Genomic DNA, 55,902 nt, shown 5'->3' with positions numbered 1-55,902 from the left:
CGCCGAAAACCCCCAGGGACTATGACCTTTGAAATACGCAAACTCCGTGCGCGGGCCCATGCCAGACAGCCATGATGACCGGATTATCCTCTCCGGCGAATGGAGGAACGGCGCGCCACTCCCCCGCGGGTAAAACCATATCCGCCACCTCAGCGGTGGCATTCAGCGCGATCAGCCAGCGATCGGATAACAGGATTTGCAGCCGCGCGGCGCCATGCTGCCACTCGTCGGCGTTTAACGGTTCTCCGCGCTGATTGAGCCAGCTCACATTGCCGTCATGCTCCTGCCACCACTGATTACGGGTTAACGCCGGAATGCGCCGACGCAGGTGGATAAGCGCGGCGACAAACGCGGTTAATCCGTGATTTGCCCGCCGCCAGTCCAGCCAGGTCAAAGCATTGTCCTGACAGTACGCATTATTGTTGCCGTGCTGGCTATGGCCATGCTCATCACCCGCTAGCAGCATCGGCGTGCCTTGCGACAGCAGCAGCGTGGTCAAAAGCGCATGTACGCTATCGCGCCGCCGCTCAATCACGGCAAGATTGGCTTCTAATCCCTCTATACCATGATTGTTGCTGTAGTTATTGTTAGTCCCATCGCGATTCTCTTCGCCGTTCGCCTGATTGTGTTTCTGATTGAAACAAACACAATCACGTAGGGTGAATCCATCATGCGCCGTGATCAGATTGATCGTCGCCGCAGGCCGTTTGCCATCGCGGGCAAAGAGATCGCTGGAGGCGGCGAAGCGCTGGGCGAAGTCACCCAACGATACGTTTTGTTGCAGCCAGAAACGGCGCGCGGTATCGCGAAAATGGTCGTTCCATTCGGCAAACAGCGGCGGGAAGTTCCCCACCTGATAACCGCCCTGGCCAATATCCCAGGGTTCGGCAATCAGCTTGATCGCCGACAATACCGGGTCGCGGCGAATGGCTTCAAACAGCGGCGCGTCCTGACGAAATTCGGGCGTGCGCCCCATCACCGACGCCAGGTCGAAGCGAAAACCGTCAACGTGGCACTCATCAACCCAAAAGCGCAGGCACTGCAGGGCATACTCCACCACGCCGGGATGACTGAGGTTGAGCGTGTTACCGCAGCCGGTCCAGTTGTGATAATCGCCGTCGTCCCTGATCCAATAATAGCTGCGGTTATCGATACCGCGCAGGGAGATGGTCGGCCCTTCAAGATCGATTTCCGCGCTATGGTTCAGCACGATATCGAGGATCACCTCGATGCCCGCCGCGTGCAGCGCTTTCACCGCATCGCGGAACTCATCGAGCGCCCGCTGCGGCTGGCTGGCGTAGCGCGGCTCCAGCGCAAACAGCGCCAGCGGGTTATAGCCCCAGTAGTTGCTCAGCCCCATCCGCTGCAGGCGAGGTTCGCTGGCAAACTGCGCCACCGGCATCAGCTCCAGCGCGGTAATCCCCAGGCGGCGGAAATAGTCGATCATCAGCGGGTGGCCCAGCGCCTGATAGGTGCCGCGGATGGCCTCCGGCAGCTCCGGATGCAGCCAGGTCAACCCTTTGACGTGGGCTTCATAAATGACCGTTTCGCCCCACGGCGTGCGCGGCGGTTTATCGCCGAGCCAGTCGTAATGCAGATCGACTACCTGCGACTTTGGCGCAATGGCTGCGCTATCGCGGGCATCCGGTTTATGCATACCGCCATGCAGACGCTCGTCGTCCAGCAGTTCGCCCGCCACCTGATGCGCGCAGGGGTCGAGCAGCAGCTTGGCCGGATTGAAGCGATGCCCCTGCGCCGGATCCCACGGCCCGTGCACCCGATAACCGTAGCGTAGCCCCGGACGCGCATCGGCCAGCCAGCCGTGCCAGATGTCGCCGCTGCGCGCCGGTAGGTCGTAGCGCCGCTCGTTGCCCTGCTGGTCGAACACGCAGAGTTCCACCCGCTCAGCGTGGGCGGAAAACAGGGTGAAGTTCACCCCTTTGCCGTCATAGCTGGCGCCCAAAGGCGTCGGTTTTCCCGCGGCAAGCGTCGTCATCAGGCCTCCCGTACCAGCCAGATGGTCGCCAGCGGCGGCAGGGTAATCGACAACGAATGCTGACGACCGTGACTGGCGACGGACTCGCTCTCAACCACTCCGCCATTTCCGGCGTTACTACCGTGATAATGCATCGAGTCGGTATTCAGCTCCTCGCGCCAGCGTCCTGGCTGGTTGATGCCGAAACGGTAGTTGTGCCGCGGCACCGGCGTGAAGTTGCTGGCGACGATGATTTCATTACCGGCTTTATCGCGGCGCACGAAGATAAATACCGAACGCTCATGATCGTCGACCACCAGCCATTCGAAGCCGTAGGGATCGAAATCAAGTTCATGCAGCGCTTTATGGTGGCGGTAGGTATGGTTCAGGTCGCGCACCAGCCGCTGGACGCCGTGGTGCCAGTTGTCGCCACCCTCCAGCAGATGCCAGTCGAGACTGGCGTCGTGGTTCCACTCGCGGCCCTGGGCGAATTCATTGCCCATAAACAGCAGCTTTTTGCCCGGGAAGGCGAACAGCCAGCCGTAATAGGCGCGCAGGTTGGCAAAGCGCTGCCATGCGTCGCCCGGCATGCGGTCGAGAATCGATTTTTTGCCGTGCACCACTTCATCGTGGGAGAGCGGCAGCACGAAGTTCTCGGTGTAGTTGTAGAGCATGCCGAAGGTCATTTTGTCGTGATGGTAGCGACGATGGACTGGATCGAGCTTCATATAGTCCAGCGTGTCGTGCATCCAGCCGAGATTCCATTTGAACCAGAAGCCGAGGCCGCCGTCGGCGGGCGGACGCGTCACGCCGGCAAAATCGGTGGACTCTTCCGCCATCGTTACCGCGCCTGGCGTCTGCTCGCCGAGAATACGGTTGGTGTTACGCAGAAACTCGATCGCTTCGAGATTTTCCCGCCCGCCGTATTCGTTGGGGATCCACTCGCCCGCTTTACGGCTATAGTCGCGGTAGATCATCGACGCCACCGCGTCGACGCGCAGCGCGTCAATGCCGAAGCGCTCGATCCAGTACAGCGCGTTACCTACCAGGTAATTGCTGACTTCGCGGCGGCCGTAGTTATAGATAAGCGTATTCCAGTCCTGGTGGTAACCTTCGCGCGGATCGCTGTGTTCATACAGCGAGGTGCCGTCAAATGAGGCCAGCGCAAAGTCATCCGCCGGGAAATGACCCGGAACCCAATCGAGGATCACGTTAAGGCCCGCGGCGTGGGCGGCATCGATGAAATAGCGGAAATCTTCACGGGTACCGAAGCGGCGTGTCGGCGCATAGAGGCCGGTCGGCTGGTAGCCCCAGCTGCCGTCGAACGGGTGTTCGTTTACCGGGAGCAGTTCAAGATGGGTGAAGCCCATCCATTTTGCGTAAGGCACCAGTTGGTCCGCCAGTTCGCGGTAGCTAAGCCAGAAGTTATTGTCGGTATGGCGGCGCCAGGACCCGAGGTGCACTTCATAAATAGAGATCGGCGCATCAAACTGGTTCGCGGCTTTGCGCGCCGCCGGCTGCTCGACTTTGGGCGGCAAATCGCAGATAAGCGACGCGCTTTCCGGGCGCATCTGCGACTCGAAGGCGTAAGGATCGGCTTTAACCCGTAGATTGCCATGAGCATCGATCAGCTCGAATTTATACAGCTGGCCATTAAGCGCGCCGGGGATGAAAAGTTCCCAGATTCCGGACTCTTTACGCAGGCGCATCGGATGTCGTCGGCCATCCCAGTAGTTAAATTGCCCCACCACCGAGACCCGGCGGGCGTTTGGCGCCCAGACCGAAAAGCGCGTACCGGTGACGCCATCCATGGTGTCGGCGTGCGCGCCCAGAGTTTCGTAAGGGCGCAGGTGCGTCCCCTCGGACAACAGCCAGGCATCAACATCCTGCAGCAGCGGGCCGAAACGGTAAGGGTCGTCAATCAGGTTTTGCTGTCCGTGCCAGGTGACGGCCAACTGGTAGCGAAAAGCGTTTTTACGCCGCGGCAGGAGGCCGCTAAAGAATCCGCGCGAGTCGAGGCATTCGAGTTTGCCGACTTTACGCCCGGTTTTCGGTTCAATAACCCACACTTCGGTGGCATCTGGTAATAATGCGCGAACTTCCAGCCCCGCCTCGGTGCGGTGCATGCCAAGCACGGAAAAGGGATCCGCGAAATGACCTGCAATAAGCGCATTAATCACGTCTCTATCGATTCGATTCGACATGCTTTCATCCTGTTGTAAGTGTCGCCCTTTCCTGTACCCGGCGACTTTTTTTGACCTGAACGGCGCAGCACCAACGTGCATCCTCCTGCTCCGTCCCACCTTCAGGTAAGGAACTCCTTACTTAAAGCATAGCCAAGGCTGCGTTACCTCCGTGGGGAAAAATCCAACATCCGCGTTTACTCCTTGTATTACGCAAAAAAAAGGGGTGTATCCACACCCCTTATCGTTTGTCCTGCGTTTACGCCAGCTGTCGTAGCATGCGGCGCAACGGTTCGGCGGCGCCCCACAGCAGCTGGTCGCCGACGGTAAAGGCCGACAGGTACTCAGGACCCATGTTCAGTTTACGCAGGCGCCCTACCGGGGTGGTCAGGGTGCCGGTCACCGCGGCTGGGGTCAGCTCGCGCATGGTGATGTCGCGATCGTTTGGCACCACTTTGGCCCACGGGTTATGCGCGGCCAGCAGTTCCTCAACGGTCGGGATAGAAACATCTTTCTTCAGCTTGATGGTAAACGCCTGGCTGTGGCAGCGCAGCGCGCCGACGCGCACGCACAGACCATCGACCGGGATCGGCGACGCGGTGGCGAGAATTTTGTTCGTCTCCGCCTGGCCTTTCCACTCTTCGCGGCTCTGGCCGTTATCAAGCTGTTTGTCGATCCATGGGATCAGGCTGCCCGCCAGCGGCACGCCAAAGTTATCGACCGGCAGATCGCCGCTGCGGGTCAGCGACGTCACTTTGCGCTCGATATCGAGAATCGCGGACGCCGGGTTCGCCAGCTCGCTCGCCACGTGGCCATGCAGCTGGCCCATCTGGCTCAGCAGTTCGCGCATATGGCGCGCGCCGCCGCCGGAAGCCGCCTGGTAGGTCGCCACGCTGACCCACTCCACCAGGTCATGGGCAAACAGGCCGCCGAGGGACATCAGCATCAGGCTCACCGTACAGTTGCCGCCGACGAAGGTTTTAATGCCGTTATTCAGGCCAGCGGTAATCACATCCTGGTTAACCGGGTCGAGAATAATGATCGCATCGTCTTTCATGCGCAGCGAAGACGCCGCGTCAATCCAGTACCCCTGCCAGCCGCTTTCGCGCAGCTTCGGGTAAATCTCGTTGGTGTAATCGCCGCCCTGGCAGGTAACAATAATGTCCAGCGCCTTCAGCGCTTCGAGATCGAATGCATCCTGAAGCGTTCCCCCGGTACTGCCGCCGAATGACGGCGCGGGCTGACCCAGCTGAGAGGTGGAGAAGAAAACAGGGCGAATGGCGTCGAAATCACGCTCTTCCACCATGCGTTGCATGAGAACAGAGCCGACCATTCCACGCCAACCGATAAAACCAACATTTTTCATAACGTATTCCTGCGAGGTGTGTGCTGTTAGTGCCAGGCCAGTTTCCAACTGGGATGTCCTTCACATTACAAAATGCAGCTAAAGTCGCAAGTGAAATTAATCAATGATTGCGCGCCAATCAGAAAAGCAACTTATCCCGCACTCCGCCTACCGTCGCTGGTAGTCATAAAAAGCGTAAAGATTATCGGGCAAATAACCCGCGTAATGGAATATTTTCCGTCGCTATTTTATTGATCCTGATTATGGATTCAGCGCGAAAAATATCGCTTTCACGCTTGCGAAAAAAAACGGACAAAGCCTTGCGCCGCAAGGCCTGACGAGCAATACGATCATTGTCGTAGAGCTGATATTTACGGCAAAAGGAAGTGGAAAAGAGGGGAAAAAAGCGTGTTACCGAAGAGAATCCAGGGTAAGCGGTATTACCCTGGTTTTTCCCCCGGATACCGTGGTGGTGTCCGGGGAAATTATTTTTACTTAGCTCAGCAGCTGGAAAGCAATCATCCCGACAATGGCGCCGGTGGTGCCAAGGATGGTTTCCATCATCGTCCAGGTTTTCAGCGTCTGCGCTTCGCTGGCGCCGGTGAACTTACCGAACAGCCAGAAGCCGGCATCGTTGACGTGACTTACCACAATCGAACCACCCGCGATACAGATGGAGAGAGCCGCCATTTGCGCGCCGCTGTAGTTCAGTTGCTCAATGACCGGCATCACCAGGCCGACCGCCGTCAGGCACGCCACGGTCGCGGAGCCCTGAATAATACGCACGGCAGCCGCCAGCACGAAGCAGGTAATCGCAATCGGCAGACCCAGGCCAGTCAGCGCTTCGCCGAGCGCCGGGCCGACGCCGGAGTCCACCAGCACCTGCTTGAAGACGCCGCCTGCGCCAATCACCAGCAGAATAATCCCCGCCGGCTGCAGCGCCGCGCCGCAGATCTCCATCACGCGATCTTTCGCCATCCCCTGACGTACCGCCAGGCCGTAAATCGCTACCAGGCAGGCAACCAGAATCGCGGTGAATGGGTGGCCGATAAACTCGAACCATTCATAGGCGGTGGATCCCACCGGCACAAAGCGCGCGGCGATGGTTTTCAGGCCGACCAGCACCAGCGGCAGCAGGATCAGCGAGAGGCTAAAGCCGAAGGACGGCATTTTACCTTCGCCGAGATGCGGTTCGCTGATATCGTCAGGAATATGCAGCTCAACGTAGCGGCTGATGAAGTTGCCCCATAGCGGACCGGCGATAATCATCCCCGGAATAGCGGCGCAGAGGCCAATCAGAATCATCCAGCCGAAATCGGCGTGCATCTGCGAAGCCAGCAGCATCGGCGCAGGCCCCGGCAGCAGGAATGCCGCGGCGGCGGCTACGCCGGCGAACAGCGGGATCACCAGCTTCACAAGGTTAGTGCCGGTATGGCGCGCCATGGAGAACGCGACGCTAATCAGCAGCACGATCGCCACTTCAAAGAACAACGGCAGCGCGCAGATAAGGCCGGCAAGACCAATCGCATAGTGCGCGCGGTTATGGCCGAAGGACTTCAGCATTTTCACCGCAATCTGGTCGACCGCGCCGGTTTCATGCAAAATTTTACCGAACATCGCGCCCAGCGCGACGACTATCGCCAGGAAGCCCAGCGTGCCGCCCATCCCTTTTTCCATCGTCGCCGCGATTTTATCCAGCGGCATACCGGAAAAGAGACCTGCGCCAATAGAAACCACCATCAAAGCCACGAAGGCGTGCATACGCGCCTTCATGACTAAAAACAGCAGCAGCAATACCGAGCCGACTGCTGTCAAAACAAGCGTTAAAGTACTCACTAGTTACTGCCTTTGTTAATCACCTCAATGGTGCTGGCGACCACGCCTTCCAGTGACTGGTCGATATCGACGATAAGCACATCGCTTTCGTCGGCGCCTGGTTCCTGCAGTGTTTCAAACTGCGTCACCAACATTTGGGTTTTGAAGAAGTGCCCTTTACGCGCCTTCAGACGGCTTTCAATCACGTCGAAGTCGCCTTTCAGGTAGATAAAGGAGAGGTTCGGGTTGCCTTTGCGCAGAATGTCGCGGTAGCTTTTTTTCAGCGCCGAGCAGACGATCAGCGAAACTTTGTTGGTACGCTGCATGGCAAATGCCGCGTCATTCAACGCCTGCAGCCACGGGGTACGGTCATCGTCGTTCAGCGGCTCGCCGGAAGCCATCTTGGTGATGTTGCTGCGCGGATGCAGAAAATCGCCATCGAGAAACGCGGCTTTCAGTTGATGCGCCACTTCGCTGGCGACGGCGGATTTACCACTGCCGGAAACGCCCATCAGGACATAGACGTGGTGATCATGGTTAGTCGTGCTCAAAGCGTCCTCCCACTGGACTGGTACGCCGCGCCGGGGCTGACTGATACAGCGCGAAAGCGGCGTACTGGTTAATGATTACGGGCGAGTGTTACGGGTAACTGTTATCGGTAACATTGTCATGCCGGACCCTGGGAGAAGCAATAACCATTCGTGCCAGATGTGAATATGTGTGATCTACTTCAAACTTGTCGGTTTAAATAGATCCACCCGGTGACAATGTGAAACCTAAATCTAACATCTTAGGGGTAATCGTCTCACCGCGGATGCGCGCCAGCAGACGCTCGGCGCCGATGCGGCCCATGCGCTCGCGCGGGGTCAGTACGCTGGCGAGACGCGGCTCCATCACCTGACCGATATCGTGACCGTGGAAACCGGCTATCGCCATGTCGTCCGGGATTTTCAGCCCCAGACGCTGGCACTCGAACGCCGCGCCGACCGCGAGGTCATCGTTGGTACAGAAGATACCGTCGAGCTGCGGATATTCGCGGCGCGCCTGACGCATCAGCTCAATCCCCGACGAGTAAGAAGAAGATTGCTCCACCATCACGCTGTAGGGCGTCATGCCGGCATCGAGCATCGCCTGCTCGTACCCCTTCTGTTTGATGATAGTACGTTCATCAAGACGCGCGCCGAGATAAGCAACGTGGCAGTGGCCGCGGGCGATAATCGCCGCCGTCATCTGCCGCGCCGCTTCGAAGTTATCGAAACCGACGGCAATGTCGAGGCACGGCGACTGGCTGTCCATCAGCTCAACCACCGGGATGCCGGCGACTTCGATCATTTTCAGCGTGCGCGGCGTGTGGGTACGTTCGGTGAGGATCAGGCCGTCAATATTCCAGGAGAGCATTGATTCGAGACGCTTCTCTTCCATCTCCGGCTTATAGCCGTAGTGCGCCAGCATGGTTTGATAACCGAAGGCGTCGGTGACGCTTTCGATGCCGCGCAGCACTTCCGAGAAGACCTGGTTGGTTAACGATGGCAGCAGCACGCCGATGGCGCGGCTGGTGGCGTTGGAGAGAATATCAGGAGCGCGATTGGGAATATAACCCAGCTCATCGAGTGCAACGGCAATCTTGCCACGCAGGGCCTCAGAAACCTGTTCCGGGTTACGTAAATAGCGACTGACCGTCATTTTGGTCACGCCGACAAGATCGGCTACATCCTGAAGTACGGGTCTTTTCTTTTTCATCGTCCTGACTGTGATCGGCTGGGAAACATTTTCTCAGTTTATCACGGACAAAGCGCAACCTTCCCGGAGAAAAAAGGGCCAAAAGATTTATTTAGAGTTAATACGCAAAATCATTCAAGTTGCATTGAGGCGGCAACGCAACGAATCCCCGGAAGCGTACAAAGGGTACGCGACCGGGGTGAGTGAGGAGAGCCAACAAAAATGCGGCTTGAAGGATGACGCGTATCAAACCGGCGGCAGATCGAACAGCAATATTTCGCTATCGCTGTCGGCGTGAACCGAAATCGCCTGCTCGTCCCAAATCGCCAGACCATCGCTGGTGGTGGCTTTGGTGCCGTTAATCGTCACTTCGCCTTTCACTACCTGGATCCACACGCGACGTTCCGCGGCAATCTGGTGAACCGACTGCTCATCTTTCAGCAGCGCCCAGCGATACAGCTCCATATCCTGGTACACTTTCAGCGAACCCTCGCGCGCATCTGGCGACAGCACCAGCTGTTTGCCCTGCGCGGCATCAAAGCGGCGCTGCTCGTAGCGCGGCGTAATGCCGGTTTCTTCTGGAATAATCCAGATCTGATACAAACGCAGGCGGTCGGTGCTGCTCGGGTTGTACTCAGAGTGACGCACGCCGGTACCCGCGCTCATGATCTGGAACTCGCCGGCCGGAACCTGCTCTTTGTTACCCATGCTGTCCTGGTGCTCAACCGCCCCTTCCAGCACATAAGTCAGGATTTCCATGTCTTTGTGCGGGTGGGTGCCAAACCCCTGGCCGGCGTCGATTACGTCATCGTTAATCACGCGCAGCGCGGAGAAACCCATAAAGTTCGGGTCGTAGTAGTTGGCGAAAGAGAAAGTATGCCAGGAATCCAGCCAGCCATGGTTAGCGTGGCCACGTTCGTTAGCTTTGCGTAAGTAGATCATGTTGCACCCCCGTATGTTTTCGATGGAGTAAGTGTGGACCCATTCCGCCGGCGATCATAGAGGGTGAAAATTGACTCCTCTGTTCAAAAAATATGAACAAGCGGCGAGGAGCCAGCGTTTCTTATTTCGCGAGGGTAATGGTGGCCGGAGAAGGCTGTTCAAAGCCGCGCTGCAGAATCTCCATATTGGTGAGAACTTCAGATTCCTTGACGTAATTCGGCTGGCCGTTAACGAGGGTGTCATACAGCGCGTCATACACTCGTCCGTAGTCGCCGGTTTCCAGCGGCACCTCTTCACGTACCGCCACGCCCGCCTCGTTGATGTAGACCAGTTGCCCCACGCTGTCATCGGCGCCGAACCCCGCATCGCCCGGCATAATGTTGGCCTTCAGGCTGGTCTCCTGCTGGTCAATACCGTATTTCACAAACGAGCCTTTATGCCCATGAACGATAAATTTCGGGTAGTCAATCTGCACCAGGTGGCTGGTTTTGACGATCGCTTTCAGGTCGCCATAAAACAGTTGAGCTTCAAACGTGTCATCGGGATTGGCTTTATTACGTAGTGAGCGCAGATCGTAGGCAACATGATCCGGGCGACCAAACAGCGAAATGATCTGATCCATGGTATGTACGCCGAGACCGTAGAAATCGCCACTTTGCGGTCCCCCCTGGATGGTTTCCGCCACCGGTCGGTAGTTATCAAAATGGCTTTCAATTTCCACCAGTTCGCCGAGCTTCCCGCTTTCAATCACCTTTTTGGTGGTCAGGAAACAGGAATCGAAGCGGCGGTTCTGGTAAGGCGTCACCGTCAACCCTTTGCTTTTCGCCAGCGCGAATAGGGTCTTCGCCTCTGCAAGCGTCGGGGTGAAGGGTTTTTCAACCAGTACGTTTTTCCCGGCTTCCAGCGCCCGCTTCGCGTATTCGAAGTGGCTATCAGCATGGGTGCAGACCACTACCAGCTTGACCTGCGGGTCATTCAGCACTTCATCGAGGTCGCTGGTGAAGTGGATATGGGAATACGCCGGCGCCTGTTCTTCCGGCCTGGCGCTGCGGCGATAAATATGCGCGACGTGCCAGCTGTCTTTGCGATGCAGGACGTAAGGAAGATGGTAGCGGGTCGTGCTTTTACCAAAGCCAATAAATGCGCAGTGCAGAATCATAACGCTGTCCTTAGTTGATGTGCTGCCTTTAACCATAGCGCAAGCAGGCGGCTCACTTCATCCTCCTTTTCCTCTGAGCAGGAAAATTCACCGGCAAAATATTTCGGTTATCACTCATACGTAATTTTTAATAAGAGATTGATTAATAAGTCATTAAAACGCTATTTTTCAACAGAAAGTCTTGATTCCAATGACGAAACTGCGGATAAGTGAAGGGCAAAACCAGGACGTTGCTAAAGACTAACGGAGTAGCCAGCCGCTGCTGATGGAAAAAAAGTATCTCGCCATAAACTGCGCCATTTTTTTCTGGCTTCTCGCCCTGATCGCCTGGTTTAGCGATGAGACCGCGCTGGCGCGCCTGGCGGCCGCCTGTACCCTCTTCGCTTTCCTTACTCATACCCAACGGGAAAAAATTAACGCTATGTTTATGAAGAAAAATAAAACCGAAGCGCAGGCTGCTGAAGTCGCTGCGCCAACCGTGGCGGCAGCAGAACCGGAAACGGCAAGCGTCAAAAAACAGGAAACCACCGTGATCGCCAGCGGGGTGCATTTTGTCGGCAATATCGTCGCCTGCGGTCATGTCTATATCCATGGCCAGGTCACCGGCAACATTGAGGCCAAAGAACATCTGATTAAGGTGATGCGCGAGGGTCACGTGGAGGGCAATATCAGCTGCCGGGAGCTGATCGTCGACGGCAAGGTACACGGCCAGTGCCGTGGCGATAGCATCGCTATTGAGGAACATGGCAACCTCGACGGCACCCTTGCCTATCGCACGCTGGCGATTAAAAAGGGAGGCCTGTTTACCGGCAGCGCGGAGGTATTGGCCACCGTGGAGAGCAAAAATAAAAACAATATCGTCGGCCTGATCGCAGAAGAAGCGGTGAAATCCGCCAAATCGCAACACGCCTGAATTGACGCAAAAAAAAAGCCAGCACCCGGCTGGCTAAAGTAATACTGGAAGCAATGTGAGCAATGTCGTGCTTTCAGGCTTTCCGCACGGGTCCCCCTGAATGCAGGACAATAATAATCATTCTCATTCGCACTTGTCTACATTTTTTTTGCAAATAATGCGTGTTGACTCAAACGCCGTAGTCAGTGATGTTTAATGGGACTTTTCACCTGAATGAGGAACAAGGAATGAGTGACATCGTGATACGCCATGCTGAACCGAAAGATGTTGACGCGATTCGTCAAATTCACGCCCAGCCGGAGGTGTATCACAACACGCTACAGGTTCCTCATCCATCCGAGCATATGTGGCGGGAGCGGCTAACCGATACTCCCGGCGTGAAGCAGCTGGTGGCCTGTATCGATGGGCAAGTCGTCGGCCATTTAAGCATTGCCGTCGTCCAACGCCCCCGCCGTAGCCACGTCGCCGATTTTGGTATCAGCGTAGATTCACGTTGGCATAACCGAGGCGTCGCCAGCGCGCTGATGCGCACCATGATTGATATGTGCGACAACTGGCTGCGGGTCGATCGCATCGAACTCACCGTCTTTGCCGATAACGCCCCGGCGGTCGCGGTGTATAAGAAGTACGGCTTTGAGATCGAAGGCACCGGCAGGCGCTATGCGCTGCGCAACGGCGAGTATGTGGATGCGTATTATATGGCGAGAATGAAGTAGCGTGTTGCCGGGTGGCGGCTTCGCCTTACCCGGCCTACGTTCGCACAGTTGTAGGCCCGGTAAGCGCAGCGCCACCGGGCAACACCTTAATACCCCGCGGTCAAATCACCGGGCGAACGCGGATCGGAAGCGCCATACAGCGTACCATCCGGCCCCACCATAATGCTCTGGGTACTGCCCATCGCCTCTTTCAGCGCGACTTTCTGCCCTTTTGCTTCCAGCAATTTCACGGTATCCGGGCTAAAACCTTTCTCCACCCGCAACTCGTCCGGCAGCCACTGGTGGTGGAAGCGCGGCGCATTGGTGGCTTCCGCGACGTTCATCCCGAAATCAATGGTGTTGACCACCATTTGCAGCACGGTGGTAATAATACGGCTACCGCCCGGGCTACCGGTCACCAGCCAGGTTTTCCCGTCTTTCACCACAATCGTCGGCGACATCGACGACAGAGGGCGCTTTTTCGGCCCTACCGCATTGGCGTCGCCGCCAACTAAACCATAAACGTTAGGCACGCCGGGCTTCGCCGAGAAATCATCCATCTGGTTGTTGAGTATAATTCCGGAGTCGCCGGCCACGATGCCGGTACCAAAGGTGGTATTCAACGTATAAGTCACCGCCACCGCATTGCCGTCTTTATCGACCACCGAGAAGTGGGTGGTCTGGTTGCTTTCATAAGGCGCCAGTTTGCCCGGGCGGATCTGGCTGGAAGGCTTCGCCTTGTTGACGTCGATCTCAGCGGCGATCGCTTTGGCGTAGGCTTTGCTGGTCAGCGCCTGCCACGGCACTTTGACGAAGTCAGGGTCGCCGAGATATTCCGAACGGTCGGCGTAGGCGTGTTTCTCCGCTTCCGCCATCACCTGCATGGCGTCGGCGCTGCCAAAGCCATATTTCTGCATATCGAAGTTTTCGAGGATATTGAGGATCTGCACGATGTGGATCCCGCCAGAGGACGGCGGCGGCATGGAGTAGACCTCATAGCCGCGATATTCACCGCTAATCGGCGTACGCTCCACGGCCCTGTAGTTGGCGAGATCGGCTTTGGTGATAAGCCCGCCGTGTTTTTTCATCTCACCGGCAATCTGGTCGGCGATAGCCCCTTTATAGAAGGCATCCGGGCCGTGCTCGGCAATCAGCTCCAGGCTTTTACCCAGATTTTTTTGCACCAGCCGGTCGCCTTTTTTCAGCGATTCGCCGTTCTTCCAGAAAATCGCTTTGCTGTTTTCATGCTGCGGGATCACTTCGCTGCCGTAGGTTTTTAAATCGTCAGCCAGCGCATCGTTAACGATAAAGCCCTCTTCCGCCAGCTTAATCGCCGGGCGGATCACCTTGTTCAGCGGCATGGTGCCGTATTTTTCCAGCGCGAGGGAGAAGCCCGCGACGCTGCCTGGGGTACCGGAAGCGAGATGCGAAGTCAGCGATTTTTTACTGTCAGGATTGCCATGTTCATCGAGGAACATATCCCGGGTGGCCTGTTCCGGAGCCATCTCGCGGAAATCGATCGCCGTGGTTTTACCGTCTTTAGTTCGCAGCATCATAAAGCCGCCGCCGCCGATATTACCGGCCTGCGGATGCGTGACCGCCAGCGCGTAACCGACAGCCACCGCCGCATCGACGGCGTTGCCGCCCTGACGCAGAATATCTACGCCGACGCGGGTCGCCAGCGCATCCACCGAGGCCACCATCCCCTGCTGGGCGCGCACCGGGTGAAACACATCTTCCTCAACGCCATACGAGACCGGCGGCGGGGGCGGCGGATTGGCGGCAACGGTAAAACTGCCCCCCGCCAGTAACGCTGCGATGACCACCTGACGCCATATTGTTGTTTTTATCATTGTCTTACTCCTGAAAGGTAGGTTTTATCTCCCGGCTTAAGCCTGGTTGATAACTCCTAAAAAATCATTGTTATGGCGAATTCGAGGTACACTTAAGTGATCCCACGCACGGGAGGAGAAAACAATGAAAGCGATTTTATTCCTGGCGGCGCTGATGCCGCTCGGCGTTTTAGCACAGCCGATTAACATCGATAACAACCCTAACCAGCCGGGTTATGTGGTACCCAGCCAGCAGCGTATGCAAAATGAGATGAAGGTGCAGCAACAGCAGCAGCAAAGCATGCTGAAGCAGAATCTGAATAATCAGACGCATATGCAGCAACAGCATTTGCAAAATCAGCTGCAGACCAATCAGCAGCGCGCGGCGCAGGGCGGCAATCTCAATTCGCAGCCGCAGGTACTGCCAAACAACAACGGCGGGATGCTGCGGCAGACTAACCCGTAAAGATCGTCCGCCGCAAATCAGCCTTAAGGCTGGAAATTCGGCCCGATGACGTCAATAGCATCGGTGCAGATGCAGTCTACGCCCCAGCGCAGCAGCTCGGCGGCGCGCTGGGGTTTGTTGACCGTATACACCAGAATATGCAGGCCGGCCTGTTTCAGGCTCGCCACCCGCGCCGCATCCAGCAGCTTGTGGTTGAGATGAATTGAGACGCAGCCCAGCCGGGCGGTCAATTCGCGCCAGTCATCGCGCCACTCATCCAGAAGCAGCCCGCGCGGCAGCTCGGGCGCGGCTTCCTGCGCCGCTTCCAGCGCATCAATTTCAAAGGATGAGAGCAGCGGCGCGGTCATATCGGCCCACAGATCGCGCGCAGCCAGCGCCACCACTTTTCCGGTCTGCGGCCCCTGCCCGGTCGTCGGCTTAATTTCGATATTCGCCATCATGCCGTGACGACGACAGCGCTCCGCCACCTGGGAGAGCAGCGGCAGCGGTTCGCCCTTAAACTCGCGGCTGAACCAGCTGCCGGCATCAACCTTCAGCAGATCGTCCCACGCCAGCTCGCCCGCCACGCCCCAGCCGTTGCTGGTACGTTCGAGATTATCGTCATGCAGCAGAAAGATCTGCCCGTCCTTCGACAGCTTGGCGTCAAATTCAATCATCGTGTGCCCGTAGCGGGCGCCGACGTCGATAGCCGCCAGGGTGTTCTCCGGCGCCAGTTTACCGCCGCCGCGATGGGCGACGATGCGGGGATAAGGCCAGTTACTCATGCGCGTTGTCCTGTTTCACCATCAAAGAGGTGCAGATGCTCCAATGGCAGATGCAGCCATAGCGTGCTGCCGCCCGCCGGGCGCTGCTGATGCGGCAATCTGACCACCAGCTTCTGCTCGCCCCAGCGCCCGTGGGCGAGGTTATCGGCACCTAAAATTTCCAGCGTATCCATCAGCAGCGGGATGCCGCCTTGCGCCTGCGAGCTTAAAATAAAGTGCTCCGGGCGAATACCGAGAGTCATTTTACGCCCGGCGTGGCGCCGATGCTCGTGATTCATCGGCAGCTGTATGCCGCCTTCCAGCTCAAAGCGGCCGCCATCATCGCTCACCCGCCCCTCCAGCAGGTTCATGGCCGGGCTGCCGATAAAGCTCGCCACAAAGCGGCTGGCGGGCTTTTCATACACCTCAACCGGCGTGCCGATCTGCTCGGCAATCCCCTTATTCATTACCATCACCCGCTGGGCAAGGGTCATCGCTTCGACCTGATCGTGGGTGACATACAGCGAAGTCGTTTTCAGGCGCCGATGCAGCTGCTGCAGTTCCAGACGCATCTGCACGCGCAGCTTGGCGTCGAGGTTTGACAATGGTTCGTCGAACAGGAATACCGCCGGGTCACGCACGATAGCGCGGCCCATCGCCACGCGCTGGCGCTGACCGCCGGACAGTTCCCGCGGGCGGCGCTTGAGCAGGCCATCCAGCTCAAGAATACGCGCCGCCTCCTGCACGCGCTCGGCGATCAATCCCTTACCCATGCCGCGAATCTTCAGCCCCCACGCCATGTTCTCTTCCACGCTCATATGCGGATAAAGCGCGTAGTTCTGGAACACCATCGCGATGCCGCGATCCTTCGGTTCCATCTCGGTCACCCGTTTACGGTCAATCCAGATATCGCCGCTGGTCACCCGTTCAAGTCCGGCGACCATCCGCAGCAGCGTTGATTTCCCGCAGCCTGACGGGCCGACCATGACGATAAATTCTCCGTCCGCCACGTCCAGCGTCAGCGGTTGAATTACCTGGGTTTTGCCATCCCAGCTTTTGCTTACTGCCTGTAGTTTTAAACCAGCCATTTTATTTCTCACTATCGACCAGGCCGCGCACAAACGCGCGCTGCATGGCTAAAACGATGACGACCGGCGGGATCAGGGTCAGCAGCATCGCCGCCATCACCTGATTCCACTGGGTAGTACCTTCGCCGGTGGCGATCATGCCTTTAATACCGGCGACGGCGGTGCCAAGATTCACATCCTGAATAATCAGCAACGGCCACAGATACTGGTTCCAGCCGTAGATAAAGGTGATAACGAACAGCGCGGCGAGGTTGGTTTTCGACAGCGGCAGCACGATGTCGCGGAAGAAGCGCATCGGCGAAGCGCCATCAATACGCGCCGCTTCAATCAGCTCGTCCGGCAGGGTCATAAAGAACTGGCGGAACAAGAAGGTGGCGGTAGCCGAAGCCATTAACGGCAGCGTTAATCCAGCATAGCTGTCGAGCATTTTGAGGTTGGCGATCACTTCCACCGTCGGAAAAATACGCACCTCGACCGGCAGCATCAGGGTGATAAAGATCATCCAGAAGAACAGGTTACGCAGCGGAAAGCGGAACCACACGATGGCGAACGCCGAAAGCATCGACACCACGATTTTGCCGACCGTAATGGCGAACGCCATGATGAAGCTGTTGAGCATCATCAGCCAGAACGGCGCGCTGTTGACGCCGACGCCGTTCACCCAGATGGTCTTCATATTTTCCAGCAGATGTCCGCCGGGGATCAGCGTCATCGGCGTTTCAAATACCGATTTGTTATCCAGCGTCGCCGCCACGAAGGCGACGTACAGCGGGAATAAAATGACGGCAATGCCCAGAATCAGCATGGTGTGGCTGAAAATCGTCAGCCCGCGACGGTTCTCAATCATTGGTAACGCACCTTACTTTCAACGTAACGGAACTGCACCACCGTCAGGATAATGACGAGGAACATCAGCACCACCGACTGCGCGGCGGAAGCGGAAAGATCGAGCCCGGCGAAACCTTCGCGATAAATTTTGTAGATTAGGGTGGTGGTAGCCTGCACCGGGCCGCCGGCGGTGGCGGCATCGATCACCGGGAAGGTATCGAAGAAGGCGTAAACCAGGTTGACCACCAGCAGGAAGAAGCTCACCGGCGCAATCAGCGGCAGCGCCAGCTTGAAGAAGCGGCGAATCGGCCCGGCGCCGTCGATGGCGGCGGCCTCAACCAGCGAACGCGGGATCGACTGCAGCGCGGCGAAGAAGAACAGGAAGTTGTAGCTTATCTGCTTCCAGACCGAGGCGAAGACCACCAGGAACATCGCCTGGCCGCTGTTTTGCGCGTGGTTCCAGTCGTAACCCAATTCGCCAAGGAAATGCGTGATCAGCCCGCGTCCGGGATTGAAGAGGAAGATCCACAGCACCGCCGCGACAGCGGGGGCCACGGCATACGGCAGCAGCATCAGCGTTTGATAAAAGCGGCTGCCGCGCACCACATAGTCGACCAGCGCGGCAAAAAACAGCGAAATAAGCAGGCCGCTGACGGTTACCAGGGTGCTGAATTTTATGGTCGTCCAGAACGAGTCCAGATAGTACGGGTCGTGGAACAGCGTGACGAAGTTATCCAGGCCGACAAACTGGCTGGAAAGGCCAAACGGATCGACGCTCTGCAGCGAGTACCACAGCGCTTCGCCCGCGGGCCAGATAAAGAAAATCAGCGTGATAATCAGCTGCGGCGCGACCAGCACATAGGGCAGCCAGCGCGAGCGGAATACCGGACGGGATGATGACATTGAGATTTGGTTCCTGAACAATGCCGGGTGGCGGCTACGCCTTACCCGGCCTACATAGGGCACATCGTAGGCCCGGTAAGCGCAGCGCCACCGGGCAAGTTACAGATTACGATTTGGTTGCTTGCTCGAAACGGCGCAGCAGTTGATTCCCGCGCTGAACGGCGGAGTCCAGCGCCTGTTGCGGGGTTTTCTTGCCGGTCCACACGCTCTCCAGCTCTTCATCGACGATGGTGCGAATTTGCGGCATGTTGCCCAGGCGCAGGCCTTTGGTGAACGGCAACGGCGGCTTATTCAGCATCTGGCGGGTGGCGATATCAGCGCCCGGGTTCTTATCATAGAAGCCCTGCTGGCGCGTCAGATCGTAGGCCGCGGTGGTAATCGGCAGATAGCCGGTTTTCTGGTGCCACTCGGCGGCGTTTTCCGGTTTGGTCAGGAAGTCGAGGAACTTCGCCACGCCGGTGTAGGTCTCTTTGTCCTTGCCCTGCATCACCCACAGGCTGGCCCCGCCGATAATGGCGTTCTGCGGCGCGCCTTTAACATCGGCGTCGTAAGGCATCATGCCGACACCGTAGTTGAATTTCGCGTACTGACGAATATCCGCCAGCGAACCAGATGACGCGGTAGTGATCGCGCAGTCGCCGTTATAGAACTTCTCGGTGGACTCATCCTTACGCCCGAAATAGCTGAAATCGCCCTTCTTGTTCATCTCTTCGAGCAGGGCGATATGTTTCACCTGCTCCGGCTTGTTGAACTCAAGCACCGCATCGGTGCCGTCAAAACCGTTATTTTTCGTGGCGACCGGCAGGCCGTGCCAGGCGCTGAAGTTTTCAATCTGGATCCAGCCCTGCCAGCCGCTGGCGTAGCCGCACTTCATCCCGGACGCTTTCAGCTTCGCGGTGTAGGCCGCCAGATCCTGCCAGGTTTTCGGCGGCTGCTCAGGGTCTAAGCCCGCTTTCTTGAAGGCGTCTTTGTTGTAGTACAGCACCGGCGTGGAGCTGTTAAACGGCTGGGAGAGCAGATGGCCGGTTTTTGAATCGGTGTAATAACCGGACACCGTCGGCACGAACTGCGATTCATCGAACTTAATACCCGCATCGCTAAAGACCTGGTATACCGGCTTAATGGCTTTTGACGCCATCATGGTGGCGGTACCAACTTCATACACCTGCAGAATCGCCGGCGCGTTGCCGGTACGGAAGGCAGCGATACCGGCGCTCAGGCTCTGTTCGTAATTGCCTTTGTACACCGGAACAATTTTGTAATCAGGATTGGCCGCGTTGAAACGTTGCGCCAGAGAATCAACTTCTTTACCCAGCTCCCCTTCCATCGAGTGCCAGAAAGGGATGGTGGTTACTGCCAGTGCCTGACCAGCAAATGCCAGGCTCAGCGCCAGTCCTAAAGCTGTATGTCGTAACGATATCATCGGTTATCTCTCTTGTTGTTCCGGATGCGCGATTTCACGCGTTTTATGTTCGCGGGGTAACATGACATGTTCGAATTACAGAAAAATAACTTTTTTATTACAAAAAAAAGATAGTAACGGGTCAGAGAGATGACAAGCCGATGAAAGGATGGGGGAAGTAAAGTGGGAGCTGAGACACGGATAATATTCGTGCGATCGGCTCCCGGGGTCGGCGCAAGCGCCTCGCCCGGGCTACAAACCGGCGAAGCGAACGACGCCGGGTTACGATGAACTAACCGCCGAGATAGGCCAACAGTTGTAGGCTGGATAAGGCGTTTACGCCGCCATCCGGCATGGTCTACGAGTTAACCGTCATCCGCGCAAGCGCGCGACAATCTGTTCCAGGGTAAGTTGCCCTGCTTCCGCCTCAACGGTCATGCCGACGAAGTCTGGATTCGCCGGCAATATAATTCCATTTCGCTTTAAAAAAAGCAGGGTGATAAACAGTGCCGTACGCTTATTACCATCATTAAATATATGACCGCGAGAAATCGCCAGCAGATGCATCGCAGCGAGTCGCCACACGTCTGTCACACCTTCATATTCAATTTTGTTTAGCACCCTATACATTATCGCTTCGGCACGCCCCGGATCGGGCATACCGGCAACGCCAGGCGTGACGCGGAGCAGCCTGTCGTGAAACTGTATTATCTCTTCCGCTGAGATAATCTGCAGCGTCATTTATCCGCAAGCTCCCTGAGCTCATCACCATGAACCGCCATGATAGCCGCGAACTCATCATCCATTCTGGCCGCCTGGTAGCGTTCAAACTCTTCTGCACTAATGATGACTGCAGATTTATGCCCACGACGGGTAATGGTCACAGGTACACCTGTCACTGCGCTTTCCAGCACATCGGCCAGATTTTGCCGGGCTTCGCTATAGTTAACCGTTCTCATAAAAACCTCCAAAGCTGTACTCTTTTATTGTACAACATACATGTACAATAAAAGAGTACAAAAAAAGAGCCAACAGGCTCTTTTAAATGTATTCGTGCGATCGGCTCCCGGGGTCGGCGCAAGCGCCTCGCCCGGGCTACAAACCGGCGAAGCGAACGACGCCGGGTTACGATGAACTAACCGCCGAGATAGGCGCTGCGCACCGCCTCGTTGGCTAACAGCGCATCGCCGGTATCCTCAAGCACCACGTGACCGTTTTCAAGTACGTAGCCGCGATCGGCCAGCTTCAGCGCCTGGTTGGCGTTCTGCTCAACCAGGAAAATAGTCATCCCCTGTTCACGCAGCTGCTCGATGGTGTCGAAAATCTGCTGAATGATAATCGGCGCCAGCCCTAATGAAGGCTCATCAAGCAGCAGCAGGCGCGGCTGGCTCATCAGAGCGCGACCGATCGCCAGCATCTGCTGCTCGCCGCCGGACATGGTGCCGGCGCGCTGAATACGGCGTTCATGCAGACGCGGGAACAACTCATACACCCATTTGATGCGGGTATGGAACTGGTCGCGGTCGGCAAAAAAACCGCCCATCGCCAGGTTCTCTTCCACCGTCATGCGCGAAAAGACGCGCCGCCCTTCCGGCACGATCGCCACCGCTTCACGCATGATTTTCGCCGTCTGCCAGTCGGTAATATCCTTACCGTCAAAGACAATGCGCCCGCTGGAGGCCCGCGGATCGCCGCACAGCGTACCGAGCAGGGTAGTTTTCCCCGCGCCGTTAGCGCCGATAAGCGTGACGATCTCACCCTGTTTGATATGCAGGCTGACGTTGTGCAGCGCCTGAATCTTGCCGTAGTGGGCGCTGACATTGTCAAAAGTTAACATCGCTTTTTCCATCTTATGCGTCACCACCATTATGCTTCACCTAAATAGGCGCGGATCACGTCCGGGTTATTACGAATCTCTTCCGGCGTCCCGTTGGCCAGCGGCGTCCCCTGATTCACGACGTAGATGCGATCGGAAATGCCCATCACCAGCTTCATATCATGTTCGATAAGCAGGATGGTGGTGTTGTGATGGCTACGCAGCTCGGCGATAAGCTCATCCAGCTCTTTGGTCTCTTTCGGGTTAAGCCCCGCCGCCGGTTCATCAAGCATCAGGATCTCCGGCTGCGTCACCATACAGCGGGCGATCTCCAGCCGGCGCTGGTCGCCGTAGGCCAGGTTACTGGCCTGACGGTTGGCGTGCTCCAGCAGGCCGATACGCTCAAGCCAGGTGGCGGCCCGATCCAGGGCTTCGCTCTGCGCGCGACGGAAGGCTGGCGTTTTCAGCAGGCCGGAGAAGACGCCGGTTTTCAGCTGTTGATGCTGCGCCACCAGTAGGTTTTCAATCACCGTCATTTCGCGGAACAGACGCACGTGCTGGAAGGTTCGCACCACCCCCATCCGCGCAATCTGCTGGCCCGGCAGCCCTTCCAGGTGCTGGTCGCGCAGCATAATGGTACCGCCGGTAGGTTTATAGAAACCGGTCAGGCAGTTAAAAACAGTGGTTTTTCCCGCGCCGTTCGGGCCGATTAAGGAAACGATTTCCTGCGGACGTAGCTCAAGGGAGACGTTATTGACCGCCAGCAGGCCGCCAAAACGCATCATCAGGCCGTTCACGGATAATATTGGCTGACTCATGCCTGCTCTCCTTTCGCCTGACCGTTTTTCAGCTTCAGCTGTGGGCGCGTCATCGGCAACAGCCCCTGCGGACGCCAGATCATCATCAGCACCATCAACCCACCGAGCATTAACATGCTGTATTCGTTGAAATCACGCATCAGCTCGCGCGATACCACCAGCAGAATAGCCGCCAGGATCACCGCAAACTGCGAGCCCATCCCACCCAGCACGACGATCGCCAGCACAAAGGCCGACTCGGCGAAGGTAAAGGACTCCGGGCTCACGAAGCCCTGGCGCGCGGCGAACAGCGTGCCGGCGAAGCCGGCAAACGCGGCGCTGATAGTAAAGGCGGTCAGCTTGATGCGCGTCGGGCTCAGGCCCAGCGAACGGCAGGCGATTTCATCTTCACGCAGCGCTTCCCATGCCCGCCCAAGCGGCATCCGCAGCAGACGGTTAATAACGAACAGGCTGAGCACCACCAGCAACAACGCCACCAGATAGAGGAAAATCACCCGGTCGCTGGGATCGTACTTCAGGCCGAAGAAGTTGCTGAAGGTATCCCAGCCGCCTTCGCGGGCGGTACGGCTAAATTCAAGACCAAAGAAAGTCGGTTTCGGGATCTGGCTGATACCGTTCGGCCCGCCGGTGATCTCGGTATTGTTGAGCAGCAGAATACGCACGATCTCGCCGAAGCCTAAGGTCACAATCGCCAGATAGTCGCCGCGCAGACGCAGCACCGGGAAGCCAAGCAGGAAGCCGGCCGCCGCGGAGACCAGGCCGGCCAGCGGCAGGCAGGTCCAGAAGCCGAGACCGTAATAGTGGTTAAGCAGCGCAAAGGTATAGGCGCCGATGGCGTAAAACCCGCCGTAGCCCAATACCAGCAGGCCGGAAAGCCCAACCACCACGTTCAACCCGAGACCAAGGATGATATAAATCATCGTCAGGGTGGCAATATCCACCGTACCGCGCGACACCATAAACGGCCAGGCCACGGCAATCACCAGCAGGGCTATCAGAAACAGCTTCTGCTTGACCGTCGACCCGTCAATCGCCGGCATAATAAATTTCGGCCCGGAAACGTTCTTAACCGCTTTCTGGAACAGCGGGCGCAGCAGCTGGAAGAAAAAGACCACCGCGGTGCCGATGAAAATCCACTGCCAACGAATATCGGCGGCGGTGTCGACCACCAGTTTGGTGCCATTCAGCTCCAGCTGAACGCCCATAAAGACGCCCGCCAGAACAAAGAACATCGCGGCGGAAAGCAGCGCCATCGCAATTTGCATCGGTTTCATACTTTTTCTACCTCCGGGCGGCCCAGAATGCCGGTCGGCATCACTAACAGCACCAGAATCAGCAGCGCGAAGGAGACGACGTCTTTATATTCGGTGCTGAGATAGGCAGAAGAGAGCGCCTCGGCGATACCCAGAATCAGGCCGCCGATCATCGCGCCAGGGATACTACCGATACCGCCGAGCACAGCCGCGGTAAAGGCCTTCATCCCGGCCATAAAGCCGATGTAGGGGTTAATAACGCCGTAGAACTGCCCCAGCAGGACGCCAGCGACCGCCGCCATCGCCGCGCCAATGACGAAGGTCAGCGCAATAACGCGGTCGGTATTGATACCCAGCAGGCTCGCCATTTTCAGATCTTCCGCACAGGCGCGACAGGCGCGGCCCATTCGCGAATAGCGAATAAACAGCGTCAGCGCCAGCATGGCGATAAAGGTGACCACCCAGATCACCAACTGCATGGTAGTGATAGTGGCGGAGAAATTATCGCTGTGGCCGACAATCCACTGGCCGTTAAAGAGACTCGGCAGCGCGACATCGCGCGAGCCTTCGGTCAGGCTGACGAAGTTCTGCAGGAATATCGACATCCCGATGGCGGAAATCAGCGCGATCAGGCGCTTGGAGCTGCGAACTGGCCGATAGGCCACGCGCTCGATACTCCAGCCGTAGGCGCTGGCGATAATGATAGCGCCGATAAAGCCTGCGGCGACCAGCAGCCAGCCGGTATCGATACCCAGCATCATCAGGGCGGCGATAATCATGAACGAGACGTAGCTGCCGATCATGTAGACCTCGCCGTGGGCGAAGTTAATCATGCCGATAATGCCGTACACCATCGTATAGCCGATGGCGATCAGCGCATAGGTACTGCCCAGCGTGACGCCGTTAAACATCTGCTGCAGAAAATAGAGAAACTGCTCGGACATAAGGTAACCTTTTTCATGCCGCCCGCGCGGTGCGGGCGGTGGGATAACGCGTCTTACTTAGCGACGGTGGATGAACCATCCGCGTGCCACTGGAAGACACCAAATTCAAATCCCTTCAGATCGCCTTTTTCATCCCAATTCAGCGGCCCAATCACGGTCTTCGCGCCGTGAGCTTTCAAATCTTTAATTAAATCCAGCGGCTGCTGGCTGCCGGTTCTGTCCATCGCCTGCGCCAGCGACTGAACGGCGGCATAGGTGATCCAGACGTACGGGCCGCTCGGATCTTTTTTATCCGCTTTCAGCGCATCAACAATAGCGCTGTTGGCCGGATCCTGGTCATAGCGTTTTGGCATCGTCACCAGCATACCTTCCGCCGCCGCGCCGGCGATGTTGGACAGCGAGGCGTTACCGACGCCTTCCGGCCCCATAAACTGCGTTTTCAGGCCGACGGAGCGCGCCTGGCGCAGCATCTGCCCCATTTCCGGGTAGTAGCCGCCGTAGTAGACGAAGTCGATGTTCTCTTTCTTCAGGCGCGCCAGCAGCGCGGAGAAGTTTTTCTCACCGGCGGTGATGCCATCAAAGAAGACGATATTGGCGCCGGCTTTCTTCAGGTTGTCCTGCACGGAACGCGCCAGCCCTTCGCCGTACTGCTGCTTGTCATGAATAATCGCAATACGCTGCGGCTTCACGTGTTCGAGGATATATTTCGCGGCGGTCGGCCCCTGGGAAGAGTCAAGACCTGCGGTACGCATGATGTACTGGTAGCCACGCTGGGTCAGCTCAGGGTTGGTCGCCCCCGGGGAGATCATCAGGATACCTTCGTCTTCATAGATATCCGAAGCCGGCTGGGTAGAAGAGGAACACAGGTGGCCAATAACGTACTGAATGCCGTCATTGACGATTTTGTTAGCGACCGCGACCGCCTGTTTCGGGTCGCAGGCGTCGTCATACTCAACGCCAACCAGTTTGTCGCCTTTAATGCCGCCGCTGGCGTTAATGTCTTTAATCGCCTGGCGCGCGCCGTTGAATTCCATATCGCCCCACTGGGCAACCGGGCCAGACATCGCGCCGACGACGGCGACTTTAATATCCTTTGCCATCGCCGCGTGGGAAATCGCTAATGCAACGACTCCCGCGACGATCGTTTTCGCGTTCCTTTTCATGCTTCAGAACCCCGTTCGTGATGTGGTGTAAATGTTTTGTATTTTTATGGTTAAAAAGCATTCTGTGCTTTTATTAAACAACGCCATTTTTACCATGAAGTTTAATGGTTTAGCGCGGTTTTTTACCTGAATTATGATTAAAATCTCTATTTTTCAGGTGATTAAGAAAAGATAATATTCTGTTTTTAGGCGAAGATAAACAAAAAAAAGTCCAGTTTGCAGCATAAAATAACGGCATATAAGGCGGAATAAAACGCTACATATCAGGTTAAAACTCTGCTTATTTTTCGATCCATGATGTATTGCGCTACCCCCGCGCAACCAGGAAAACGAATCCCCTGATGAATGAGTTGAAAACAGCACCCCGCCGAACGAGAAATTTGAGTACACTGGCGCATCTGTTTTGACTGGAATTGCCGCGTATGAAGCTCACCATTATCCGTTTACAGCACTTCAGCGATCAGGATCGCATTGATTTAGGCAAAATCTGGCCGTCGCAGGATCCTGCGGCGCTGACGCTGGATGAAAACCATCGTATTTACGCCGCCCGCTTTAACGAACGCCTGCTCGGCGCCGTACGCGTTACCCTGCGCGGCGTTGAAGGCGAGCTCAGCGATCTGTGCGTGCGTGAAGTCACCCGCCGCCGCGGCGTTGGGCAATATTTAGTGGAAGAGACGTTAAGCGATAACCCGAATATCAATAGCTGGCGCGTTGCCGATAGCGGGGTGGAAGACCGCGGCGTGATGGCGGCATTTATGCAGGCGCTCGGTTTCAGCGCCCAGCAGAATGGTTGGGAAAAGCATTAGGCCGTAGCCCTAATAAACGCAGCGTGACCAAGGAAGAACCCGGCGGCGCTTCGCTTAGCCGGGCTACCTGCCAATTGTAGCCCCGGTAAGCGCAGCGCAACCGGGGTCAGACAACGCATCCGCGGCGTGAAAGGCTCCGCAGACAACGCATCTGCGGCGTGAAAGGCTCCCCCACATTTAACCCAGCATTTCGCGTTGCAGCAAGGCGTCAAGACCCGAAATCCCCGGGAGCTTACATCAGTAAGTGACCGGGGTTGAGGGCCGCAGACAACGCATCTGCGGCGTGAAAGGCGCCGGTTAAATTATTTGGCGTCGGTCGCTGTACCGTTCGCATGCCAGGTAAACACGCCAAACTCGAACCCTTTCAGGTCGCCTTTCTCATCCCACGACAGCGGCCCCATAACGGTATCCACCTTCGCCCCTTTCAGGTATTTCGCGATTTCCGCCGGATCCTCGGACTGATTTAATCCCGCCTGCAGCGACTGCAGCGCCGCATAGGTGGTCCACACGAAGGCGCCGCTCGGATCCTGTTTCTTCGCTTTGATGGCATCCACAATCGGTTTGTTCGCCGGAACCTGATCGTAGTTCTTCGGTTTGGTGACCAGCAGGCCTTCTGCCGACTCGCCGGCGATGTTAGACAGGGAAACGTTAGCCACGCCTTCCGGACCCATAAACTGGGTTTTCAGGCCGGCAGCCCGCGCCTGGCGCAGGATCTGCCCCATTTCCGGGTGATAACCGCCGTAGTAGACGAAGTCGATATTTTCTTTCTTAAGGCGCGCCACCAGGGTAGAGAAATCTTTCTCACCGGCGGTGATTCCGTCAAAGAACACCACGTTGGCGCCGCCTTTCTTCAGGTTTTCCTGAACCGAGCGCGCCAGCCCTTCGCCATATTGCTGTTTGTCATGAACGACGGCAATGCGCTGCGGCTTCACCGTGCCGAGAATATATTTCGCCGCCGTCGGCCCCTGATCGGAGTCGAGACCGGTGGTGCGCAGAATCAGCTTATAGCCGCGCGCCGTCAGTTCCGGCGCGGTTGCCGCCGGGGTAATCATCAGGATGCCTTCATCTTCATAGATGTCAGACGCCGGCTGAGTGGATGAGGAACACAGGTGACCGATAACGTATTTAATGCCGTCATTCACCACTTTGTTCGCAACAGCCACCGCTTGTTTCGGGTCGCAGGCATCGTCATATTTTACGATCTGCAATTTATTGCCTTTGATACCGCCCTTGGCGTTGATATCAGCTACCGCCTGCTCCGCGCCGGTAAATTCCTGGTCGCCATACTGGGCAACCGGGCCGGACATCGCTCCCACGACGGCAATTTTAATGTCTTCCGCCAGCGCGGAACCGCTCATAATTAAAGCAATACATCCTGCCAGTAACGCTTTACCCTTCATATTCATCCTGAGGCTCCCCATTATTATGGTTTTTGCATTTGTTGTGATGTTTTTTTTTAGCGCATTATTCTGATTTTTAGTCCATACCAAGAATAGTATGGCTGTATTTGGGTCTGCCGCCTGCGCTTTTGCAGCACACTATGCCAAAACATACCCCATTTTTCAGAATTTGAAACAACAATTTGCAGGAGATGTAAAAGTTATGTGACTGAAGTAAAACGTCGCGGCAATTCGCGCCGGGAGAGAAAACGGGTATGACGGGGATATAAACAAAAAGCCCCCGCTGAAACAGCAGAGGCTCAATTCACTACGGCGCTGAAAGACGAAGATTAGGCTTCGATAGCGGCGCGCAGTTTTTTCATCGCGTTCTTTTCCAGCTGACGAACACGTTCAGCCGAGACGCCATAACGATCCGCCAGCTCCTGCAGCGTGGACTTGTTGTCCTCGTCCAGCCAGCGTGCGCGGATGATGTCCTGGCTACGCTCGTCCAGGCCCTGCATCGCGTCAGTCAGTTTATTAGCAGCCTGCTCTTCCCAGTTATCGTCTTCGATGCCGTCGGCAAAGTTAGACGTTTTGTCCTGCAGATAGAGCACCGGTGCCATCGGCTGGCTGTCGGATTCGTCATCGGACGACATATCAAAGGTCATGTCCTGCGCTGCCATACGTGATTCCATCTCACGCACGTCTTTGCTCGACACACCCAGCTCGCGGGCAACCATCTCTACTTCGTCCTGGTTAAACCAGCCCAGACGCTGCTTGGTTTTACGCAGGTTGAAGAACAGCTTACGCTGCGCTTTGGTGGTTGCGACTTTAACGATACGCCAGTTACGCAGCACGTATTCGTGGATTTCCGCTTTAATCCAGTGCACGGCGAAGGAAACCAGTCGCACACCCACTTCCGGGTTGAAACGACGTACGGCTTTCATCAAACCGATGTTGCCTTCCTGAATCAGGTCCGCCTGCGGCAGGCCATAGCCCGAGTAGTTACGAGCAATATGAACAACAAAGCGCAGGTGAGACAGAATCAGCTTTTTCGCTGCTTCCAGATCGCCCTGGTAATGCAGCTTTTCAGCAAGCTCCCGCTCTTCATCAGCCGATAACATCGGCCAAGTGTTAGCGGCCCGGATGTACGATTCCAGGTTACCAACGGGGGCTAAAGCTAAAGTTTGCATTTCTTTGGTCATTCAAATCCTCTCAATCGATAGTGTCTGACATGATCTTGTCCCCATCAGGCAACAAACATGCCAGCATTTATGAGCAACGAGAATATCACCCACAGTAGTATCAGACAGTGATTTTATCCACAAGTTCCATGCAACGTTGTGAGTAAATTACGCACAAAATGTGACATGGAGATGAAAGATTAGGGAAGAGGCGAACAGGGACTCTTTCCCTGCAGAGAGATATTCAGTGCAGGGAAAGATTATACCAGAAAATTTTTAGTCGGGGGTAAAGTGACGTAAATGTTGCACCGTCGCCAGCCAGGCTGCGACCCAGCCAATCATCGAGCAGACAATTAGCATCAGCAAACACTCATCGAAGCCTAAACCGCTGAGTTCGAATTTGGTGCCGAACACTTTCGCCACTTCGGTCACCGCCGAGGAGAGGCGCATCACCAGAATCTCCGACAGGATCAGCGACAAAAACGCCCCGGCGAAACCCAGCAGCGCGCCGCCATAAAGGAACGGACGCAGGATGAAACCGTCGGTAGCGCCGATCAGCTTCTGGACGTTAATGGTATCGCGACGGGCGAAGATGCTCAGGCGCACGCTGTTGCCAATCACCAGGAACACCGCGGCAATCATCAGCACGCCGATCATCGCCGACACCCGGCCAACCAGACCAGTCAGCGACGCCAGGCGCGCAAACCAGCTATCGTCCATACGCACTTCGTCGACTCCCTGAATACGGGAGACGCGATCGCGCAGGGTGTTAAGCGAATCGGTATTCTGGAAATCGAGCTTCGGCACCACAATCGCTACCGCCGGCAGCGGGTTCTCTTCCAGCATATCCAGCGCGCCGCCGAACCCGGACCAGTTGCGGAACTCGCCCAGCGCCTCATCGCGCGACAGGTAATTTACCTTCTCAACGCCCTGCTCCGCCTGCAGCTGGCCAACCACCCGCGCCGCCGCATCGTCATCCAGCGTTTTTTCCAGGTAGACGGTGATCTGCGGCGACGGATAATACTGCGACGCCGCGCTATTGACGTTTTTGTAGACCATATAGCAGACGCTCGGCAGCGTCAGCGAAATGGCGATTACCATGATGGTGAGGAAGGTCGCCAGCGGCGTACTTTTTAAATCCTGTAATGCGCCGTGCCAGGCGTAGCGCACCTGCTCATTAAAGACGTTACTCTTCCGCGATGCCGGGTTCGGCGCCGCTTTTGGCCGTTTTGGCGCATTGCGCCCGCCGTTACCGCCGCCCGTGGCGTTACGGAGACGATCGAACTTGCTGCCGAACTGGCGAATCTGGTTCACTGCGTCGCGCTTATTCACCCCGATGGCCTCCATGCATATGACCGTCGCTCAGCGTCAGGACGCGGTACGGACGGCTGGAAATAAGCCCCAGGTCGTGCGTCGCCATCAGTACCGTTACACCTACGCGGTTAAACTCTTCAAACAGACGTAAAATCCCTTCCGAGAGCGCCTCATCGAGGTTACCGGTCGGTTCATCCGCCAGCAGCACCGCCGGCTTGTTAACCACCGCGCGGGCAATGCCCACGCGCTGTTGCTCACCGCCGGAGAGTTGGATGGGGAAATTTTTCGCTTTGTCCAGCAGCCCGACTTTATCCAGCGCTGCGGATACGCGGCGGCGAATATCATCGCCGCTGGCGCCGGCGATAATCAGCGGGATCGCCACATTATCGAACACGGTGCGATCCATCAGCAGGTGGTGGTCCTGGAAAATCATGCCGATTTGGCGGCGCAGGAACGGCACCTCGCGGCTCTTCAGGCGGCTGATATCATGGCCGCTGAACAGAATTTTCCCGGCGCTCGGCCGTTCGATACCACAGATAAGCTTCAGCAAGGTACTTTTCCCCGCGCCGGAATGGCCGGTCAGGAACGCCATCTCGCCCTGCTGCAGGTGGAACGTCACCCCCTGCAGCGCTTGTCTCCCACCGAGATAGGCTTTGCTGACTTGTTCAAAGCGAATCATTCTTAATCCTCTCGGGCAAAAAGTGCCTCAATAAAGTCGCCCGCATTAAACGGACGCAGATCTTCAATACGTTCGCCGACGCCAATATAGCGAATCGGAATACTGAACTGGTCAGCCACTGAGAAGATAACCCCGCCCTTCGCGGTTCCGTCAAGCTTAGTCAACGTAATGCCGGTCAGCCCCACCGCTTCGTGGAACAGTTTGGCCTGGCTTATCGCGTTCTGCCCGGTGCTGGCGTCGATGGTCAGCATGACTTCATGCGGCGCGTCGACATCCAGTTTCTTCATTACGCGGACAATCTTCTTCAGTTCTTCCATCAGGTGCGATTTATTCTGCAGACGACCCGCGGTATCGGCAATCAGCACATCAATATTGCGCGCTTTCGCCGCCTGAATGGCGTCAAAAATAACCGAGGCCGAATCAGCGCCGGTATGCTGGGCAATCACCGGGATCTCGTTACGCTGGCCCCAGACCTGCAGCTGTTCCACCGCCGCCGCGCGGAAGGTATCCCCCGCCGCCAGCATCACAGATTTACCCTGCTGCTCGAACTGACGCGCCAGCTTACCGATGGTGGTGGTTTTACCCACACCGTTAACGCCGACCATCAGAATAACAAATGGCGTTTTCCCTTCAACATTCAGCGGTTCCTCAACTTTCGTCAGGATCTCGCTCATCTCTTCTTTCAGCAGGCCGTATAACGCCTCGGCGTCGCGCAGCTGCTTACGGCTGGCCCCCTCGGTAAGATTGGTAATAATCTTACGCGTGGTTTCCACCCCAACGTCGGCAATCAGCAGCTGTTCTTCCAGCTCTTCAAACAGATCGTCGTCGATTTTTTTACCGCGGAACAGGCTGATAAACCCGGAACCCAGATTCTGTTTGGTTTTCACCAGGCTGCGTTTTAAGCGGGCGAAGAAACCTTCTTTAGTCGGTTTTTCCTGCTCCTGCTGCGGCGCTTCCTGAGTTTCCGCGTCTTCTTCCGCCAGCTCTTCCGGCGCCTCTTCGACGTCTTGCGCCGCCAGCGCCTGCGCTTCAAGCTCTTCATCGCTTAATTCGGCTTCAGACTCTTCCGGGAGGACCTCATCTTCGATGACTTCAGGCTCCGCGACGATAACCTCTTCCGGCGTCTGTTCCGCAACCGCTTCGGCGATAACCGGCTCGGCAATCACCTCTTCAACCAGCGGTTCAGCGACTTTTTCTTCTACCGCAGGAACAACCGGCTCTTCTTCAACTGCGGTCTCTGGGACAGAAATTTCTTCCGCCACTGGCGATTCAGCCACGTTTTCTTGCGAAACGGCTTCGGTCGCCACCGGATGCGGCAGTTCGCTCTCAACAACTTGTTCGGTAACTTCTACGACCTCGGCAGCAAAGGCCTCCGGGTCTTCTTTTACCGTTTCCGCCGCGGGTACGGTTTCCGCAGGCGTTTCCGCCGCCGGAGTCTGTTCCGCAACCTCTTGTTGTTCTTCTACTTTTTGTTCTGTTTCGCTTTCCTGAGCCTGTTCTTTTTGCCCAAAGCCCAGCCAGGAAAAGAAGCCACGTTTTTTCTCTTTTGCCATTTGCGACCACACTCCTCGCTGTTTATTCATGGCGCAGCTTCGATACAACCGATTCAGAAGCTGAAAAAATGATGAAATTAGTTGGATAGTCTATCACTTAACTTAACTCGCATCACCGCCCCCGGATTAAGGTTTCGTCAATGGTCTTCGATCGTTAGAATAGCAGGCTGGAAGTTGAGACTTGAGCAAAGAGATGAAGAAACCAAATCACGCAGGCAGCGGCCAGATCCGCATTATCGGCGGACAGTGGCGGGGCCGTAAATTACCGGTGCCGGAGAGCCCGGGTCTGCGCCCGACCACCGACCGGGTTCGGGAAACGCTTTTTAACTGGCTGGCGCCGTCGATGGTCGACGCCTACTGCCTTGACTGCTTCGCCGGCAGCGGCGCGCTGGGGCTGGAAGCGCTATCACGCTATGCCGCCAGCACCACGCTACTGGAAATGGAGCGCGGCGTCGCGCAGCAGCTACAAAAAAATCTCGCGACGCTGAAAGCCAGCAACGGCAAGGTGGTCAACACCAACACGCTGGCGTTTCTCAGCCAGCCGGGCACGCCGCACCACATTGTCTTCGTCGATCCCCCCTTCCGCAAAGGGCTGCTGGAAGAAACGCTCAGCCTGCTGGAAAAAAACCACTGGCTCGCTGATGAAGCGCTGATTTATGTCGAGAGCGAAGTAGAAAACGGACTACCGCCGGTTCCGGCAAACTGGCAGCTGTATCGCGAAAAAGTCGCCGGACAGGTCGCCTACCGCCTGTATCAACGCGAGGCACAAGGAGAAAACCATGCTGATTAATTTAGGCCGCCTGCTGATGCTATGCGTTTGGGCGTTTTTGCTGTTGAACTTGTTTCAACCTTTCCCAAAACCGCTGAATATCTTCGTTAACGTGGCGCTGATTTTTATGATTCTGATGCATGGCCTGCAGCTGACGCTGTTGAAAGCGACGCAAACGAAAGATGCGCCGCCGCTGAGCCGTTTTGAGCAGATTCGTATTTTCATCTTCGGCGTATTTGAACTGGTGGCCTGGCAGAAAAAGCTGAAGGCCACGCTGAAGAAGAAGTAACGGTTAATCGAGGGCTCAGTTATCGGCAACAAAGTCGACGAATTTAGAGCCCTTATAGCTCAGCATTCCCCGGTCGCCAACGCTCAGCGCGTGGTATTGCGGCGCATCAAGGCGGAACACCACTTCCAGTCCGCCATTTTCCGGGCGGAAGCTCGCTTCATAACGCATCTCGCTTCCGGCTGGCGTCACCGTCTGCTGGCGCGAGCGACGATCGTTAATCACCTTTTCCCGCTTATTGCTGACCACCACCCGCTTCTGCAGCAGCGGCGCGGCGTCGTTATCCATTTTCTCCCGGCGCTGCTGCACGTAGCGAAACGAGGCCGCCACCACAATCACCGCGACCATCAGCACAAAAAATAGCGGAACTTTACTCATTTGCGTACCCATAAGAATTATCAGGAATAAGGATAACGCGCATTGAATAACGTTGTCATCTTCTGGCCCAAACCACTACACTGAGATCCGGTACCGTAAGCGTAATCGCTTATTTAATGATAACAGATACAGGGACTTACTATGCTTTGGTCGTTTATTGCTGTCTGTTTCTCCGCATGGCTGTACGTCGATGCGTCCTATCGTGGGCCAGCCTGGCAGCGCTGGGTCTTTAAACCGGTCACCCTGCTTCTGTTGCTGCTGTTAGCCTGGCAGGCGCCGATGTTCAACGCCATTAGCTACCTGGTGCTGGCGGGCCTGTGCGCTTCGCTGCTCGGCGATGCGTTAACCCTGCTGCCGCGCCAGCGGGTGATGTACGCGGTCGGCGCATTCTTCCTCTCTCATCTGCTGTATACGATCTGGTTCGCCAGCCAGATGACGCTATCGTTCTTCTGGCCGCTGCCGCTGGTCTTGTTGGTGCTCGGCGCGCTGCTGCTGGCGATTATCTGGACGCGTCTGGAAGAGATGCGCATGCCGGTATTAACCTTTATCGGTATGACGCTGGTGATGGTGTGGCTGGCGGGCGAACTGTGGTTCGTGCGGCCGACCGATACCGCGCTCTCCGGATTCCTTGGCGCCGCTTCGCTGCTGTTGGGTAACGCCGTCTGGCTGATTAGCCACTATCGCCGTCGCTTCCGCGCCGATAACGCCATTTCCGCGGCCTTCTACTTTGCCGGGCACTTCCTGATCGTTCGCGCGCTATATCTGTAATTTACTGCTTGACTCTGGAGTCGACTCCAGAGTGTATCCTGCGGGTAATGAGAAAATTATCATTACCCGGAGGGTGCCATGTCGACACCAGAATCTCAGGACAAAAAAGTTCCCCAGTTCTCGTCATTCAAATTTACCCCGGCGACAGAGCCCGCTGAAAACTGCTGTACCGATCGCGCCTGCGCCGGGGAAACCGCCGCCGCTGAACAGCCGCTCAACGGCGCCCGTTATAGCTGGCAGGTAGACGGCATGGACTGCGCGGCCTGCGCCCGTAAGGTGGAAACCGCCGTGCGCCAAATCGACGGCGTCAGCCAGGTGCAGGTGCTGTTCGCCACCGAGAAGCTGCTGGTCAATGCCGAAAGCGATATCCGTTCGCAGGTCGAAAACGCGGTACGCGAAGCGGGTTATACCCTGCGCGATGCTGACGCGCCGCAGGAAGAGAAACCGCAACGTTCATGGCTGCAGGAAAACCTGGCGTTATTGAGTCTGGTAGTGATGATGGCGCTCAGCTGGGGGCTCGAGCAGTTTAACCACCCGTTCGGCAAGCTGGCGTTTGTCGCCACTACCCTCGTCGGCCTGTGGCCGGTTGCCCGCCAGGCGCTGCGGTTGATTAAAAGCGGCAGCTGGTTTGCCATTGAAACGCTGATGAGCGTTGCCGCTATCGGCGCGTTGTTTATCGGCGCCACCGCCGAAGCGGCAATGGTTCTGCTGCTGTTTCTGATCGGCGAACGGCTTGAAGGCTGGGCAGCCAGCCGCGCGCGCCAGGGCGTGAGCGCCCTGATGGCGCTCAAACCTGATACCGCCGTTCGCCTGCGCAACGGCGAGCGTGAGACCGTCGCCCAACGTGACCTTCGCCCCGGCGATGTGATTGAGGTCGCCGCCGGCGGGCGTCTGCCGGCCGATGGCGAGCTGCTATCGCCGTTTGCCAGTTTTGACGAAAGCGCGCTGACCGGCGAATCGGTACCGGTGGAGCGTAAAGCCGGCGAGCGCGTAGCCGCCGGCGCCACCAGCGTCGATCGCCTGGTACAGTTGACCGTTATCTCCGAACCGGGCGATAGCGCCATTGACCGGATCCTCAAACTGATTGAAGAAGCCGAGGAGCGCCGGGCGCCGATTGAGCGCTTCATCGATCGCTTCAGCCGGATCTACACCCCGGCCATTATGGTGGTCGCCCTGCTGGTTGCCATCGTACCGCCGCTGTTCTTCGCCAGCGCCTGGCTGCCGTGGATCTATAAAGGCTTAACGCTGCTGTTAATCGGCTGCCCTTGCGCGCTGGTCATCTCTACCCCGGCGGCGATTACCTCCGGTCTGGCGGTCGCCGCGCGGCGCGGGGCGCTGATTAAAGGCGGCGCGGCGCTGGAACAATTGGGCCAGGTGCGCCAGGTGGCGTTCGATAAAACCGGTACTCTGACCATCGGCCAACCGCAGGTCACCCGCGTTATCGCCGCCGCCGACGTTGATGAAAACGGCCTGCTGGCGCTGGCGGCAGCGGTTGAACAAGGCTCCAGCCACCCGCTGGCGCAGGCTATCGTCCGCGAAGCGCAGCAGCGTAAGCTGACTATTCCCGTTGCGCACAACCAGCGGGCGCTGGCCGGTTCCGGGATAGAGGCCGAGGTCAACGGCAGCCGCATCTTAATCTGCGCGGCCAGTAAGGCTGCACCTGCTGAGCATGAGGCGCAGATCCAGCAACTGGAGAGCGCCGGACAGACGGTGGTGCTGGTGATGCGCGATGATACGCTGCTCGGCATTCTGGCGCTGCGCGATACCCTGCGCGACGATGCGCGTCAGGCGGTGGATGAGCTGCATCAATTGGGTGTGCAAGGAGTGATTCTTACCGGGGATAACCCGCGCGCTGCGGCGGCTATCGCCAATGAACTGGGTCTGGAGTTCCGCGCCGGATTGCTGCCGGCAGACAAAGTGCAAGCGGTGATGGCGCTTAACGCCAATGCGCCGCTGGCTATGGTCGGCGACGGTATCAACGATGCCCCGGCGATGAAAGCGGCGACCATCGGTATTGCGATGGGCAGCGGCACCGATGTAGCGCTGGAGACCGCCGACGCGGCGCTAACCCATAACCGCCTCACCGGCCTGGCGCAGATGATTTCGCTGGCGCGCGCCACCCATGCCAATATTCGCCAGAATATCGCCATCGCTTTAGGGTTGAAGGGGATTTTCCTCGTCACGACCCTTCTCGGCCTGACCGGGTTGTGGCTGGCGGTGCTGGCGGATACCGGCGCGACGGTGCTGGTAACGGCTAACGCTCTGCGGTTATTGCGTAAAAAGTAATGTTGAATCGATATTCCCTGCTCGCGCTACGCTTAGCAGGGCTACGGTTGCGGACCGTAGGGTAGCCCGGATAAGGCGCAACGCGCCGCCATCCGGGGGTATTCCCTGCTCGCGCTGCGCTTAGCAGGGCTACGATTCCAGGCCTTTGGGTAGCCCGGATAAGGCGCAACGCGCCGCCATCCGGGGGTATTCCCTGCTCGCGCTGCGCCTGGTAGGGCTACGGTTCCAGGCCTTTGGGTAGCCCGGATAAGGCGCAACGCGCGCCATCCGGGGGTATTCCCTGCTCGCACTGCACCTGGCAGGGCTACGGTTGCGGACCGTTGGGTAGCCCGGATAAGGCGCAACGCGCCGCCATCCGGGGATATTCCCTGCTCGCGCTGCGCTTAGCAGGGCTACGGTTCCAGACCGTAGGGTAGCCCGGATAAGGCGCAACGCGCCGCTATCCGGGGATATTCCCTGCTTGCGCTACGCTTAACAGGGTTACGGTTCCGGATCGTTGGGTAGCCCGGATAAGGCGCTACGCGCCGCTATCCGGGGATATTCCCTGCTCGCGCTGCGCTTAGCAGGGCTACGGTTCCAGACCATTGAGTAGCCCGGATAAGGCGCAACACGCCGCCATCCGGGGGTATTCCCTGCTCGCGCTGCGCTTAGCAGGGCTACGGTTCCGGAGCGTTGGGTAGCCCAGATAAGGCGCAAGGCGCCGCTATCCGGGATGGGCTCAGTGGCTTTTACGGATCAGATAACGGTACGGCAGGGCTTCGGTTTCCTGCGCCACCAGTTCATGCTCCATAAAGAGGCAAAAACCGGGGATATCGCGGGTGGTGGCCGGGTCGTCGGCAATAATCAGCAGGGTCTCGCCCACCGGCATGGTGCGTACGGTTTTACGCACCATCATCACCGGTTCCGGGCAGCGGAGCCCCAGGGCGTCCAGCGTATGGTCAGGACTGGAGAAAAGTTCGCTCATTTTTATCTCACTTCAACAAAACGGCCCTAGTTTACCCCCACTTCGCCAGTACGCAAGCCAGGTTAACGTTTGCGCGAAAAACAACCATTGCATTACGCTCGCAAAGCAGTATCATGCAGCCGTTTTTAATTGGGTTCCCTCACCCCAACGTTCCGCTCCCGATTCCTTCATTGATGTGAAGCATGACGGGCATAAAAAGGTCACAATATGAATCCCTTTACTACCGTACAGCGTAAGAAAGCGCTCGTCTGGCTTTCGCTATTTCATCTGCTGGTGATCACCTCCAGCAACTATCTGGTCCAGTTGCCGATCTCCATTTTTGGTTTTCATACCACCTGGGGCGCGTTCAGTTTTCCCTTTATTTTTCTCGCCACCGATCTGACGGTACGCATTTTTGGCGCCCCGCTGGCGCGACGCATCATCTTCGCGGTGATGATCCCGGCGCTGATTATTTCCTATGGCATTTCGGCGCTGTTTTACATGGGCGAGTGGCAGGGCTTTGCCGCGCTGGGCACCTTTAATCTGTTCGTTGCCCGTATCGCCGCCGCCAGCTTTATGGCCTATGCGCTGGGGCAAATTCTCGATGTCCACGTATTCAACCGCCTGCGTCAGAATCGCCGCTGGTGGCTGGCGCCGACCGCGTCGACCCTGTTTGGCAACGTCAGCGATACCCTGGCTTTCTTCTTCATCGCCTTCTGGCGCAGCCCGGATCCGTTTATGGCCGCCCACTGGGGGGAAATCGCCACCGTCGACTACTGCTTTAAAGTGCTCATCAGCATCGTCTTCTTCCTGCCGATGTACGGCGTGCTGTTGAATATGCTGTTGAAAAGACTGGCGGATAAATCTGATTTGTCGGCATTGCAGCCAGGTTAAAGGTACTCGCTAACGGTTGTGATAAGATAACCGGATGAGCCGTTAATGGCCGTTTATCGAAAGGAAGATGTCAATGCGCAATTTGGTTAAATATGTCGGTATTGGCCTGCTGGTTATGGGGCTTGCGGCCTGTGATAACAGCGATTCAAAAGCGCCGACCGTCGGGGCAGCAGCAGAGAGCAACACCAGCGGCCAGGCGATTAGCCTGCTGGATGGAAAACTGAGCTTCACCCTGCCTGCGGGTATGGCAGATCAGAGCGGTAAGCTCGGTACCCAGGCCAACAATATGCACGTCTATTCCGACGCCACCGGCCAGAAAGCGGTGATCGTGATTGTCGGCGACAGCACTAATGAAGATCTGGCGGTGCTGTCCAAACGTCTGGAAGATCAGCAGCGCAGCCGCGACCCGCAGCTGCAGGTTGTGTCTAACAAATCTATTGAGATTAAAGGCCACACCTTACAGCAACTGGACAGCATCATCTCCGCCAAGGGGCAGACCGCATGGTCTTCCGTGCTGCTCGGTAAGGTCGATGACAAACTGCTGACCCTGCAGGTCACACTGCCAGCGGACAACCAGCAGCAGGCGCAAACCGAAGCGGAAAGCATCGTCAACACGCTGGTCATTAACTAATTTTATTGCCCTGATGCAGCGGCCTCCGGTTCAACCACCGGGGGCCGTTTTTTTAACCGCCAGCCCAGCAGTAGCGCGGCCATCACCAGCCCTGCCGCCGCCAGATAAATCGTCGGTATCCCGGTCCACGCCATCAAAAGCCCGGCCAGCGGCCCGGTTATCCCCAACGACAAATCCATAAAGACGGTATAGGTCGCCAGCGCCGAGCCCTGATTGTGCTGCGGTACGGCTTTTACCGCCACCACACCCAGCGCCGGGAAGACCAGCGAGAACCCCGCGCCGGTGAGGAAAGTCCCGACTTTCGCCATCAGCGGCGTCTGTGCAAAGCCCACCAGCAGCAGGCCAATAACCTCCACGCTAAAACAGAGCATCGCCACGTTCAGGCCGCCTAAGCGGTTAATGCCGTTGGGAAAAAGCAGCCGCGTGCCGACAAACGCGCAGCTGAAAAGCGTTAACGCAAAGGCCGCGCCGTCCCAGCCTTTCGCGTCATAAAACAGGGTAATAAAGGTCGCGATAACCCCGAAGCCGGCAGAAGCCAACGCCAGCGCCATGCCGTAAGGCCAAACCCGGCCGAGCACCGCACGAAATGACATCGCTTTCCCTTTCGTTGCCTTCACCGCCGTTCGCGGTAGCGCGCAAATGATAGCCACCAGAGCAACCGACATAATGACCATCGCCAGGCCGCTGAGGCCAATGTATGAATAGCACAGCACGCCCAGCGGTGCGCCCATCGCCATCGCGCCGTAGGTCACAATGCCGTTCCACGAAATCACCCGCCCGATATGCAGCGAGCCGACAACGCCTACGCCCCATAGCGTCGACCCCGTGCCGGCGAAGCTCTGGCCAATGCCGAGGATCGCTCGTCCCAGACATAACAGCAGCAGACTCAGCAGCGGCCAACCGCTACTCCAGGCTGCCAGCAAGTAGCTCAAGCCGCTCAGAAAACAGCCGCACAGGCCGAAAACGACAATTTTTTTCGGCCCTAGCAGGTCGGCATAGCGCCCGGCCTGCGGTCGGCTCAGCAGCGTGGCGAAATACTGCAGGCTAATCACCAGCCCGGCCCAGAAGGCGCTAAATCCCATCACATCGTGAACGTAGCCCGGCAAAACCGCCAACGGCAGGCCGATAGTGAGATAGCTGGCAAAGTTGAAAATAACGACGGAGACAATCCGCAGATTGAGGCGCAATCCACTGAGCACGGGTTCGGCGACGGGTTCAGGCATCGGGGTCCACCAAATTGATACGACACGCTTCACTATTATCACGGCGTGTACAAAAAAGCAGCCCTTTATCTGCAATATTACCCTGCCAATAATTAAACGGCGATTTGCAATTTAAAAGTCGTAAAATTACGACATAACTTACCGATGATATTCATTGATTAAGCAGAGTTAATTTACTTATACTTCGCCCCGCAGCGTACCTGCGCCGTCGTTTTATCCTAAAATCAGCATTCCTATAACATTAGGATATTTATCTGTCACATTTTTAAAGTAAAGCAAATTTAATAAACAACCTGAATAAAAAACACGACATCACGACGACATTATTATTTTTGCCATTGACCTAAGTATTTTCTCAACCAATATATTGATAGGGAGTATTCATGAAAAAGGTTATTCACTGGATTGTTGCCGCCACGGTTGTCGGCGCGCTGGCGGGTTGCGCGCGCACCGCGCCGATCGAACAGGTACAAACTACGGTTAGCGCGGGTCATACTGAAGCTCAGGTCAAAAGCGCTATTCTCCAGGCTGGTGTCCAGCGTGAATGGATTATGTCCGATGCAGGCCCTGGCGTTATCAAAGGACATTTACAAAACCGGGCCCACTCCGCGGATATTAAAATTAACTACTCAGCAACAGGTTATTCTATTAATTACGTGAGTAGCCTTAACCTGATGGCTTCCGGCGGAAAGATTCATAGAAACTATAATCGCTGGGTACATAATCTCGATAAAGATATTCAGGTCGCCCTCGCCGCTAATACGGCGTTGCAGAAGTAAACTCCCCAACGGGCCAGTATTGGCCCGTTCCCCTCACATTGATATAAAAGGTTGTGCCGAACGTGTATCAACAGGACTCTCTTAGCGCGCTGGATGCCATCACGGAAGCGCAACGCATCGCTTTCGCCCCCATGCTCTTTCAAACCGCGTTATGTCTGCGTAACTCAGGTATCCTCGGTTATCTCGATCGGCAAGGTAAACGCGGCGCGACCCTTGAAGCAATTAGCGAAAATTGTGAGGGAAATGAATATGCTGTAGGCGTTTTGTTGGATATGGGATTAAGCGGTCGTATTGTTACCTATAAAGAAGAACGCTATTACCTCGCTAAAGTGGGACATTTCTTACTCCATGATACGATGACCCGTGTAAATATGGATTTTACTCAGGACGTTTGTTATCAGGGATTATTCTTTCTGGAAAATGCGTTACAGGAAGGTAAACCATCTGGTTTAAAAGTTTTTGGTGAGTGGCCAACAATTTACCCGGCATTATCGCAACTTCCGCAAGCGGCGCGTAAAAGCTGGTTTGCTTTCGATCATTACTATTCCGACGGTGCGTTCAGCGCCGCGCTGCCACATGTATTCGCCAGTCGCCCCGCAACCCTGTACGATGTCGGCGGAAATACCGGTAAGTGGGCGCTGCGCTGCTGTGAGTATGATGAAAATATCGCGATTACGTTATTAGATTTGCCACAACAAATTGCGCTGGCCCGCGAAAATATAGAAAATGCGGGCCTTACCCATCGCATTGACTGTCATGCTGTGGATATGCTGAGTGATGCCCCCTTACCAGGAGAGGCGGATATCTGGTGGATGAGCCAGTTCCTTGACTGTTTTTCGCCGGAACAAATTATCACCCTACTCAGTAACGTCGCGCAGGTCATGAAACCCGGCGCGCGCCTGTGTATTCTGGAGCTGTTCTGGGATGCGCAGAAGTTTGAAGCAGCATCATTTAGTCTGAATGCGTCTTCGCTCTACTTTACCTGTATGGCCAACGGCAACAGTCGTTTCTACAGCGTAGAGAAGTTTTATCGCTATCTGGAAATGGCGGGTTTCCGGGTAGAACAACGCCACGATAATTTAGGCGTTGGGCATACCTTGTTGATATGTCAGAAGAATAATTGATTTTTCGCGGACGCGTGTAGATGACATTTGCATTTAACATAGTTGATTGGCAGGCCTTCGCGCCTGGAGTCAGTGGCACCGAGCAGTGGCAACGGTGGTCACAGCATTTGCACGCCATCGATCCAACCGCGGCGCCGGCCAAACTTAGCGAATTACCGATGATGACCGCCCGTCGACTCAGTTCAGGCAGCAGGCTGGCCGTGGAGTGCGGGCTGGCGATGCTGCGCCGCCATGAGATCGACGCCGTTCTCTATACCAGCCGTCACGGCGAACTCGAGCGCAACTATCGCATCCTGCACGCTCTGGCGCTGGAGCAGGCGCTCTCGCCTACCGATTTCGCCCTATCGGTACATAACTCCGCCGTCGGCAATCTGACGATTGCAGCGAAAAAACCCATTGCATCGTCATCGCTTTCCGCTGGACGCGATACTTTCCAACAGGGTTTATATGAAGTGATGGCTCTACTACAGGCGGGCTATCAGCGCGTCTTGATGGTTGATTTCGATGGTTTTCTGCCTGAATTTTATCACCCGCAGCTACCACCGGCGATGCCAACCTGGCCCTACGCGGTGGCGTGGGTCATTGAAGCGGGAAGCCAATGGCGCTGCAAAGCGCAACGTCATGACGCAGTCGAAGAGAGCACGCTGCCGCAAAGCCTGTTGTTTTTACAGTATTATTTGCAGAATGCGCGCGCATTCACGCTGCCCGGCGAACGCGTGCAATGGCAGTGGAGCCGTTCATGAACACTCTTCTGTGTCGCCTTAATCGGCTCTGGCGCGCGGCGATGACCGGTTTTTGTTTCGCGCTGTTTGGCCTTGGCGGGCTGCTGCTCTCTGTTGTTTGGTTCAATCTATTGCTGATTCTGGTGCGCGATAAGGCCCGCCGTCGCCGCATCGCACGGCGCAGTATTTCGCTCAGTTTCCGCTGTTTTCTCAGCGTGGTGAAAGGCGTCGGCGTACTCGATTACCAGATTAAAGGGCGCGATATTTTACGTCAGGAACGCGGTTGCCTGGTGGTCGCCAACCATCCCAGCCTTATCGACTACGTTATGCTGGCCTCGGTGATGCCGGAGACTGACTGCCTGGTGAAAAGCGCGTTGCTGAAAAACCCATTTGTCAGCGGCGTGATCCGCGCGGCGGATTATTTGATTAACGATCGCGCCGATGCCCTGCTCCCGGCCAGCCGGCAGCGCTTACAGCAGGGCGATACCATTTTGATTTTCCCGGAAGGAACCCGAACGGTGCCGGGAGAAAAAATGCAGCTACAGCGCGGCGCGGCCAATATCGCCGTGCGCTGCGGCAGCGACTTGCGCGTCGTCATCATCCGCTGCACCGAGCATATGCTGGGTAAACAGAGCAAATGGTACGACGCGCCGCGAACGAAGCCGTTATTTACCGTCGAAGTCGGAGAACGGCTGCGAATAGACCAGTTTTACGAGGCAAATAAACAAGAACCGGCGCTGGCCGCACGGCAGTTAAACCGGCATATTTTGCTTAAATTAGAATCAGGCACTACACCTGAAACAGGAATTAATGATGCAAGCGCTTTATCTTGAAATTAAGAATCTGATAATCAGTACATTGAACCTGGACGAGTTGTCCGCTGATGATATCGACACCGATGCCGCCCTGTTTGGCGATGGCCTGGGTCTGGACTCCATCGATGCGCTGGAGCTGGGCCTGGCGGTGAAAAATCAGTACGGCGTGGTGCTGTCGGCTGAGAGCGAAGAGATGCGTCAGCACTTCTTCTCCGTCGCCACGCTGGCATCATTTATTCAAGCGCAGCGTGCCTGAGGAGAACCGTCATGACCGAACAACAAGCCATTTACGAAGAAGTCTCCTCGCTGCTGGTGAAGGTATTTGAAATCGATCCGCAGGATATTAAACCTGAGGCCCGCCTGTACGAAGATCTCGAACTGGACAGCATCGACGCCATCGACATGATCGTACATCTGCAAAAGAAAATCGGCAAGAAAATCAAGCCAGAAGAGTTTAAAACCGTACGTACCGTGCAGGATGTCGTCGATGCGGTAGAACACTTACTGAAAGAAGCGTAATTCACCGTGTCGGGCATACGCTCGCTGCCGGTCGTTCCGTTAATGACAGGGGTATTGCTGCTGGCCTGGCCGTTCTTAGTCTGGTTTGGCCTCGCGCATAACAGTCTGCAATGGCTACTACCGTTAATGGCGCTGCTGCTGTTTTTACGCTTTCGCCAGACCCGGCGACAGGCGGGGCCACTGAGCGTGGTTACTCAGGTCGTAGCGGCAGCCGGCATGACGCTGTGCATTGCCAGCTATCTGCTAAAAACCCATCAGCTGCTGCTGTTTTATCCGGTAGTAGTAAATAGCGTCATGCTGGCAGTGTTTGGCGGTTCGCTGTGGTCAAGCATGCCGATAGTCGAGCGCCTGGCGCGGCTGCGGGAACCGGTTCTTCCCGAGCGCGCCGTGCGTTACACCCGCCGGGTTACCCAAATCTGGTGCGCCTTTTTCATCCTCAACGGCGGCGTTGCGCTGTTTACTGCGCTATACGGCGATATGTCCCTGTGGACGGCGTGGAACGGCATGATTTCCTATCTTCTGATGGGAACTCTGATGGCCGGCGAGTGGCTGACCCGCCAGCAGATGATTAAACGAGATAAACCATGAAGCAGCCCCTTATGCTGGCCCAGTGGCTCAGCACAGCGCGTCCGGCGGACACGCTGATTGCGTGGCAGGAAGAACACCGCTGGACGCTGGCGCATCTGCGCTACGATGTCGCCCAGCTGCTTGCCTGTTTGCAGCAACAGCAAGGCGAACGCTGGGCGCTCTGTTTTGATAACAGCTACCTGTTTCTGGTCGCCCTGCTGGCCACGCTGCATGCGGGAAAAACGCCTGTGCTTCCCGGCCACAGTCGCGCATCGTTATTAAACGAACAGCGGGCGCTTTTCGACGGCATATTGAGCGATAAGGCGCTGGCGTGGCGCGGGCCGCTACAGGTTGTGCATTCCGCCATGACGACCGCCCCCCACGAATACGCATTCCCGGCAATCGACGATGACGCCGATATTGAGCTTTTTACCTCCGGTTCTACCGGTGAACCGAAGCGAATTAGTAAGCCCGTCAAGAGTCTCGACCGCGAAGCGGCGCTGTTAGCCGCGCACTATGCCGGACGCCTGGCAGACTGCCGGGTAGTGGCATCAGTCGCGCCACAGCATTTATATGGCCTGACGTTCCGCCTGTTCCTGCCCATGGCGCTAGGTTTGCCGCTCCACGCGGCGATGATTGAGTACGCCGAGCAGTTAACGGCATTGAACCCTGACCATCGCTATCTTTTTATCAGCAGTCCGGCTTTCCTCAAACGTCTCGATCGCCAGTTGCCCCCGCCACCGGTCGCGATGATTTTGTCCGCCGGCGGCAAGCTTCTGTGGCAGGATGCGGTGCAAACCGCCAGTTGGTTTGCTGTCTGGCCGGATGAAATTTACGGCAGCACGGAAAGCGGGGTTATCGCCTGCCGCCAGCGCCTGCAGGATAATACGCCGTGGCAGCCGTTCTCCGGCATCCGCCTTCAGCCGCAGGGCAACACAATTCATCTATTTTCGCCGCTTATCGCCGACGATAACGGCCTGGTTATCGATGATATTTTGCATTTCAATGAAAGCGGTCAATTCCAGCTGGCAGGTCGTCGCGACCGGGTGGTGAAAATTGAAGAGAAGCGCATTTCACTAAGCGAAGTGGAACATCGATTACTGGAACTGGATGGCATTCTTGATGCCGCCGCCCTGCCTATTACCCGCGGCAGTCGCCAGAGCGTTGGCGCGTTGTTAGTTCTGCACCCAGACGCCCGTCGCCGCTGGGGAAAAAGTCAGGAATTACACTGGCGAAAAGCGCTGCGCGCCTTGCTGGAACCTGTGGCCATCCCTCGCTACTGGCGGGTGATTGACGAGATCCCCGTTAACAGCATGAACAAGCGTGTCTACGCGCAATTACAGGAGTTATTTCATGAAGCCCCATGAAATTGAGCGCCGTCAGCCGCAAGCCGATCGGGTTGAAATCGTACTCTCTCTCGACCCGGCGCTATTCTGGTTTCGCGGCCATTTTGCCGTGCAGCCGCTGCTCCCCGGCGTCGCGCAGATGGACTGGGCGATGCATTACGCCACCATGCTGCTGGCCCCCGGCTGGCGTTTTCACAGCGTTCAGAATGTGAAGTTTCAGTCGCCGCTATTGCCGGACACGACCGTTACGCTCGCCCTCAACTGGCAGGAGGCGCGCCAGACTCTGACGTTTAGCTATCTGCGCCACGACGGCGAAGCGCGACACACCGCCAGCAGCGGGAAAATTCGCTTATGCCGCTAGATTTCTCTCCCTGCGTTCTGATCCCCTGCTATAACCACGGCGCAATGATGCCGCGGGTACTGGCGCGCCTGCAGCCCTTTGGCCTGCCGTGCATCGTGGTGGACGACGGCAGCGATACCAATACGCGGCAGCAGCTGGAGCGGCTGGCGGCGGAAACCGCCAGCCTGACCCTAATCCGCTTACCACAGAACGCGGGCAAAGGCGCAGCGGTGATCCGTGGGCTACAGGCCGCGGCGGAAGCCGGGTTCAGCCATGCGGTGCAGGTCGATGCCGATGGTCAGCACGCCATTGAAGATATTCCGCAACTTCTGGCGCTGGCGCAAACGCATCCTGAAGCGCTGATTTCCGGGCAGCCGATTTACGACGACTCTATCCCGCGTTCGCGCCTGTACGGGCGCTGGATAACCCACGTCTGGGTATGGATTGAAACGCTGTCGCTGCAGCTGAAAGACAGTATGTGCGGCTTTCGCGTCTATCCGATAACGCCAACGCTACGGCTGGCGCAGCGCGTGACGCTCGGCCAGCGTATGGATTTCGATACCGAAGTGATGGTGCGCCTCTACTGGCAGGGGAATACCAGCTACTTTGTTCCGACCCGCGTGACCTATCCACCGGACGGTTTGTCGCATTTTGATGCCTTCAAAGATAACTGCCGCATCTCGCTGATGCACACGCGTCTGTTCCTCGGCATGCTGCCGCGGATGCCGTCGCTGCTGTTTCGCCGCGCCTCGCCGCACTGGGCGCGCCAGCAGGAGGTAAAAGGATTATGGGGAATGCGCCTGATGCTGCTGGTGTGGCGGCTGCTGGGGCGCAAGGCGTTCACGCTGCTGCTTTATCCGGTAGTCGGCGTGTACTGGCTGACGGCCGCGACGGCGCGCCGCGCGTCGCAACAATGGATCACCCGCGCGCGCGAACAGCTCGCCGCGCGCCAGATGCCGATACCGCCAACCCTGACCAGCTACCGGCACTTCCTGCGCTTTGGCGAGGCGATGCTGGATAAAATCGCCAGCTGGCGCGGCGAGCTACAGTTTGGTCGCGACGTGGTCTTTGCCGCAGGCGCCGAGGAGACGCTGAATATCAGCGATCCGCGAGGAAAACTACTGCTGGCCTCGCATCTCGGCGATGTCGAGGCCTGCCGCGCGCTGGCGCAACTGCAGGGCAGCAAAACCATCAACGCCCTGGTATTCAGCGAAAACGCGCAACGTTTTAAACAAATTATGGCGGAGATGGCGCCTCAGGCCGGACTCAACCTGATGCCGGTGACCGATATCGGCCCGGAAACCGCCATGCTGTTGCAAGAAAAGCTGGATCGCGGCGAATGGATCGCTATTGTCGGCGACCGTATTGCGGTTAACCCGCAGCGCGGCGGCGAATGGCGCGTCTGCTGGAGCCGTTTTATGGGACAAGACGCCCCCTTCCCGCAGGGGCCGTTCATTCTCGCGGCTATTTTGCGCTGCCCGGTGAATTTGATTTTCGCTCTCCGCCAGCAGGACAAACTGCGCATTTACTGCGAGCCGTTCGCCGATCCGCTGCTGCTGCCGCGCGCCGATCGCCAACAGGCGCTCCAGCAATGCATCGACCGCTACGCCGAACGGCTGGAACACTACGCGCTGCAGTCGCCGCTCGACTGGTTTAACTTTTTCGATTTCTGGCGTTTGCCGGATCCCAAAGATAAGGAGTAAAGGGTGCTTAACGATCCCCGTTTTACTGCTGAAGTAGAGCTGACTATCCCGTTTCATGACATCGATATGATGGGCGTCGTGTGGCATGGCAACTATTTTCGCTACTTCGAAATTGCCCGTGAGGCGCTGCTTAACCAGTTCAACTATGGCTACCGGCAGATGAAAGCCTCGGGTTATTTGTGGCCGGTGGTGGATACCCGCGTGAAATACCGCGACGTCATTACCTTCGAACAGCGTATTCGCGTACGTGCGCGGATAGAAGAGTTTGAGAACCGCTTGCGCATCGGCTACGAAATTTTTGATGCCGTCAGCGGCAAGCGCACCACCACCGGATACACCATCCAGGTCGCGGTAGATGAAAATAGCCGCGAGATGTGTTTCGTCAGCCCGGATATCCTGTTTGAACGCATGGGGGTAACGCCATGAGATTACTGCTGCTGTTAGGGCTGTTTATCAGCCCGCTGGTCAGCGCCCTGACGCTTGATACCCTACAACAACGGTTCACCGAACAGCCGGTGGTACGCGCCCATTTCGATCAAGTTCGCACGATTAAGGATCTACCGCAGCCGCTGCGATCCCAGGGGAAGATGTTGATCGCCCGCGATAAGGGTTTACTGTGGGATCAAACCTCGCCGTTCCCAATGCAGCTGTTGCTGGATGACAAACGGATGGTGCAGGCGATTAACGGCCAGCCGCCGCAGACCATCACCGCCGAAAACAACCCGCAGATGTTCCAGTTCAACCATTTACTGCGCGCGCTGTTCCAGGCGGATCGTAAAGTCCTGGAAGAAAACTTCCGCGTGGAATTTGCCGATAAAGGCAACGGCCAGTGGACGCTGCGCCTGACGCCCATCACTACGCCGCTGGATAAGATTTTTGCCCGCATCGATTTAGCCGGAAAAACCTATCTGGAGCATATTCAGCTCAACGACAAACAGGGCGATCGCACCGATATTACGCTTTCCCAACATCAACTAACGCCAGCGCAACTGACCGATGACGAACGCCAACGCTTTGCCGCCCAATAAACGCCCTGCGCTGTTATGGGCCGTCGTCTGCCTGATCTTCGCGGGCGCGCTGCTGTCGCTGCTGCCGCAGGCCAGGCTTAACAGTAGCGTACTGGCTATGCTGCCGAAACAGACGCTTGGCGCGATCCCGCCCGCCCTGAACGACGGTTTTATGCAGCGGCTGGACCGCCAACTGGTGTGGCTGGTCAGCCCCGGTAAACAGGCCGATCCGCAGGCGGCCCGCGACTGGCTGCAGCGGCTGCAACAATCGCAGGCGTTGGCCGAGGTAAAAGGCCCAATGGATGCCGATAGCCAGCAGGCATGGGGCGCGTTTTTCTGGCAACATCGTAACGGTTTAATTGACCCCGCTACCCGCGCGCGCCTGCAAAACGGCGGCGAAGCGCAGGCGCAATGGATCCTCTCGCAGCTCTATTCGGCATTTTCCGGCGTCAGCGGCAAAGAACTGCAAAACGATCCGCTGATGCTGATGCGCGGTTCGCAGCTGGCGATGGCGAAAGGCGGCCAGCGGATGCAGCTGCAGAACGGCTGGCTGGTGACCAAAGACGCCCAGGGCAACCTCTGGTATCTGTTGCATGGCGAACTGGCGGGATCGTCATTCGATATGCAGCAGACGCACCGGCTGGTCACGACCCTCGGCGAGCTGGAGAAGGAATGGAAAACGCGGTATCCGCAGGCGCAGCTATTGTCACGCGGCACCGTGTTCTATAGCGATTACGCCAGCCAGCAGGCGAAGCACGATATTTCTACGCTCGGCGCGGCGACGCTGTTCGGCGTGATCCTGCTGATCGTCGCGACGTTTCGCTCGCTCCGCCCGCTGTTGCTATGTCTGCTCTCTATCACGATCGGCGCGCTGGCCGGCACCGTCGTCACGCTGCTGCTATTTGGCGAGCTGCATCTGATGACCCTGGTGATGAGCATGAGCATCATCGGCATCTCCGCCGACTATACGCTCTATTATCTGACCGAACGGATGGTGCATGGCGCGGAATTAACCCCGTGGCAGAGTCTCGCCAAAGTGCGTCATGCGCTGCTGCTGGCGCTGCTCACCACCGTCGTGGCGTATCTGATTATGATGCTGGCCCCCTTCCCGGCGATTCGCCAGATGGCGCTCTTCGCGGCGGTCGGCCTGAGCGCCTCATGCCTGACGGTGATTTTCTGGCATCCATGGCTGTGCCGCGGGCTCCCCGTGCGCCCGGTACCGGCAATGCTGCTACTGTTACGCTGGCTCGCCGCCTGGCGGCGCAATAAAAAGCTGTCCATCGGCTTCCCCGTTGCGCTAGCGCTGTTGTCGCTGGCGGGGCTCGCGACGCTGCGGGTGGATGATGATATTTCGCAGCTCCAGGCGCTGCCGCAGGATATTCTGGCTCAGGAAAAAGCGATTACCGCGCTCACCGGACAAAGCGTCGACCAGAAGTGGTTTGTGGTGTACGGCGAATCCGCCCAGCAAACGCTGGAACGCCTGGAAGCATTTATACCCGCGCTGGCTAAGGCGCAAACCGACGGTATACTCGACGGATATCGCGCCATTCCGCTGAATTCGCTCGCCCGACAGCAGCAGGATCTTACCCTGCTGCAACGCGCCGCGCCCGTCGTCGGCCAGGCGCTAAGTCACGCCGGGCTGGCAAAAGTTAATCCCGATCTCAACCCGATGCCGGTAACGGTCGACGACTGGCTTGCCAGCCCGGCCAGCGAAGGCTGGCGGCTGCTATGGCTGACGTTGCAGGATGGCGAAAGCGGCGTACTGGTCCCGGTGAGCGGCGTGAAAGACAGCGCGGCGCTAAAGGCGCTCAGCGCAAAGCAGGCTGGCGTTGCGTGGGTCGATCGTAAAAGCGATTTCGACCAGCTTTTCGCGCTCTACCGCCAGATTTTAACCGGACTGTTGTGCGTTGCGCTGGCGGTGATTGCCTGCGGCGCCGTTCTCCGCCTTGGCTGGCGCAAAGGGCTAATAAGCCTGGTGCCGTCGGTACTGTCGCTGGGCTGCGGGCTGGCGGCGCTGGCGCTTAGCGGCCACCCGGTTAACCTGTTCTCCTTGCTGGCGCTGGTGCTGGTACTGGGCATCGGCATTAACTACACGCTGTTTTTCAGCAACCCGCGCGGCACGCCGCTGACATCGCTGCTGGCGGTCACGCTGGCGATGATGACCACCTTATTAACGCTTGGCATGCTGGTCTTTAGCGCCACTCAGGCCATTAGCAGTTTTGGCATTGTTCTGGTGAGCGGCATTTTCACCGCTTTCCTGCTTTCGCCGCTGGCGATGCCGACCAAAAAAGAGAAAAAAAGACGATGATAAGACCATCATTCTGGCGCGCCTTCGCGCTACTCGCCGCCTTAGTACTGGCCGGCTGCAGCCATTCGCAGCCGGAGCCGCAAGGCCGCCCGCAGGCATGGCTTGAGCCGGGTACGCGCGTCACGTTACCGCCGCCTGGCATCTCGCCGGCTATCAGCTCGCAACAGTTGCTCACCGGCAGCTTCAACGGCCAAACCCAGTCGCTGCTGGTCATGCTCAATGCCGATGATAAAAAGCTCACGCTGGCGGGCCTGTCGTCCGTCGGTATCCGTCTGTTTCTTGTGACCTACGATGAAAAAGGGCTGCGCGCTGAACAGTCAATCGTGGTTCCGCAACTGCCGCCAGCCAGCCAGGTGCTGGCCGATGTCATGCTCAGCCATTGGCCGGTTAGCGCATGGCTGCCGCAGTTGCCGAAAGGCTGGACGCTAACCGACCGCGGCGACAAACGCGAACTGCGTAACGCGCACGGGAAGCTGGTCACGGAAATCACCTATATCAACCGCAAAGGCAAGCGCGTGCCGATTAGCATCGAACAGCACGTCTTTAAATACCACATCACCATTCAATACCTGGGTGACTGAGATGATCTACATTTCTGCCGTCGGCATGATTAACGCGCTGGGTCGCGATAATGATGAAGTCGCCGCCAATCTGGCTCGCGGTATCGCGCCCGGCATGCGCCCGCGCGAGGGGTGGCTACAGGGACATCCGCAGGCGGTTTTCGCGGGCGTGGACGGCGAATTACCCGCCATTCCCGATACCTTTAGCGCCCATCGTTCGCGCAATAATCAACTGCTGCTGGCGGCGCTGGCGCAAATTCAGCCGCAGGTGGATGACGCCATCGCCCAATACGGGCGTGAACGCGTTGCCGTAGTGCTTGGCACCAGCACCTCGGGGCTCGACGAAGGTGACGCGCACGTCACTTTGACCCTTAGCGGCGCGGAAAGCGCGGCCTGGCAATATCCGCAGCAGGAGCTGGGAGACCCGTCGCGTTTTCTCAGCCACTGGCTGGCGCTGGATGGCCCGGCATTTACGCTGTCAACCGCCTGCTCATCCAGCGCCAGAGCCATTATCAGCGGACACCGACTGATTGAAGCCGGGCTGGCGGATGTGGCGATTGTCGGCGGCGCGGATACCCTCAGCCGAATGCCGATCAACGGCTTTCACAGCCTGGAGTCGCTCTCCACGACTCAGTGCCAGCCGTTTGGCCGCGATCGCTGCGGCATCACTATCGGCGAAGGGGCGGCGCTGATGCTGCTGACCCGCGAGCCGCAGCCTATCGCGCTGCTGGGTATCGGCGAGTCCAGCGACGCCTGGCATATTTCCGCCCCGCATCCTGAGGGAGAAGGGGCAATTCGCGCTATCCAGCAGGCGCTGGACGATGCGGGCATCGCCCCTGAACAGGTGGGCTATATCAACCTGCACGGCACCGCCACGCCGCTGAACGATCGGATAGAGTCTCACGTCGTCAACGCGCTATTTGGCGAGCAGGTGCCATGCAGCTCCACCAAACATCTGACCGGGCATACGCTGGGCGCGGCGGGGATCACCGAAGCCGCCATCGGCATGCTGATCCTGCAACGCAATCTGCTGCTGCCGGCGCAGGACTTCAGCCAGTCGCCGCGCGACGCGACCCTTCCGCCGTGCGGGATTATCGAACGTCCCCTACCGTTGCCGCGGCCGATTATCCTGTCGAACTCGTTTGCCTTTGGCGGTAATAACGCCAGCATTCTGCTCGGGAGCATTTAATGAGCCACTACTTATCGCCCGGCGCTTATCTACCGCACAAGCCGCCAATGCTGCTGCTGGAAGAGGTCGTCAATGTCACCGACGAAACCGCTACCTGCCGGGTCACGGTCTCGACCCATGGCGTCCTGGCGCCGTTTATTGATGCCGAGGGCAATCTCCCCGGCTGGTTCGCCCTGGAACTCATGGCGCAAACCGTTGGCGTCTGGTCCGGATGGCACCGCCAACAACAGGGGCAAACGTCCATCTCACTAGGCATGGTGCTTGGCGCGCGCGAGTTAGTCTGCGCGGCAGGATACCTGCCGGGCGGCAAGGCGCTGTCCATCACCGTAAAGCTGTTAATGCAGGACGAGCGTTTCGGCAGCTTCGAATGTGCCATTACGGCAGACGATGAAGAACTGGCAAGCGGACGGGTCAATACTTTCCAGCCGACGCCAACAGAACTTAACACCCTATTTCAACAAGGAGCGTCAGAATGAGTCGTTCAGTTTTGGTCACCGGCGCCAGTAAAGGCATCGGTCGCGCTATCGCCCGTCAGCTGGCGGCGGATGGCTTTGTGGTCGGCATCCACTATCATCGCGATGCGTCGGGCGCACAGCAAACGCTGGAGGCGATTACCGCCGCTGGCGGCTCGGGTCGTCTGCTGAGCTTTGATGTCGCCAACCGCGCGCAGTGTCGCGACGTGCTTGAGCAGGATATGGCCGAACACGGCGCATGGTACGGCATTATCAGCAACGCCGGCATCGCCCGCGACGGCGCTTTCCCGGCGCTCGGCGAAGAGGACTGGGACGCGGTGATCCACACCAACCTCGACAGTTTCTATAACGTCATTCATCCCTGCATCATGCCGATGATTAGCGCGCGCCAGGGCGGGCGTATCATCACGCTCTCGTCCGTATCCGGCGTCATGGGCAACCGGGGTCAGGTCAACTATAGCGCCGCTAAGGCGGGGATCATCGGCGCCACCAAAGCGCTGGCCATTGAGCTGGCGAAGCGCAAAATCACCGTCAACTGCATCGCCCCGGGGCTTATCGACACCGGGATGATCGAAATGGAAGAGACTGCGCTAAAAGAGGCGATGTCGATGATCCCGATGAAACGCATGGGACAGGCGGACGAGGTGGCAGGGCTTGCCAGTTATTTAATGTCGGATATTGCGGGATATGTCACCCGACAGGTCATTTCAATCAATGGAGGGATGTTATGACACGTCGTGTGGTCATTACCGGGATGGGCGGCGTCACCGCCTTTGGCGACAACTGGCAGGATGTTTCGGCGGGGCTGCAGCGTTATAAAAACGCCGTGCGCGCCATGCCGGAGTGGCGTATTTACGAGGGTCTGCATACGCTACTGGGCGCGCCAATCGATGATTTCACCCTACCGGCCCACTATACCCGTAAGCGTATTCGCGCGATGGGCCGCGTGTCGCTACTTTCTACCCGCGCCACTGAACTGGCGCTCGAGCAGGCCGGGCTTATCGATGATGCCGTGCTGAGCAACGGCGAAACCGGCATCGCTTACGGCTCGTCAACCGGCAGTACCGGCCCGGTGAGCGAGTTCGCCACTATGTTGACGGAAAAGCACACCAACAATATTACCGGCACCACCTACGTGCAGATGATGCCCCACACCACCGCCGTTAATACCGGGCTGTTTTTCGGTCTGCGCGGCCGCGTTATTCCGACGTCAAGCGCCTGTACTTCCGGTAGCCAGGCGATCGGTTACGCCTGGGAAGCGATTCGCCACGGTTATCAAACGGTGATGGTCGCCGGCGGCGCGGAAGAGCTATGCCCGTCGGAAGCCGCGGTATTCGACACCCTGTTCGCCACCA

The 55,902-nt window shown here is 57.2% G+C and carries 57 protein-coding genes (1 of these 57 only partly in view); 28 read left to right on the top strand and 29 right to left on the bottom strand.

The genetic code is table 11. From position 1 onward, the window contains the following. Positions 1-19: 19 nt before the first annotated feature. The 8 genes from glgX to ABLV66_RS01600 form a co-directional block, all read right to left on the bottom strand. Complete coding sequence (gene glgX, locus ABLV66_RS01635) at positions 20-1,996, bottom strand: glycogen debranching protein GlgX (protein WP_348876562.1); 1,977 nt, start codon at positions 1,994-1,996, stop codon at positions 20-22. Then, on the bottom strand, positions 1,996-4,179 hold the full coding sequence (glgB, locus tag ABLV66_RS01630) for a 1,4-alpha-glucan branching enzyme (protein WP_032706494.1): 2,184 nt from the start codon (positions 4,177-4,179) through the stop codon (positions 1,996-1,998). Before glgB ends, glgX begins: the two co-directional genes overlap by 1 nt. A gap of 238 nt (positions 4,180-4,417) precedes the next feature. Then, positions 4,418-5,524, bottom strand: coding sequence for an aspartate-semialdehyde dehydrogenase (gene asd, locus ABLV66_RS01625; RefSeq protein ID WP_015369342.1), 1,107 nt, complete (start codon positions 5,522-5,524; stop codon positions 4,418-4,420). A 474-nt stretch (positions 5,525-5,998) separates the two neighbouring features. Next, positions 5,999-7,339: a gluconate transporter gene (gene gntU / locus ABLV66_RS01620; RefSeq protein WP_015369340.1), complete on the bottom strand. Its 1,341-nt coding sequence runs from the start codon at positions 7,337-7,339 to the stop codon at positions 5,999-6,001. Then, on the bottom strand, positions 7,339-7,869 hold the full coding sequence (gntK, locus tag ABLV66_RS01615; RefSeq protein WP_015369339.1) for a gluconokinase: 531 nt from the start codon (positions 7,867-7,869) through the stop codon (positions 7,339-7,341). The genes gntU and gntK overlap by 1 nt, the downstream gene beginning before the upstream one ends. 193 nt (positions 7,870-8,062) lie before the next feature. Then, a complete protein-coding gene (gene gntR, locus ABLV66_RS01610) occupies positions 8,063-9,058 on the bottom strand; it encodes a gluconate operon transcriptional repressor GntR (protein ID WP_348876564.1) in 996 nt (331 codons plus the stop codon). Between the two features lie 225 nt (positions 9,059-9,283). Further along, a complete protein-coding gene (locus tag ABLV66_RS01605; protein WP_045394827.1) occupies positions 9,284-9,979 on the bottom strand; it encodes a pirin family protein in 696 nt (231 codons plus the stop codon). A 121-nt stretch (positions 9,980-10,100) separates the two neighbouring features. Further along, a complete protein-coding gene (locus ABLV66_RS01600; RefSeq protein WP_045394887.1) occupies positions 10,101-11,138 on the bottom strand; it encodes an oxidoreductase in 1,038 nt (345 codons plus the stop codon). A gap of 265 nt (positions 11,139-11,403) precedes the next feature. Between ABLV66_RS01600 and ABLV66_RS01595 the strand changes: the two genes are divergently transcribed. Continuing rightward, positions 11,404-12,051, top strand: a complete 648-nt coding sequence (locus ABLV66_RS01595) for a bactofilin family protein (RefSeq protein WP_047047937.1) — start codon at positions 11,404-11,406, stop codon at positions 12,049-12,051. 227 nt (positions 12,052-12,278) lie between these two features. Further along, a complete protein-coding gene (gene yhhY, locus ABLV66_RS01590; RefSeq protein ID WP_308957692.1) occupies positions 12,279-12,767 on the top strand; it encodes an N-acetyltransferase in 489 nt (162 codons plus the stop codon). Between the two features lie 86 nt (positions 12,768-12,853). Here the strand turns inward: yhhY and ggt are convergent, their stop codons facing one another. Continuing rightward, on the bottom strand, positions 12,854-14,599 hold the full coding sequence (ggt, locus tag ABLV66_RS01585; protein ID WP_348876565.1) for a gamma-glutamyltransferase: 1,746 nt from the start codon (positions 14,597-14,599) through the stop codon (positions 12,854-12,856). A 124-nt stretch (positions 14,600-14,723) separates the two neighbouring features. Between ggt and ABLV66_RS01580 the strand changes: the two genes are divergently transcribed. Continuing rightward, the gene (locus ABLV66_RS01580; RefSeq protein WP_032709313.1) at positions 14,724-15,044 is read left to right on the top strand and encodes a DUF2756 family protein; all 321 of its coding nucleotides are present in this window, start codon (positions 14,724-14,726) and stop codon (positions 15,042-15,044) included. A gap of 23 nt (positions 15,045-15,067) precedes the next feature. On the opposite strand, the gene ugpQ is transcribed toward ABLV66_RS01580, so the two are convergent. From ugpQ to livK, 12 genes are all read right to left on the bottom strand, one after another. Beyond that, positions 15,068-15,808 carry a glycerophosphodiester phosphodiesterase gene (ugpQ, locus tag ABLV66_RS01575; protein ID WP_063415111.1) on the bottom strand — a complete coding sequence of 247 codons (741 nt, stop codon included), beginning with the start codon at positions 15,806-15,808 and terminating at the stop codon, positions 15,068-15,070. Next, a complete protein-coding gene (locus ABLV66_RS01570; RefSeq protein ID WP_032709316.1) occupies positions 15,805-16,875 on the bottom strand; it encodes a sn-glycerol-3-phosphate import ATP-binding protein UgpC in 1,071 nt (356 codons plus the stop codon). Before ABLV66_RS01570 ends, ugpQ begins: the two co-directional genes overlap by 4 nt. A 1-nt stretch (position 16,876) precedes the next feature. Further along, complete coding sequence (ugpE, locus tag ABLV66_RS01565) at positions 16,877-17,722, bottom strand: sn-glycerol-3-phosphate ABC transporter permease UgpE (protein WP_015369329.1); 846 nt, start codon at positions 17,720-17,722, stop codon at positions 16,877-16,879. Continuing rightward, positions 17,719-18,606 (bottom strand): sn-glycerol-3-phosphate ABC transporter permease UgpA, encoded by an 888-nt coding sequence (gene ugpA / locus ABLV66_RS01560; RefSeq protein ID WP_015369328.1) that lies wholly within the window; start codon positions 18,604-18,606, stop codon positions 17,719-17,721. The genes ugpE and ugpA overlap by 4 nt, the downstream gene beginning before the upstream one ends. Before the next feature lie 106 nt (positions 18,607-18,712). Continuing rightward, positions 18,713-20,029, bottom strand: coding sequence for a sn-glycerol-3-phosphate ABC transporter substrate-binding protein UgpB (gene ugpB, locus ABLV66_RS01555; RefSeq protein ID WP_045394824.1), 1,317 nt, complete (start codon positions 20,027-20,029; stop codon positions 18,713-18,715). 351 nt (positions 20,030-20,380) lie between these two features. Beyond that, on the bottom strand, positions 20,381-20,749 hold the full coding sequence (locus tag ABLV66_RS01550) for a type II toxin-antitoxin system death-on-curing family toxin (RefSeq protein WP_224423474.1): 369 nt from the start codon (positions 20,747-20,749) through the stop codon (positions 20,381-20,383). Further along, positions 20,746-20,967: a type II toxin-antitoxin system Phd/YefM family antitoxin gene (locus ABLV66_RS01545; RefSeq protein ID WP_019725146.1), complete on the bottom strand. Its 222-nt coding sequence runs from the start codon at positions 20,965-20,967 to the stop codon at positions 20,746-20,748. The genes ABLV66_RS01550 and ABLV66_RS01545 overlap by 4 nt, the downstream gene beginning before the upstream one ends. Before the next feature lie 176 nt (positions 20,968-21,143). After that, positions 21,144-21,857: a high-affinity branched-chain amino acid ABC transporter ATP-binding protein LivF gene (livF, locus tag ABLV66_RS01540; protein ID WP_086538103.1), complete on the bottom strand. Its 714-nt coding sequence runs from the start codon at positions 21,855-21,857 to the stop codon at positions 21,144-21,146. A 17-nt stretch (positions 21,858-21,874) separates the two neighbouring features. Beyond that, positions 21,875-22,642: a high-affinity branched-chain amino acid ABC transporter ATP-binding protein LivG gene (livG, locus tag ABLV66_RS01535; protein WP_015369325.1), complete on the bottom strand. Its 768-nt coding sequence runs from the start codon at positions 22,640-22,642 to the stop codon at positions 21,875-21,877. After that, a complete protein-coding gene (gene livM, locus ABLV66_RS01530; protein WP_015369324.1) occupies positions 22,639-23,916 on the bottom strand; it encodes a branched chain amino acid ABC transporter permease LivM in 1,278 nt (425 codons plus the stop codon). The genes livG and livM overlap by 4 nt, the downstream gene beginning before the upstream one ends. Then, positions 23,913-24,839 carry a high-affinity branched-chain amino acid ABC transporter permease LivH gene (gene livH / locus ABLV66_RS01525; RefSeq protein WP_015369323.1) on the bottom strand — a complete coding sequence of 309 codons (927 nt, stop codon included), beginning with the start codon at positions 24,837-24,839 and terminating at the stop codon, positions 23,913-23,915. The genes livM and livH overlap by 4 nt, the downstream gene beginning before the upstream one ends. Positions 24,840-24,892: 53 nt before the next feature. Beyond that, complete coding sequence (gene livK, locus ABLV66_RS01520; RefSeq protein WP_348876568.1) at positions 24,893-26,002, bottom strand: high-affinity branched-chain amino acid ABC transporter substrate-binding protein LivK; 1,110 nt, start codon at positions 26,000-26,002, stop codon at positions 24,893-24,895. Between the two features lie 422 nt (positions 26,003-26,424). On the opposite strand from livK, the gene panM reads away from it, so the two are divergent. Beyond that, positions 26,425-26,808 carry an aspartate 1-decarboxylase autocleavage activator PanM gene (gene panM, locus ABLV66_RS01515; protein ID WP_045375774.1) on the top strand — a complete coding sequence of 128 codons (384 nt, stop codon included), beginning with the start codon at positions 26,425-26,427 and terminating at the stop codon, positions 26,806-26,808. Between the two features lie 302 nt (positions 26,809-27,110). On the opposite strand, the gene livJ is transcribed toward panM, so the two are convergent. From livJ to ftsY, 5 genes are all read right to left on the bottom strand, one after another. Then, entirely contained in the window at positions 27,111-28,214 is a 1,104-nt protein-coding gene (livJ, locus tag ABLV66_RS01510; protein WP_015369319.1) for a branched chain amino acid ABC transporter substrate-binding protein LivJ, read from the bottom strand. A 323-nt stretch (positions 28,215-28,537) separates the two neighbouring features. Beyond that, complete coding sequence (gene rpoH, locus ABLV66_RS01505) at positions 28,538-29,392, bottom strand: RNA polymerase sigma factor RpoH (protein ID WP_002920815.1); 855 nt, start codon at positions 29,390-29,392, stop codon at positions 28,538-28,540. Positions 29,393-29,647: 255 nt separating this feature from the next. Further along, a complete protein-coding gene (ftsX, locus tag ABLV66_RS01500; RefSeq protein ID WP_015369318.1) occupies positions 29,648-30,703 on the bottom strand; it encodes a permease-like cell division protein FtsX in 1,056 nt (351 codons plus the stop codon). Next, positions 30,696-31,364: a cell division ATP-binding protein FtsE gene (gene ftsE, locus ABLV66_RS01495; protein ID WP_015369317.1), complete on the bottom strand. Its 669-nt coding sequence runs from the start codon at positions 31,362-31,364 to the stop codon at positions 30,696-30,698. Before ftsE ends, ftsX begins: the two co-directional genes overlap by 8 nt. Positions 31,365-31,366: 2 nt before the next feature. Beyond that, positions 31,367-32,917 carry a signal recognition particle-docking protein FtsY gene (ftsY, locus tag ABLV66_RS01490; protein WP_049060312.1) on the bottom strand — a complete coding sequence of 517 codons (1,551 nt, stop codon included), beginning with the start codon at positions 32,915-32,917 and terminating at the stop codon, positions 31,367-31,369. 193 nt (positions 32,918-33,110) lie between these two features. Here ftsY and rsmD point away from each other — a divergent pair, with 193 nt between their 5' ends. Together rsmD and ABLV66_RS01480 are read left to right on the top strand one after the other, a co-directional pair. Continuing rightward, positions 33,111-33,707 (top strand): 16S rRNA (guanine(966)-N(2))-methyltransferase, encoded by a 597-nt coding sequence (rsmD, locus tag ABLV66_RS01485; protein ID WP_047078870.1) that lies wholly within the window; start codon positions 33,111-33,113, stop codon positions 33,705-33,707. Continuing rightward, positions 33,697-33,975: a DUF1145 family protein gene (locus tag ABLV66_RS01480; protein ID WP_015369314.1), complete on the top strand. Its 279-nt coding sequence runs from the start codon at positions 33,697-33,699 to the stop codon at positions 33,973-33,975. The genes rsmD and ABLV66_RS01480 overlap by 11 nt, the downstream gene beginning before the upstream one ends. 15 nt (positions 33,976-33,990) lie before the next feature. Here the strand turns inward: ABLV66_RS01480 and ABLV66_RS01475 are convergent, their stop codons facing one another. After that, complete coding sequence (locus ABLV66_RS01475) at positions 33,991-34,350, bottom strand: DUF2500 domain-containing protein (RefSeq protein WP_047047915.1); 360 nt, start codon at positions 34,348-34,350, stop codon at positions 33,991-33,993. A 141-nt stretch (positions 34,351-34,491) separates the two neighbouring features. On the opposite strand from ABLV66_RS01475, the gene ABLV66_RS01470 reads away from it, so the two are divergent. Continuing rightward, complete coding sequence (locus ABLV66_RS01470; RefSeq protein WP_015369312.1) at positions 34,492-35,118, top strand: lysoplasmalogenase; 627 nt, start codon at positions 34,492-34,494, stop codon at positions 35,116-35,118. Positions 35,119-35,196: 78 nt separating this feature from the next. Then, positions 35,197-37,404 carry a Zn(II)/Cd(II)/Pb(II) translocating P-type ATPase ZntA gene (gene zntA / locus ABLV66_RS01465; RefSeq protein ID WP_348876571.1) on the top strand — a complete coding sequence of 736 codons (2,208 nt, stop codon included), beginning with the start codon at positions 35,197-35,199 and terminating at the stop codon, positions 37,402-37,404. Between the two features lie 718 nt (positions 37,405-38,122). Here zntA and tusA read toward each other — a convergent pair. After that, positions 38,123-38,368 (bottom strand): sulfurtransferase TusA, encoded by a 246-nt coding sequence (tusA, locus tag ABLV66_RS01460; RefSeq protein ID WP_015703711.1) that lies wholly within the window; start codon positions 38,366-38,368, stop codon positions 38,123-38,125. A gap of 207 nt (positions 38,369-38,575) precedes the next feature. On the opposite strand from tusA, the gene ABLV66_RS01455 reads away from it, so the two are divergent. Both ABLV66_RS01455 and ABLV66_RS01450 read left to right on the top strand, forming a co-directional pair. After that, positions 38,576-39,241, top strand: coding sequence for a 7-cyano-7-deazaguanine/7-aminomethyl-7-deazaguanine transporter (locus ABLV66_RS01455; protein WP_045375765.1), 666 nt, complete (start codon positions 38,576-38,578; stop codon positions 39,239-39,241). Between the two features lie 73 nt (positions 39,242-39,314). Next, complete coding sequence (locus ABLV66_RS01450; RefSeq protein WP_045397026.1) at positions 39,315-39,872, top strand: DcrB family lipoprotein; 558 nt, start codon at positions 39,315-39,317, stop codon at positions 39,870-39,872. A 2-nt stretch (positions 39,873-39,874) separates the two neighbouring features. Here ABLV66_RS01450 and ABLV66_RS01445 read toward each other — a convergent pair whose 3' ends face one another. Next, positions 39,875-41,095: an MFS transporter gene (locus ABLV66_RS01445; RefSeq protein WP_348876572.1), complete on the bottom strand. Its 1,221-nt coding sequence runs from the start codon at positions 41,093-41,095 to the stop codon at positions 39,875-39,877. Positions 41,096-41,478: 383 nt separating this feature from the next. On the opposite strand from ABLV66_RS01445, the gene apeA reads away from it, so the two are divergent. The 18 genes from apeA to ABLV66_RS01355 all read left to right on the top strand — a co-directional run. Then, on the top strand, positions 41,479-41,874 hold the full coding sequence (gene apeA / locus ABLV66_RS01440; protein ID WP_045397034.1) for an ApeA family protein: 396 nt from the start codon (positions 41,479-41,481) through the stop codon (positions 41,872-41,874). Between the two features lie 62 nt (positions 41,875-41,936). Then, the gene (locus ABLV66_RS01435; protein ID WP_045397037.1) at positions 41,937-42,998 is read left to right on the top strand and encodes a methyltransferase; all 1,062 of its coding nucleotides are present in this window, start codon (positions 41,937-41,939) and stop codon (positions 42,996-42,998) included. A gap of 20 nt (positions 42,999-43,018) precedes the next feature. After that, positions 43,019-43,741 (top strand): beta-ketoacyl synthase chain length factor, encoded by a 723-nt coding sequence (locus ABLV66_RS01430; protein WP_289577746.1) that lies wholly within the window; start codon positions 43,019-43,021, stop codon positions 43,739-43,741. Then, positions 43,738-44,553: a lysophospholipid acyltransferase family protein gene (locus tag ABLV66_RS01425; protein WP_047047901.1), complete on the top strand. Its 816-nt coding sequence runs from the start codon at positions 43,738-43,740 to the stop codon at positions 44,551-44,553. The genes ABLV66_RS01430 and ABLV66_RS01425 overlap by 4 nt, the downstream gene beginning before the upstream one ends. Continuing rightward, positions 44,534-44,791 (top strand): ApeE family acyl carrier protein, encoded by a 258-nt coding sequence (apeE, locus tag ABLV66_RS01420; protein ID WP_045397051.1) that lies wholly within the window; start codon positions 44,534-44,536, stop codon positions 44,789-44,791. The genes ABLV66_RS01425 and apeE overlap by 20 nt, the downstream gene beginning before the upstream one ends. 11 nt (positions 44,792-44,802) lie before the next feature. Beyond that, positions 44,803-45,054 carry an acyl carrier protein gene (locus ABLV66_RS01415; protein ID WP_047047899.1) on the top strand — a complete coding sequence of 84 codons (252 nt, stop codon included), beginning with the start codon at positions 44,803-44,805 and terminating at the stop codon, positions 45,052-45,054. Between the two features lie 6 nt (positions 45,055-45,060). Next, positions 45,061-45,642 carry a COG4648 family protein gene (locus ABLV66_RS01410; RefSeq protein WP_045397056.1) on the top strand — a complete coding sequence of 194 codons (582 nt, stop codon included), beginning with the start codon at positions 45,061-45,063 and terminating at the stop codon, positions 45,640-45,642. Further along, on the top strand, positions 45,639-46,988 hold the full coding sequence (locus ABLV66_RS01405) for a class I adenylate-forming enzyme family protein (RefSeq protein ID WP_348876574.1): 1,350 nt from the start codon (positions 45,639-45,641) through the stop codon (positions 46,986-46,988). Before ABLV66_RS01410 ends, ABLV66_RS01405 begins: the two co-directional genes overlap by 4 nt. Further along, entirely contained in the window at positions 46,975-47,328 is a 354-nt protein-coding gene (locus ABLV66_RS01400) for an ApeI family dehydratase (RefSeq protein ID WP_045397064.1), read from the top strand. The genes ABLV66_RS01405 and ABLV66_RS01400 overlap by 14 nt, the downstream gene beginning before the upstream one ends. Then, entirely contained in the window at positions 47,319-49,010 is a 1,692-nt protein-coding gene (locus ABLV66_RS01395) for a glycosyltransferase family 2 protein (RefSeq protein WP_063415708.1), read from the top strand. The genes ABLV66_RS01400 and ABLV66_RS01395 overlap by 10 nt, the downstream gene beginning before the upstream one ends. 3 nt (positions 49,011-49,013) lie before the next feature. After that, positions 49,014-49,436, top strand: a complete 423-nt coding sequence (locus tag ABLV66_RS01390; RefSeq protein ID WP_047047887.1) for an acyl-CoA thioesterase — start codon at positions 49,014-49,016, stop codon at positions 49,434-49,436. After that, the gene (gene apeL / locus ABLV66_RS01385) at positions 49,433-50,038 is read left to right on the top strand and encodes an ApeL family LolA-like protein (RefSeq protein ID WP_045397076.1); all 606 of its coding nucleotides are present in this window, start codon (positions 49,433-49,435) and stop codon (positions 50,036-50,038) included. Before ABLV66_RS01390 ends, apeL begins: the two co-directional genes overlap by 4 nt. Continuing rightward, complete coding sequence (apeM, locus tag ABLV66_RS01380; protein ID WP_348876576.1) at positions 50,007-52,325, top strand: ApeM family transporter; 2,319 nt, start codon at positions 50,007-50,009, stop codon at positions 52,323-52,325. Before apeL ends, apeM begins: the two co-directional genes overlap by 32 nt. Then, positions 52,322-52,906, top strand: a complete 585-nt coding sequence (gene apeN, locus ABLV66_RS01375; protein WP_047078863.1) for an ApeN family LolB-like membrane protein — start codon at positions 52,322-52,324, stop codon at positions 52,904-52,906. The genes apeM and apeN overlap by 4 nt, the downstream gene beginning before the upstream one ends. A gap of 1 nt (position 52,907) precedes the next feature. Next, the gene (locus tag ABLV66_RS01370; protein ID WP_348876578.1) at positions 52,908-54,074 is read left to right on the top strand and encodes a beta-ketoacyl-[acyl-carrier-protein] synthase family protein; all 1,167 of its coding nucleotides are present in this window, start codon (positions 52,908-52,910) and stop codon (positions 54,072-54,074) included. Continuing rightward, positions 54,074-54,550 carry a hotdog family protein gene (locus ABLV66_RS01365; RefSeq protein ID WP_045397087.1) on the top strand — a complete coding sequence of 159 codons (477 nt, stop codon included), beginning with the start codon at positions 54,074-54,076 and terminating at the stop codon, positions 54,548-54,550. The genes ABLV66_RS01370 and ABLV66_RS01365 overlap by 1 nt, the downstream gene beginning before the upstream one ends. Continuing rightward, positions 54,547-55,278: a 3-ketoacyl-ACP reductase FabG2 gene (locus ABLV66_RS01360; protein ID WP_047047872.1), complete on the top strand. Its 732-nt coding sequence runs from the start codon at positions 54,547-54,549 to the stop codon at positions 55,276-55,278. Before ABLV66_RS01365 ends, ABLV66_RS01360 begins: the two co-directional genes overlap by 4 nt. Continuing rightward, positions 55,275-55,902 carry the 5' portion of a beta-ketoacyl-ACP synthase gene (locus tag ABLV66_RS01355; protein ID WP_047078861.1) on the top strand. 602 nt of this gene lie beyond the right edge of the window, so 628 of the gene's 1,230 nt are visible here — the first part of the coding sequence; its start codon is at positions 55,275-55,277; its stop codon lies beyond the right edge, outside the window. The genes ABLV66_RS01360 and ABLV66_RS01355 overlap by 4 nt, the downstream gene beginning before the upstream one ends.

Origin of the sequence: Klebsiella sp. CN_Kp073 (genome assembly GCF_040065495.2) — a bacterium.
Lineage (GTDB): Bacteria > Pseudomonadota > Gammaproteobacteria > Enterobacterales > Enterobacteriaceae > Klebsiella > Klebsiella aerogenes.
Note: the sequence above shows the minus strand (reverse complement) of the source record. Positions and strands in the feature narration are given on the sequence as shown.

What these genes read in the sequence shown, in the direction of transcription:
- ABLV66_RS01430 (WP_289577746.1), top strand. Translation starts at nt 43,019, where the DNA reads ATGACATTTGCATTTAACATAGTTGATTGGCAGGCCTTCGCGCCTGGA.
- ftsE (WP_015369317.1), bottom strand. Translation starts at nt 31,364, where the DNA reads ATGATTCGCTTTGAACAAGTCAGCAAAGCCTATCTCGGTGGGAGACAA.
- ABLV66_RS01470 (WP_015369312.1), top strand. Translation starts at nt 34,492, where the DNA reads ATGCTTTGGTCGTTTATTGCTGTCTGTTTCTCCGCATGGCTGTACGTC.
- ABLV66_RS01450 (WP_045397026.1), top strand. Translation starts at nt 39,315, where the DNA reads ATGCGCAATTTGGTTAAATATGTCGGTATTGGCCTGCTGGTTATGGGG.
- ABLV66_RS01595 (WP_047047937.1), top strand. Translation starts at nt 11,404, where the DNA reads ATGGAAAAAAAGTATCTCGCCATAAACTGCGCCATTTTTTTCTGGCTT.
- ABLV66_RS01550 (WP_224423474.1), bottom strand. Translation starts at nt 20,749, where the DNA reads ATGACGCTGCAGATTATCTCAGCGGAAGAGATAATACAGTTTCACGAC.
- ABLV66_RS01605 (WP_045394827.1), bottom strand. Translation starts at nt 9,979, where the DNA reads ATGATCTACTTACGCAAAGCTAACGAACGTGGCCACGCTAACCATGGC.
- glgX (WP_348876562.1), bottom strand. Translation starts at nt 1,996, where the DNA reads ATGACGACGCTTGCCGCGGGAAAACCGACGCCTTTGGGCGCCAGCTAT.
- ABLV66_RS01415 (WP_047047899.1), top strand. Translation starts at nt 44,803, where the DNA reads ATGACCGAACAACAAGCCATTTACGAAGAAGTCTCCTCGCTGCTGGTG.
- ABLV66_RS01395 (WP_063415708.1), top strand. Translation starts at nt 47,319, where the DNA reads ATGCCGCTAGATTTCTCTCCCTGCGTTCTGATCCCCTGCTATAACCAC.
- apeA (WP_045397034.1), top strand. Translation starts at nt 41,479, where the DNA reads ATGAAAAAGGTTATTCACTGGATTGTTGCCGCCACGGTTGTCGGCGCG.
- apeL (WP_045397076.1), top strand. Translation starts at nt 49,433, where the DNA reads ATGAGATTACTGCTGCTGTTAGGGCTGTTTATCAGCCCGCTGGTCAGC.
- rsmD (WP_047078870.1), top strand. Translation starts at nt 33,111, where the DNA reads ATGAAGAAACCAAATCACGCAGGCAGCGGCCAGATCCGCATTATCGGC.
- apeN (WP_047078863.1), top strand. Translation starts at nt 52,322, where the DNA reads ATGATAAGACCATCATTCTGGCGCGCCTTCGCGCTACTCGCCGCCTTA.
- ABLV66_RS01365 (WP_045397087.1), top strand. Translation starts at nt 54,074, where the DNA reads ATGAGCCACTACTTATCGCCCGGCGCTTATCTACCGCACAAGCCGCCA.
- yhhY (WP_308957692.1), top strand. Translation starts at nt 12,279, where the DNA reads ATGAGTGACATCGTGATACGCCATGCTGAACCGAAAGATGTTGACGCG.
- zntA (WP_348876571.1), top strand. Translation starts at nt 35,197, where the DNA reads ATGTCGACACCAGAATCTCAGGACAAAAAAGTTCCCCAGTTCTCGTCA.
- apeM (WP_348876576.1), top strand. Translation starts at nt 50,007, where the DNA reads ATGACGAACGCCAACGCTTTGCCGCCCAATAAACGCCCTGCGCTGTTA.
- ABLV66_RS01445 (WP_348876572.1), bottom strand. Translation starts at nt 41,095, where the DNA reads ATGCCTGAACCCGTCGCCGAACCCGTGCTCAGTGGATTGCGCCTCAAT.
- ABLV66_RS01405 (WP_348876574.1), top strand. Translation starts at nt 45,639, where the DNA reads ATGAAGCAGCCCCTTATGCTGGCCCAGTGGCTCAGCACAGCGCGTCCG.
- ugpE (WP_015369329.1), bottom strand. Translation starts at nt 17,722, where the DNA reads ATGATTGAGAACCGTCGCGGGCTGACGATTTTCAGCCACACCATGCTG.
- livH (WP_015369323.1), bottom strand. Translation starts at nt 24,839, where the DNA reads ATGTCCGAGCAGTTTCTCTATTTTCTGCAGCAGATGTTTAACGGCGTC.
- asd (WP_015369342.1), bottom strand. Translation starts at nt 5,524, where the DNA reads ATGAAAAATGTTGGTTTTATCGGTTGGCGTGGAATGGTCGGCTCTGTT.
- ABLV66_RS01455 (WP_045375765.1), top strand. Translation starts at nt 38,576, where the DNA reads ATGAATCCCTTTACTACCGTACAGCGTAAGAAAGCGCTCGTCTGGCTT.
- ABLV66_RS01600 (WP_045394887.1), bottom strand. Translation starts at nt 11,138, where the DNA reads ATGATTCTGCACTGCGCATTTATTGGCTTTGGTAAAAGCACGACCCGC.
- ABLV66_RS01475 (WP_047047915.1), bottom strand. Translation starts at nt 34,350, where the DNA reads ATGAGTAAAGTTCCGCTATTTTTTGTGCTGATGGTCGCGGTGATTGTG.
- ABLV66_RS01580 (WP_032709313.1), top strand. Translation starts at nt 14,724, where the DNA reads ATGAAAGCGATTTTATTCCTGGCGGCGCTGATGCCGCTCGGCGTTTTA.
- ABLV66_RS01480 (WP_015369314.1), top strand. Translation starts at nt 33,697, where the DNA reads ATGCTGATTAATTTAGGCCGCCTGCTGATGCTATGCGTTTGGGCGTTT.
- ABLV66_RS01360 (WP_047047872.1), top strand. Translation starts at nt 54,547, where the DNA reads ATGAGTCGTTCAGTTTTGGTCACCGGCGCCAGTAAAGGCATCGGTCGC.
- apeE (WP_045397051.1), top strand. Translation starts at nt 44,534, where the DNA reads ATGCAAGCGCTTTATCTTGAAATTAAGAATCTGATAATCAGTACATTG.
- glgB (WP_032706494.1), bottom strand. Translation starts at nt 4,179, where the DNA reads ATGTCGAATCGAATCGATAGAGACGTGATTAATGCGCTTATTGCAGGT.
- livF (WP_086538103.1), bottom strand. Translation starts at nt 21,857, where the DNA reads ATGGAAAAAGCGATGTTAACTTTTGACAATGTCAGCGCCCACTACGGC.
- ABLV66_RS01570 (WP_032709316.1), bottom strand. Translation starts at nt 16,875, where the DNA reads ATGGCTGGTTTAAAACTACAGGCAGTAAGCAAAAGCTGGGATGGCAAA.
- ugpA (WP_015369328.1), bottom strand. Translation starts at nt 18,606, where the DNA reads ATGTCATCATCCCGTCCGGTATTCCGCTCGCGCTGGCTGCCCTATGTG.
- ftsY (WP_049060312.1), bottom strand. Translation starts at nt 32,917, where the DNA reads ATGGCAAAAGAGAAAAAACGTGGCTTCTTTTCCTGGCTGGGCTTTGGG.
- livG (WP_015369325.1), bottom strand. Translation starts at nt 22,642, where the DNA reads ATGAGTCAGCCAATATTATCCGTGAACGGCCTGATGATGCGTTTTGGC.
- ggt (WP_348876565.1), bottom strand. Translation starts at nt 14,599, where the DNA reads ATGATAAAAACAACAATATGGCGTCAGGTGGTCATCGCAGCGTTACTG.
- livK (WP_348876568.1), bottom strand. Translation starts at nt 26,002, where the DNA reads ATGAAAAGGAACGCGAAAACGATCGTCGCGGGAGTCGTTGCATTAGCG.
- ugpQ (WP_063415111.1), bottom strand. Translation starts at nt 15,808, where the DNA reads ATGAGTAACTGGCCTTATCCCCGCATCGTCGCCCATCGCGGCGGCGGT.
- ABLV66_RS01370 (WP_348876578.1), top strand. Translation starts at nt 52,908, where the DNA reads ATGATCTACATTTCTGCCGTCGGCATGATTAACGCGCTGGGTCGCGAT.
- ugpB (WP_045394824.1), bottom strand. Translation starts at nt 20,029, where the DNA reads ATGATATCGTTACGACATACAGCTTTAGGACTGGCGCTGAGCCTGGCA.
- rpoH (WP_002920815.1), bottom strand. Translation starts at nt 29,392, where the DNA reads ATGACCAAAGAAATGCAAACTTTAGCTTTAGCCCCCGTTGGTAACCTG.
- livJ (WP_015369319.1), bottom strand. Translation starts at nt 28,214, where the DNA reads ATGAATATGAAGGGTAAAGCGTTACTGGCAGGATGTATTGCTTTAATT.
- ABLV66_RS01400 (WP_045397064.1), top strand. Translation starts at nt 46,975, where the DNA reads ATGAAGCCCCATGAAATTGAGCGCCGTCAGCCGCAAGCCGATCGGGTT.
- panM (WP_045375774.1), top strand. Translation starts at nt 26,425, where the DNA reads ATGAAGCTCACCATTATCCGTTTACAGCACTTCAGCGATCAGGATCGC.
- livM (WP_015369324.1), bottom strand. Translation starts at nt 23,916, where the DNA reads ATGAAACCGATGCAAATTGCGATGGCGCTGCTTTCCGCCGCGATGTTC.
- ABLV66_RS01545 (WP_019725146.1), bottom strand. Translation starts at nt 20,967, where the DNA reads ATGAGAACGGTTAACTATAGCGAAGCCCGGCAAAATCTGGCCGATGTG.
- gntR (WP_348876564.1), bottom strand. Translation starts at nt 9,058, where the DNA reads ATGAAAAAGAAAAGACCCGTACTTCAGGATGTAGCCGATCTTGTCGGC.
- ABLV66_RS01425 (WP_047047901.1), top strand. Translation starts at nt 43,738, where the DNA reads ATGAACACTCTTCTGTGTCGCCTTAATCGGCTCTGGCGCGCGGCGATG.
- tusA (WP_015703711.1), bottom strand. Translation starts at nt 38,368, where the DNA reads ATGAGCGAACTTTTCTCCAGTCCTGACCATACGCTGGACGCCCTGGGG.